Origin of the sequence: Kitasatospora sp. NPDC049285, assembly GCF_040678815.1 — a bacterium.
Taxonomy (GTDB): domain Bacteria; phylum Actinomycetota; class Actinomycetes; order Streptomycetales; family Streptomycetaceae; genus Kitasatospora.
The window spans coordinates 1-55,252 of the sequence record NZ_JBFAQR010000045.1 but is presented as its reverse complement, the minus strand read 5'-3'; the positions used below and the strand labels follow the sequence as shown (position 1 = coordinate 55,252).

Genomic DNA, 55,252 nt, shown 5'->3' with positions numbered 1-55,252 from the left:
GTGCGCCGCCGAGCGGCCGCCGGCCGAACGCGAGGCGGCCGTCGAGCGGCTGCTGCGCTGGTTCCTGCACAGCAACGCGTCCGCCTCCCGCCGGCTGCGCCCCGAACGCCGCCACCTGGACCTGGCCCCGCCCGCTCCGCCGCTGCGCCCCTTGGAGTTCACCGAGTTCGACGCGGCCCTGGCGTGGTCCGAGCAGGAGGGCGACTGCCTGGTCGCCGCGGTCGCCGCCGCCGCCGAGTCCGGACGCGACGAACTCGGCTGGCAGCTCGCCCACACCATGTGGGACCTGTTCGACCTGCGCGCCGCGCAACCCGGCCGGATCGGCACGTACCGGCACGCGCTGGCCGGCGCCCGCCGCCTGGCCGATCCGAAGGCCGAGGCGTGGGCGCTGAACGCCCTCGCGGTCGCCTATCAGGCGGCGCGCCGGCTGGCCGAGGCCGAGGAGTGCCTGCTGGACGCGCTGGCGATCCGCCGCCGCCTCGGCGACCTGCACGGTGAGGCGTCCGTCCTCGGCAACCTGGGCTACGTGCGGATCGACCGGGGCCGCCCCGCCGAGGCGGTGGCGCTGCTGGAACGGACCACCGACATCTTCCGCGGGCTCGGCCAACTGCGGGCCGAGGCGGCGTCGTTGGAGAACCTCGGCGAGGCGTACAAGCTGATGGGCCGGTTCGAGGCCGCGCTCGACCACTACCAGCAGGCGCTGGTGCTGTTCGAGAAGAGCGGCGCGGAGCGGTTCCGGCTCGGCCGCTCGCTCAGCAACGTCGCCGAGACGCTGCACCTGCTAGGCCGGCACGAGGAGGCCGTCGTGCCGGCGACCGAGGCGTACGCAGCCAACCGCGAGGCCGGCAACCGCATCGACGAGGCCATCGCCCTGGAGGTGCTCGGACACAGCCACGCCGTCCGAGGCGATCGCGAGGCAGCCCGCGAGGTCTGGGAGCGGGCGCTGCTGATCCTGCTCGACCTGGGCCACCCGCGCGCCGCCGACGTGCAGGCCCTGCTGAAGAGCTGACCGACCGTCAATTCCCGTTTCCGGAACCGCCGTACAGCCGGAGCAGCAGCGCGTGCAGCTGAACCCGCTCGGCGGCGTCCAGCGGCGCGAGCAGCTCCGCCTGCACCGCCTCCGCCTCGGCGGTCAACTCGGCGAGGCGGGTGCGGCCGGCGGTGGTGAGGGTCAGGGTGAGGCGGCGGCGGTCGGCCGGGTCGCGGGTGCGGTCGAGGTGCCCGGCGGCGGCCAACTGGTCGGCGGCCTTGGCGAGATCGCTCGGGTCGAGGCCGAGGCGGCGGGCCAGATCGCGCTGGGTGTGCGGACCGAAGTCGGCGAGCGCGGCCAGCATCGCCAGGTGGAACAGCCGCAGCCCGTCGGCAGCCAGCCGCTCGGCGAGCCGGCCGCGGGCGGTCTTTCCGACCCTGGACAGCAGATAGGCCGTCAACTCCAGGAGCGAGGGCGGCGCGGCGGTCGGGTCGGTTTCCATGGCCCCAATCCTAGGTCTCCCCCTATAGTGGGTCCACACCCACGATTATTCGCCGGAGGCCTTCCGTGGACGCGCTCCACCCCCGCCTGCTCGTCGCCGACTTCACGGCCTGCTTCGACTTCTACGACGCCGTCCTCCCGCCCCTGTGCGGGGCCCACCTGGTCAAGGGCACCGCCGACGGCCCCTACGCCAACTGGGACGTGGCGGACGAGGGCGTCCTGGTCCTGTTCGACCGCGCCGCGATGGCGGCCGTCCTCGGCGCCGAGCCCGCCACCGACCCCGCCGCACCCGCCGCGCCCTCCGCACCCACCGACGCCGTGATGTTCGTCTGCCGGGTCGACGACGTGGACGCCGCGTACGCGCTCTGCCTCGCGCACGGCGCGACGGCCGTCCTGCCGCCCATCGACCGCCCCGCATGGGGACCGAACCTCCGCACCGCCCACGTCCGCGACCCCGACGGCACGCTGATCGAACTTCAGTCCTACTGACAGACCGTCAGTTCAGTACGCTGACTCCGTGTGCTGGAGCGCCGAGGCGGATCTGATCATGGGCAGCACCATCTCGGCGGTGGGCGTCGTCGCGATGGTGCGGGCCGGAGCGAGCCGGCGGCTGCCGATGGCGGCCCTGCCGCTGCTGCTCGGGGTGCACCAACTGCTGGAGGCCGCCGTCTGGTCCGACTGGGGCCAGTGGACCCGCACCGCGTGGGCGGTGATCGCCCTGCCGCTGCTGCCGCTGTACGTCCCGGCGGCGGTCTGGTGCGCCACCCGCCGCCGTTCGGCCGCCTGGCTCACCGCGCTCGGCGCGGCGGTCGCCGTCCCGCTCGCGGTCACCCTGGCCCGTCACCCGGTCGGCGCCCACGTCCACGGACACACCGTCAGGTACGCCATCGGCGTCCCCGCCGGCACCCTGCTCCTGGCCGGCTACCTGCTCGCCACCCTCGGCTCCCTGCTCCTCTCCGGCGACCCCCACCTCCGCCTCCTCGGCTGGCTCACCACCCTCGGCGCCCTCGCCTGCGCCCTCCTCTGGCAGCTGGCCTTCATCTCCACCTGGTGCGCCCTCGCCGCCCTCGCCAGCCTCGTCCTCCTCCACTGGGCCAAACCGCCCGCCCCACCCTCCACTTGACGCCACCTCCGGGGCCCGGACGAACGCCGCCTCTCACCCTCACCCTCGCCCGGCGCCCGCCCGGTCACGGCGCCGTTCCCGCGCGCCCGCGGTCGCGGCGCGGTACGCGGCCGTCGCGCCCGCGCCGAACCAGCAGGCCTCGAACGCGGCGCGGGCCGCTCCGTGCAGCGGGTGGTCCGCGGTCGGCGCGGCGAACTCGCCCCACAGCACGGCGAGTCCGACGACGGCCGCCACCGCGAGGACCAGTCGGACGGCGGGGCGACCGGGCCGACGCCAGGCCCACCAGGCGGCCGCCGCGTAGACGGCCAGCTCGGCGAGGAACGCCGCCACGTCGACGACCGTCAGCCCGCTCATCGGGCCACCCACCAGGCGGAGACCAGGTGCAGCACCGCGAACGCGCCCGCACCGAACGCCATACCGAGGTTCCGCTGCCGGAACCCGATCGCCGAGTCCCCCACCTGGGCCAGCCCCGACACCAGCAGCATCGGCCACGCCACCGCGGCTCCGCCCGCCGTCACCGCCACCGCCGTCGCCACCCCCAGGGGCACCGCCCGTACCGCGTACGCCCGGGCGTACACGTGCGCCCCGAGCGTGACCGGCTCACCCGCGGGCAACCCGAGACCCGGGCGCACCACCCCCGCCACGCTCGATCCCGCGCTGACCAGCGCGGCCAGCGCGTTGACCGCCGACAGAACGTCCATTCCAACCCCCCGTGAATCATTCGAGCATTGAACGATATGAGGACGGTATCATTCTGCCCATGAGCGATGTCAAGGGAGCGGCCGCGCTGCGCGCCACACTCGTCTTCAACCTGGGCACCCTCGGCGCCCTGGCCTCCGACCGCTTCGCCGCCCGGGTCGAGGCGCTCGGGCTCAAGCCCAAGCACGCCGGCCTGCTGGCCGCGCTCGACGCCGGATCGGCCGCCTCCCAGCAGGAGTTGGCCACCCGCCTCGGCGTCGCCCCCAGCCTGATCGTGGCCCTCGCCGACCAGCTCCAGGAACTCGGCGCGGTCGAACGCGTCCGCGACCCCGAGGACCGCCGCCGCCAGGTCCTCACCCTCACCGCCGGAGGCCGACGCCTCCTCACCCGCTGCGCCGAAGCCGCCGAAGCCGCCGACACCGAACTCACCGCAGGCCTCACCGAGGCCCAACGCACCACCCTCGCCCACACCCTGCGCACCCTCGGCGACCAGCAGGTCCCGCACTAGCCACCAGACCTGACGGTCGCTCAGCCGCTCACGAGGAACCCGGGGATGACGGACCACTACTGGACTGGCGAGGCGCCGTGGGTGCACCACTCGGCGGAGGACGCCCGGCACCCGGCGTTCCTCCTGCCGCCGCCGGGGACCAGCTACGTGGGTTGGCTGGATGGCGCCGACATGGGCGACGCGCAAGGGGTCTTCGAACAGATGAGTGCCCGGCTACGGCTTCCGGCCTACTTCGGCTGGAACTGGAACGCCCTCTCGGACTGCCTTCGCGACATGGGGTGGGCGCCCGCCGACCATTACCTGATCGTCATCGAGCGGTCAGCCCTCATGCTGCAGGAGTCCGCCGAAGGCCGCGAGACACTCCTCGAGATCCTCAACCACGCAGGTCGCCATTGGGGTCACAACCCGGACCGGCCGGGCAAGTCCTTCAATTCACTGCTGCTGTAGGCGCGGACGCCGGTGCCGACACGGGGCGGCTGTTGCCGGTGTGGGCAGCCGCGGCCTGGGGCCCGGCCACCCGGGCTGCCAGGTGCGCGAGGAACCCGTCCAGCAGGGACCGGTCGGCGTTCGGGACCATGTAGTGGCGGAAGACGCCGCCCTCGGCGGTCACGGTCGAGCGCACCCAGCCGAGCGACTCGAATCTGGCACGCAGGTAGCCGTCTCCCGAGGCGACAACCTCCGAGCCCTCGGGTGACACCACCACCAGGTGGGTGGCGCCACATCCACACTCGACGCACACCAGCGGGATCCCGCCCATGCCCGCGAGGCGTTGCAGGGCCGCCGGGTAGGCGAGTTCACGACCGGGACATACCGCCACGCTCAGAAGGCTCGACATCGGCACAGGCTAGGGTCTCAACCTCCGAACGGGACAATCGATTGCATTCTGCGGACCGATCTTGGCGGCGCCGGCCCACTGGTGGGGGTGAGGCGGTCGACCACGCCATCCGATTTGTCGAACTCTGGGGGCCCTCAGCCGCGACGCGCATCACCACCTGACGCCCGCTCAGGTGCAGTCGTCCAGCGGGCCAGGGCGATCAGCAGGGCTCCGCAGGCTGTGATCAGGAGCCAGCCTGGGCGGGCGGCGGTGGCGAGGGTGGCGGGGGTGGTGTGGGCGACCAGGCCGCCGGCGGTGGCGATGCCTAGGGCGGAGCCGAACTGGCGGGCGGTGGAGGTGAGGGCGCCGGCGACGCCGGCGCGGTCGGCGGGGAGGGAGTTGACGGCGGTGGTGGTGATCGGGGCGTTGGCGAAGCCGAAGCCGGTGCCGATCAGGAGGTAGGCGACGAGCAGCAGGGCGAGCGGTGTCGTCCGGTCCAGGGCGAGCAGCAGGAGGCCGCCGGCCGCCAGGAAGGCGCCGGCCAGTGTCAGCGGGAGGCCGGGCCCGCGGCGGCCGACCAGGCGGCCGGACCAGGGGGCGCAGACGGTGGCGCCGAGGGCCATCGGCAGCGTCGCGGCGCCGGCGGCCAGCGGGCTGAGGCCGCGGGTGTGCTGGAGGTAGAGGGTGGAGAGCAGCAGGGTCAGGCCGAGTGCGGTGAAGAGCGCGACGGCCGCCAGCACCGCGCCGCCGAACCTGACGTGCCGGAAGAGCCGCGGGTCGATCAGCGGCTCCTCCCGCCGTACCTCGACCAGGCCGAACGCCACGGTCGCGGTGGCGGCCAGCAGCGCGCCGACCAGCGCGGTGGGCGAGGTCCAGCCGATCCGCGGGCCCTCGATGGCGAGTGCGACCCAGCCGCCGATCACCGCGATCAGCAGCAGCTGCCCGATCCCGTCGAGCCGCCGGTCGCGCGCGCCGCGCGACTCGGGCACCAGCAGTGCGGTGAGCAGCAGCGCGAGCAGGATCACCGGGACGTTGGCCCAGAACAGCGCCCGCCAGCCGAATCCGCCCAGCAGTGCCCCGCCGACCACCGGCCCGACGGCCATGCTGAGGCCGAAGACGGACGCCCAGACGCCGATCGCCTGGGCCCGTTCGCGCGGGTCGGGCATCGCGTTGACCACGATGGCCAGCGCCACCGGGCTGAGCATCGACGCGCCGACGCCCTGCAGCGCACGGGCCGCCACCAGGGTGCCGGCGCCGGGGGCGAGCGCGCAGAGCAGCGACGCGGTGCCGAACAGCGCCAGCCCGCACTGGAAGACGCGGCGCCGCCCGAAGCGGTCGGCGAGCGCGCCGGAGGTGATCAGCAGGGCGGCCAGCACGATGGTGTAGGCGTCGACGGTCCATTCCAGGCCGCGGGTGTCGACGCCGAGGCTGCGGCCGATCTCGGGCAGGCCGACGTTGACCACGGTGGTGTCGAGGCCGACCAGGAACATGCTGAGGCAGCAGACGGCGAGCACCGTCCAGCGTCTGCGTCGGCCGAGTTGCGGGGCGGCGGGCTGAGCCGCCGTCAGAACGGAGGTCATCGGAGGTCCCTTCTCCAGGAGGTGCAACGGTCCTGGTCAGGGTGCGGCGGGGCGGCCTCTGCGGGCCACGATTCTTGCGACAATCGCAAAATCCGTCAGAGTAGGTGGGTGGACCCTGACCTGCAGCACCTCCTCGACGCCATCGGCCCCCGGCTGCGCACCCTGCGCCGGGAGCGCGCCCTGACCCTGGAGGCATTGGCCGAGGCGACCGGCCTGTCGGTGAGCACCCTGTCCCGGTTGGAGTCCGGGCACCGCCGCCCCACCCTCGACCTGCTGATCCCGCTGGCCAAGGTGCACCACGTCACCCTGGACCAACTGGTCGCCGCCCCGGCCACCGGCGACCCGCGCGTCCACCTCACCCCGGTCCCCCGCGCGGGCGGCGGTGTCCTGGTGCCGCTCACCCAGTACCCGGGCCGGGTCCAGGTCTTCAAGCACGTCCTGCCGCCCCGCGAGCCGAAGCTGGTCAGCCACGAGGGCTACGAGTGGCTGTACGTGCTGGCCGGGCGGCTGCGCCTGGTGCTCGGCGAGCGGGAGTCGCTGCTCGGCCCGGGCGAGGTCGCCGAGTTCGACACCCGCGAGCCGCACTGGTTCGGCCCGGCGGACGGGACGGCGGTGGAGATCCTGCACATGTTCGGCCCGCACGGCGACCGCCCGAAGGCTCCGAGCCCGACCACGCACGGAAGTTGACGGTTGGTCAGGTGATGGTCGGTCAGTCGTCGGACAGCCGGCGGAAGCGACGGCCCGCGTCGAGCAGTGCGGGCAGCGCTGCGGCGAAGCCCGGGGCGGTGCCGGAGCCGGGGTGGTTGACGTGGCCGATGACGATCGCGCCGGGCCCGGCGGCGGCGACGGTACGCCGGACCTGCTCGGCCGTGAAGGTGGCCCCGGCGTCGCCGTTGACGCTGAAGCCGGCCACGCCCTCGCCCAGGTCGGCGACGATCCGGGTGGCAATCTCGTCGTAGTGCGCGGTGCCGGAGCGGAAGTACCGGGGCGGGCGGCCGAGCAGGGCGGTGAGCTTGGCGTGGTTGCCCGCGACCTCGTCGTAGACGGCGCCGGCGTCCGCGGTGCCGGTGATCCCGTACGCGGCGCGGCCGGTGACGGAGAGCGGGCGGTGCGCGGTGCCGTGGTTGCCGAGTTCGAACAGGGGGTCGGCGGCGAGTTCGTGGAACGGGCCGGGGTTGGCGTCGATCCACCGCGCGTTCAGGAAGAGCGTCGCGGGCACCGCGAGTCGGCGCAGCACGCCGATCAGCTCCGCGTCGTAGCCGTCCCCGCCGGGGCCGCCGCAGGCGTCGAAGGTCAGCGCGAGCGCCGTCCCCGAGGTCGTCGTCCGCACCCCGGTCACCTCGGTGCCCCACTGCGCCGGCGCCAGCCCCGCGTACCGGGCCACCACCGCCGCCCGGTCCGGGGGCGCGCTCGACGACGCACCGGGCGGCGCAGCGGAGGCGGGAGCCGAGGACGCAGGCGGGGTGGCTGACGGTTGGTCAGTCCGGGTGGCGGGCGCGGCGCAGCCGGCCGTGGCGAGGCCGAGGACGGCGCCGAACAGCCTGCGGCGTTCGAGCATGGACGTCTCCCTCCGGCGTGAGGTCTGCCACGAGTGTCACTTCCGGGCGGCGCGTCGGCCATCTGCCAAGCTCGGCCGTATGGCTGCCTCCCCTCGACCGCACTACCTGCAGTGGACGTCCGTCGCCCCCGTGATGGCGTTCCTGCTGCTGTTGACCACCTGGAAGCGCGATCTGCCGTGGCCGGTGGTGGCGCTGGTGGCGGTCTTCCTGGCGGTGTCGGTGGTGGCGGCCGTGCACCACGCGGAACTGATCGCCCATCGGGTGGGTGAGCCGTACGGATCGCTGGTGCTGGCGGTGGCGGTGACCATCATCGAGGTGGCGCTGATCGTGACGCTGATGGCGGACGGCGGCGACAAGAGCGCGGGGCTGGCCCGGGACACCGTCTTCGCCGCGGTGATGATCACCTGCAACGGGATCCTCGGACTGTCCATCCTGGTCGGCGCGCTCAAGTACCGGGTGGCGGTGTTCAACGCGGAGGGCACCGGCGCCGCGTTCGGCGCGATCGCCACCCTGGCGACACTCAGCCTGGTGCTGCCGACCTTCACCACGTCCACGCCGGGCCCGCAGTTCAACACCACGCAGTTGGTCTTCGCGGCGACCGCCTCGATCGTCATCTACGGCCTGTTCGTCTCCACCCTGACGGTCCGTCACCGCGACTACTTCCTGCCGGTGACTCCGGCCGGCGAGGTGGTCGACCCGATGGACGACCACTCCGAGCCGCCGAGCCGGCGCGAGACGCTGGTCAGCGTGGCGCTGCTGTCACTGGCCCTGGTGTCGGTGGTGGGCCTGGCCAAGGGCGTCTCCCCGACCATCGAGCGCGGCGTCGCCGCGGCGGACCTGCCGAACGCGGTGGTGGGCGTGGTGATCGCGCTGCTGGTGCTGCTCCCGGAGTCGATCGCCGCCGTGCGGGCGGCGATCCGCAACCGCGTCCAGATCAGCCTCAACCTGGCGCTCGGCTCGGCGCTCGCCTCGATCGGCCTGACCATCCCGGCGGTCGCCGTCGCCTCCGCCTGGCTCTCCGGCCCGCTCGAACTCGGCCTCGGCGCCACCCACATGATCCTGCTGGCCCTGACGGTCGCGGTCGGCACCCTGACGGTCATTCCGAAACGCGCCACCCCGCTCCAGGGCGGCGTCCACCTGGCGATCCTCGCGGCCTACCTGGTGCTCGCGGTCAGCCCGTGACGCGCGGACGCCCCGCCGGGGGTTCCCGACGGGGCGTCCAGGGCGACGGGGCGTCCAGGGCCGGGCGGACTACTCCACCGTCACGCTCTTCGCCAGGTTGCGGGGCTTGTCGACGTCCCGCCCGAGCGAGACCGCCGCGTGGTAGGCGAGCAGCTGGAGCGGGATGTTCAGCAGCAGCGGGTCGAGCTCCGGCTCGCTGCGCGGCACCAGCACGCAGTGGTCGGCCAGCTTGGCGTCCACCTCGCGGTGGGCGACCGCGAGCACCCGGCCGGAACGGGCCTTGATCTCGCCGAGGGTGGTGAGGTTCTTGTCCAGCAGCTCGTCGTCCGGCACCAGCGCGACGGTCGGCAGGTCGGGGTTGATCAGCGCCAGCGGACCGTGCTTCAGCTCGCTCGCCGGGTACGCCTCGGCGTGCACGTAGCTGATCTCCTTGAGCTTCTGCGCGCCCTCCCGGGCCACCGGGTAGCCGCGGACCCGGCCGATGTACATCATGCCCTCGGACTCCGCGTACGCCTCGGCCAGCTTGGCGATGGCGTCGCCGTTCGCGAGCACCTCGCGGATCTGGTCGGGCAGCGCCTTCAGCGCGGCGACGATCCGGCGGCCGTCGGCCGGGGAGAGGTCGTGGATCCGGCCGAAGTGCAGGGCGAGCAGCGCGAAGGCGACCACGGTGGAGGTGAAGGCCTTGGTGGAGGCGACCGAGATCTCCGGGCCGGCGTGCAGGTAGATGCCGCCGTCGCACTCGCGGGCGATCGCCGAGCCGACGGTGTTGACCACGCCGAGCACCCGGCCGCCCTTGCGCTTGATCTCCTGGACGGCGGCCAGCGTGTCGTAGGTCTCGCCGGACTGGCTGACCGCGACGTACAGGGTGTCGGCCTCGATCACCGGGTTGCGGTAGCGGAACTCGGAGGCGGGCTCGGAGTGGGCGGGGATCCGGGACAGCTCCTCGATCAGCTGGGCGCCCATCTCGCCGGCGTAGTACGCGGAGCCGCAGCCGAGGATCTTGACCCGGCGGATCTCGCGCAGCTCGCGGGCGTCCAGGTTGAGGCCGCCGAGGTGCGCGGTGGCGAAGCGCTCGTCGAGCCGGCCGGAGAGGGTGCGCTCGACCGCGGCGGGCTGCTCGTGGATCTCCTTGAGCAGGTAGTGCGCGAAGCCGCCGGTGTCGTAGGAGCCGACCTCCCAGTCGACGGTGGACGGCTGGCGGGTGACGGTGCGCGCGTCCTCGGTGAAGGTGCGGAAGCCGTCGGCGCGGACGGTGGCCAGCTCGCCGTCCTCCAGGTGCACCACCTGGCGGGTGTAGCGGACCAGGGCGGCGACGTCGGAGGCGGCGAACATCTCCTTCTCGCCGATGCCCAGCACGATCGGGCTGCCGTTGCGGGCCACCACGATCCGGTCGGGCTGCTCGGCGTCCAGCACCGCGATGCCGTAGGTGCCGACCACCAGCTTGAGCGCGGCGCGCACCGCGTCCTCGAGTTCGCCGGCCTCGGCGCGGTGCGCGGCGATCAGGTGGGCCAGCACCTCGGTGTCGGTCTCCGAGCGGAAGACCGCGCCCTCGGCGGTGAGCTTGGCGCGCAGCTCGTCGGCGTTCTCGATGATGCCGTTGTGGACGACCGCGATGCGCTCGGCGTTGTCGGTGTGCGGGTGGGCGTTGGCGTCGGAGGGCACGCCGTGGGTGGCCCAGCGGGTGTGGCCGATGCCGACCGAGCCCTTGAACCGGGCGGGCACGGCGGCCGCGAGGTCGGCCACCCGGCCCTTGACCTTGCAGACCCGCAGCTTGGCCGGCGCGGCCTTGGTCGCCGGGGCGAGCACCGCCACGCCGGCCGAGTCGTAGCCGCGGTACTCCAGCCGCTGCAGCCCTTCGAGCAGGAAGGGGGACGCGTCCTTGGGGCCGATGTAGGCCACGATTCCGCACATGACGTGGACTCCTGAGGTTCGTGGGGCGGGTGCTGGGCGGGGACCGGATCAGCCGTAGACCATCCGCCGCAGCTGACGCACCGACAGCTGCGGGGCGGCCACCCGGCGGGCGGCCAGCTCGCCGCCGAGGCGGGCGAAGATCTGTTCGTTGGTCAGTCCCCTGGCCTGCAACTCACCGTGACGGCGGCGCACGTACTCCTCGGTGGGCTCCGCGAAGTAGGCGAGCACCTCCGCGACGACCCGGGCCGCCTCGCCGGGAGCCAACGGTGTGGTCCTGGTGAGGTGGGTGATCAGGTCCTCATGAGGGTGCGGTGAAACAGGCACGGGTGGGGAGCCTAGGCGTCGAGTCTCCATATGCCAAAGATCCTGCCCGAAATCGGGCAGGACGACCAGTCGTGGCGCTCCCGCGGGGCGCTTTCCCGGCAAGCAGGTGGCGGTCGAACAACCGTCCACAGCCGCACCTATGATGTGGGGTCGTCGTTGAAGGACGGTGTGCAGGCGGTGATCGGGTGAATCGCACCCGGGCACCTTCATCTGATGGCGGTGTCCGGGCCGGGGTTTCCGGCGGTCACCCAGCAGGATGGGCCGCGTACCGTCCGTGTCGATCTCAGGGGGACCGTCCGTCATGCAACCGCGTGTGTTCGCCGTCGTCACCGCCGTCCTGCTGGCCGCACTCGGCCTCGGGTCCGTCGTGGTGACCGACTGGACGCCCGGCACCGCCACCGCCGCCATCGCACCCGGCACCCCGCCGGGCACCGCCCCCGGCCGGACCGGCGCCGCACCCGGCAGCCCGAGCGCCGCCGCCTCCCCCACCGGCGACCCCGCGGTCTGGACCCGCAGCACCCTGCGCAACAAGCTGATGGCCGAGATGGACGCCAGCGACCCCGGCGTCGCCCTCGCCGACCTCGACAAGACCACCAAGGAGAAGCCCTACACGGTGCGCTTCTGCCACCCGATCGCCCACGAGCTCGGGCACGCGGCAGTGCAGCGCTACCACCAGGACTTCCAGAAGGTGATCTCCTTCCCGCACGAGACCTGCGCGGCCGGCTACCTGCACGGCGCGGTCGAGGAGATGCTCGCCAACTCCAAGGACCCGCAGCACGACATCCTGTCGCTGTGCGCCCCCGCCAACACCGGCCCCTGCATCCACGGCGTCGGCCACGGCATCATGTTCGTCACCAAGCAGGACATCCCCGCCGCCCGCGACCTGTGCAACAAGTTCCCCAGCGAGAGCCGCCGGATCACCTGCTCCGAGGGCGTCTTCATGCAGCTCTTCGCGCCCGACGAGGAGGACGAGAAGGCCAAGGCGAACCTCCCCGCGGACAAGCTCGCCGCCGAGCCGCTCTACCCGTGCCCCGAGCAGCCCTCGCTCTTCCAGTCGGCGTGCTACTTCTACGCCCCGACCTTCTACCTGTCCTCGCACGACTACGCCAACCACCCCGAGGTCTTCGCGCAGGCCCTGCAGTGGTGCCTGCAGGCGGGCGGCGGCGGCAACGACTGCAGCCGGGGCGTCGGCTCCCGCACCATGAAGTACAACCTGGACCGCGAGGACTGGGCGGCGCAGCAGTGCGCCACCGCGAAGGACGCCTGGCAGCGCAAGGCCTGCACCCAGGGGCTGGTCAGCTACTACACCGTCAACTACACCGAGTCCGGCGCGGCCGCCCGGCTCTGCGGCAAGATCACCAACAAGGAGATCCAGGGCTACTGCCGCGCCGCGGGCGGGATGTCCGCGACCCTGGACTGACGCCTCGTCAGGACCCGTGCGGCTCCCCCGGCCCGGCCCGGGCGGGGCCGCACGGCGTTTCCGGACCCGGGACTCCCGGCCCCCGCCCGGAGGACTCCGCCGGGGCCGGCCGACAGCGGGGAGCAGGGCCGGGCTCTCCGTCCCGCCCGTCTCCCGCCCGGAGGGCGTCAGCGCCGGCGCGCGGTCAGGACCAGGTGGGTGGCGACGCCGAGCAGGAGGCCCCAGAACGGGGCGGCGATGCCGGCGACGCTCATGCCGGAGGCGGTGGCGAGGAAGGTGACCACCGCGCCGTCGCGGCCGGACTCGTCGGCGACCGCGGCGGCCAGGCTGCCCTGGAAGGCGGCCAGCAGGGCGACGCCGGCGATCACCGCGATCAGGGCGTGCGGCAGGCCGGTGAACAGGGCGACCAGCATGCCGCCGAAACTGCCCACCAGCAGGTACAGCGCGCCGGCGGACATCCCGGCCACGTAGCGGCGGCGCGGGTCGGGGTGGCTCTCCAGGCTGGTGCAGATCGCGGCGGTGATCGCCGCCAGGTTCACGCCCGGCGAGCCGAACGGCGCGAGCAGCACCGACAGTCCGCCGGTCGCGGTGATCAGCAGCCGGTCGTCGGGCTGGTAGCCGGCGGCCCGCATGATGCCGAGGCCGGGCGCGTTCTGCGAGGCCAGCGCGACGATGGTGAGCGGCAGCGCCAGGCCGACCAGCGCGGCCCAGGAGAACGCCGGCACGGTGAACACCGGCCGGACCGGGCCGCCGCCGCCCAGGTGCAGCGGCAGCCCGACGGTGGCGGCCGCGAGCACCGCGCCGGCCACCAGCGCCACCGGCACCGCGTACCGCGGGAGCAGCCGCTTGGCGAGCAGGAACGCGGCGAAGCTGCCGAGCACCAGCACCGGCGCGGCCCGCAGTTCGGTGAAGATGCCCGCGCCGAAGGTGAACAGGATGCCGGCCAGCATCGCGTTGACGATCCCCACGGGTATCGCCCGCATCAGCCGCCCGAACAGCCCGGTCACCCCGAACAGCGCCGTCGCCACGCTGCTGACCAGGAACGCGCCGACCGCCTCCCGGTAGGGGTACGCGCCGAGGCTGACCACCAGCAGGGCCGCGCCGGGCGTGGACCAGGCGGTGATCACCGGGGTGCGGGTCCACCAGCTGAGCAGCAGGCAGGTCAGGCCGCTGCCGATGGAGACCGCCCAGATCCAGGACGCGGTGTGCGCCTGGTCGAGCCGTCCGGCCGCGGCGGCCGCCAGCACCACCACCAGCGGGCCCGAGAAGGACACCGCGATGCACACCAGCCCCGCGAGCAGCGCCGGGGCCGACACGTCCTGCCGCAGCGACCGCCGCCCCTCCCCGTCCCGCCGTTCCCGATCCGTCCCGACCCGCGTCACCGTCCGCTGTTCCGTCACGCGGGCAGTATGGCGGAGCCGCGGCCCTGGCGGCCGGGCGCCGATGCCTCCCGCATACGATCGACCTCGTGAACGATGACTTCAGGAGTGCCGCGCAGGCGGCTGCGGAGCTGGTGGCGGACTACCTGACGGGCCTTCCGTCGCGGCCGGTGTGGCAGCCGATGGACCCGGCCGAGCGCACGGCTCTGCTGGACCTCGAACTGCCGCAGGACGGCGTCGACTTCGGCGAGCTGCTGAAGACCGTCGAGGAGCGGTTCATGCCGCACCCGATGGGCAACGGCAGCCCGCGGTTCTTCGGCTGGGTGAACTCCTCGCCGCAGCCGGCCGGCGTGCTGGCGACGCTGGCGGCCTCGGCGATGAACCCGAGCTCGGCCGGCGGCGACCACGCGGACGTGCACCTGGAGCGGGCGGTGGTCCGCTGGATCGCCGAACTGGTCGGCTTCCCGCACCCGGCGGGCGGCGGGCTGCTCACCTCGGGCACCTCGATGGCGACCATCGTCTGCCTGGCCGCCGCCCGGAACCGCGCCGCCCAGCGGGCGGGCCACGACGTCCGGGCGGACGGCCTGGCGGGCCTGCCGCCGCTGGTGGGGTACGTGACCGGCGAGGCGCACAGCTGCGTGCGCAAGGCCGCCGAGCTGCTCGGCCTGGGCAGCCGCCACCTGCGGGTGGTGGGCACCGACGCGGACGGGCACCTGGACCTGGCCAGCCTGGCGGAGGCGATCGACGAGGACCGCGCGGCCGGCCGGCTGCCGTTCCTGGTGGTGGCCTCGGCGGGCACCGTCGGCACCGGCGCGGTCGACCCTTTCACGCCGATCGCCGACCTCGCCGAGCGCGAGGGCCTGTGGTTCCACGTCGACGGCGCGTACGGCGCGTTCGGGGTGCTGGACGAGACGATCGCCCACCGGTACGAGGGGATGGAGCGCGCCGACTCGCTCGCGCTGGACCCGCACAAGTGGCTGGGCGTGCCGGTGGACTGCGGCTGCGCGCTGGTCCGCGACGCCGAGCAGCTGCGCGGCACCTTCAGCCTGGTGCCGTCCTACCTGCGCGACGACGCGGCGGGCGACCTCGGCTGGTTCTCCGAGTACGGCACCGAGCAGACCCGGCCGTTCCGCTCGCTGAAGGTGTGGGCGTCGATCGCGCACCGTGGCCGCTCGGGCGTGGCCCGGGACGTCGCGCACTGCACCGCGCAGGCCCGGCAGCTCGGCGGGTGGGTCGAGGCCGACCCGGAGCTGGAGCTGCTCGCGCCGGTGGAGACCTCGATCGTCGCCTTCCGGTACCGCCCGGCCGGGGTCGACGAGGCGGTCGTCGAGGAGCTCAACCGGCGGCTGCCGGTTGCGGTGCAGCTGCGCGGGCGGGTGTTCCTGACCGGCGCGGTCTACCGGGGCACCGAGGTGCTGCGGGCCTGCCTGCTGAACGCCACCACCACCGAGGCGGACCTGCGGCTGCTGCTCGACGAGGTGAAGGCGGCCGGCGCGGAGTTGCTCACCTCTCTCGGGCGGAACTCCTGACACCCCGTCACTCGTCAATGTCTGCGTACCGGTCGGATCAGCGCTGATCCGGGGGAAACCGGTTCGCGCAGACATTAACCGTGAGGTCACGGGGGATTCGTGATCGTGAAACAGCGGAGCGCCACCATGCTGGCATGGAGAAGACGGCGTACACCGAGCAGAAGCACCGGAACACCAGGATGCGCGGCCAGCGCTGGCGGCGGGAGACGACCGAGTTGGCGGCGGTCTTCGCCGCCGTCGCGGCGGCCGACCTGGTCGCCAACGTGGTGGTGCACGGACACGACGGGCCGGTGCTGCTGGTCGCCTCGGCGGCGGCCATGCTCGCCACGGCACTGTTTCGCGGGTGGCTCGCCCACCGGCACCCGCACGGACCGCCGGCACCCGACACCCCCGCACCGCCCGGCGGGGTCGCGGTGAGCGGCGACGCCGGGCGCGGCGACGGCGCGGCGGACGGCCTGGACGCCGGCGGGGAGAGCACGCTGTGGCGGCTGCGCACCAGCGTGTCCGACGAGCCGGGCAGCCTGGCCCGGGTGTGCAGCGCGCTGGCCGAGCGGCGGGTGAGCATCGTCTCGATGCAGGCGCACCCGCTGCCGGACTTCACGGTGGACGAGTTCATCGTGCGGGCCCCGAAGGCGCTGCCGCGGACCGAGCTGGCGGCGGCAGTCGCCGCGGGCGGCGGCTGGGACATCTGGACCGACCGGGCCGACCCGCACGAGCTGGTCGACGTGCCGCGCCAGGTGCTGGCGCTGGCCACCCGCACCGCGCTGGACGCGGCGGAGCTGCCGGTGGCGCTCCGGCAGCTGTTCGGGCGCACCGCGATCCGGCAGTTCCCGGGCCGCGGCGACTCCACCCCGGCCGGCGTGGAGGGGCACACCATGCGGCTGCCACTGCCCGGCGGCGACCTGCTGGAGCTGTCCCGGCCGCAGCTGCCGTTCACCCCGACCGAGTTCGCCCGGGCCCGCGCCCTGGTCGAGCTGGACACCGTCCTCGGCCCGCGGGTGCCGCAGGTCGCGGCGCGGATCTCCCGCCCGGCCGGGGACGACCTGACGGTGCGCCGGGCCACCCCGGAGGACAAGCCCGCGGCGCTGGCGATGCACGCCCGCTGCTCGCCGGAGTCGCTGCGCCGCCGCTACCACGGGCCGGTGCGGGACGCCGACCGCTACCTGGACCACCTGCTCGACCCGCGGCACGGCCAGACCCTGGCGGTGGAGACCGCGCAGGGCCGGCTGGTGGCGCTGGCGCACCTGATGTGGGACGACGAGGGCGCGGAGATCGCGCTGCTGGTCGAGGACGCCTGGCAGCGCCGGGGCCTGGGCGTGGACCTGGTGCGCCGGATGGCGGCGCTGGCCCTGGAGGCGGGCGTGCGCACCGTGTACGCGGTGACCACCTCGTCCAACACCGGGCTGATCTCCACCATGCGCCGCCTGGAGGCGCCGCTGGACTACCAGGTGGAGGACGGCACGCTGGTGATCACGGCGCACCTGGCGGAGGCGGCGGAGAAGCTGCCGGCGCCGTGGGCGGCCCGCTGACGGTGTGACGGCCCCGGGCGCGGAGCGGGTGCTCCGTACCCGGGGCCCGTCCGGGTGCGGCTCGGGTTCGGATGTCGCCCCTGCTCAAACGTCCGGGCGGGAGTGGGTAGGCTGAGCCCGTCCCTGCCGCCCGTGGGCCGTCGAACGGCCCGGGCGGTGCCGCAGCAAGGAGGAACCCCTGAGCATGCCAGGCACCGATTCGGAAGCCGCGCGCGACGCCTCGCTGCCCGCACGCGCAAAGATCGCCGTGACGGCCGGCCGGATGGCCGCCGCGCTGTCCCAGAAGGCTGGTCGCGGCAGTGGGTCGGTGATCGGCGGCAAGGTCGCCCTGAAGCTGGACCCGGACCTGCTGGCCACCCTGGCCGAGCACCTGGACGTGGTGCTGGTGAGCGCCACCAACGGCAAGACCACCACCACCCGGCTGATCGCCGAGGCGCTGCGGGCGGCCGGCCCGGTGGTCTCCAACGCGCTGGGCGCGAACATGCCGGCCGGCATCACCTCCGCGCTGGCGGGCGGCTCGGACGCCAAGTTCGGCGTGATCGAGGTGGACGAGAAGTACCTGCCGATGGTCGCCCGGGACACCCGGCCGAAGGCCATAGCGCTGCTGAACCTCTCCCGCGACCAGCTGGACCGCGCGGCGGAGACCCGGATGATGGCGGAGAAGTGGCGGGAGGGCCTGAAGGACACCGACGCGGTGATCGTGGCCAACGCCGACGACCCGCTGGTGACCTGGGCCGCCTCGTCCTGCAAGAAGGTGGTCTGGGTGGCCGCCGGGCAGGCGTGGAAGGAGGACGCCTGGTCGTGCCCGTCCTGCGGCGGCGTGATGCAGCGTCCGGGCGACGACTGGTTCTGCGGCGACTGCGGCTTCCGCCGCCCGAACCCGCACTGGGCGCTGCAGGGCACCCACGTGATCGACCCGCACCGGGGCGCCTGGCCGATCCAGCTGCAGCTGCCGGGCCGGGCCAACCTGGCCAACGCCACCTCCTCCGCCGCGGTCGCCGCGGTCTTCGGGGTGGCCCCGCAGGTCGCGCTGCAGCGGATGCAGTCGGTGACCGCGGTGGCGGGCCGCTACGACGTGGTGCAGTTCCACGGCCGGGACGTCCGGCTGCTGCTGGCGAAGAACCCGGCCGGCTGGCTGGAGACCTTCTCGCTGATCGACGGCCCGCCCGCCCCGGTGGTGCTGTCGGTGAACGCGCTGGACGCGGACGGCACCGACACCTCCTGGCTGTGGGACGTCGACTACGAGCGCCTGGCCGGCCACCCGATCTTCGTGATGGGCCAGCGCAAGCTCGACCTGGCGGTCCGGCTGGAGGTGGCCGGCCTGCAGTTCCAGGTCGTCGACACCCTGGCGCAGGCGGTGGACGCCGCCCCGGCCGGCCGGATCGAGGCGATCGCCAACTACACGGCCTTCCAGCAGCTGCGCAAGGCGGTCGTCGCCTGATGACCGATCAGCCCTACCAGCAGTACGGCGAGCAGTCGTACGGCGAGCAGCAGCAGTACGGCACCCAGTTCGGAAGGTCTTCGAGGATGAGCGAGAGCAGCCTGCGGGTGGTCTGGGTCTACCCGGACCTGCTGTCCACGTACGGCGACCGCGGCAACGCGCTGGTCGTCGAGCGGCGGGCCCGGCAGCGCGGGCTCGGGGTGCAGCGGATCGACGTGCGCTCCGACCAGTCGGTGCCGACCAGCGGCGACATCTACCTGATCGGCGGCGGCGAGGACCGGCCGCAGCGGCTCGCGGCGGAGCGGCTGCGCAGCGATGGCGGGCTGGTCCGGGCCGCGGAGAACGGCGCGATCATCTTCTCGGTCTGCGCCGGTTTCCAGATCCTCGGCCACGAGTTCGTCAACGACCTGGGCGAGCGCGAGCAGGGCCTGGGCCTGCTCGACGTGTGGACCACCCGCGGCGAGGGCGCCCGCTGCGTCGGCGACGTGCTGGCCGAGGTCGACCCGCAGCTCGGCCTGCCGCAGCTGACCGGCTTCGAGAACCACCAGGGCGTCACCCACCTCGGCGAGGGCGTCACCCCGCTGGCCACCGTGCAGGTCGGCCGCGGCAACGGCACCGGCGACGGCACCGAGGGCGCCTGGCGGGAGACCGTCTTCGGCACCTACCTGCACGGCCCCGTGATGGCCCGCAACCCCGCCGTCGCGGACCTGCTGATCAAGCTGGCGCTGGACGTCAACGCCCTGCCGCCGGCCGACACGACCTGGTACGAGGCGCTGCGCGCCGAGCGGATCGCCGCCACCAGCCGCCCGGCGTGAGCCGTGGGCGGCTGACCGCGATGTGGTCAGCCGCCCCGCGACGGGCCGGATTCGTAGAACAATAGAGAAGCTCGGACGCACCACCCTCCTCGGCGGCCGGGCCGCAGTTACGTGAGGTGCGTCGAGGATGCCGCTCCCGCGTCGGTTTCCGCCTGGCCGGACGCAGGGACCGTATGCTGTGCAGCAGGTCAGTTTCGGACGCTATGTCCGATCCCCACCCACCAGTCCGGCCGTCCGATCTCCTCGGGAGTTGGCAAAGCAATGCGAATTGGTGTCCTGACCAGCGGCGGTGACTGCCCCGGCCTGAACGCCGTCATCCGGTCCGTGGTCCACCGGGGGGTGGTCGACCACGGCGACGAGATCATCGGTTTCGAGGACGGCTGGCGCGGTCTCCTGGAGGGCGTGCACCGCCCGCTGACCCTCGAGTCGGTGAACGGCATCCTGGCCCAGGGCGGCACCATCCTGGGCTCGTCCCGGGTGCAGCCCGGCCACCTGCGGGACGGTGTCGAGCGGGCCAAGAAGTACTGCGCCGACCTCGGCATCGACGCGGTCATCCCGATCGGCGGCGAGGGCACCCTGAAGGCCGCGAAGCTGATGAGCGACGCGGGCCTGCCGGTGGTCGGCGTGCCGAAGACCATCGACAACGACATCGCCTGCACCGACGTCACCTTCGGCTTCGACACCGCCGTGTCGGTGGCCACCGAGGCGCTGGACCGGCTGAAGACCACCGCCGAGTCGCACCAGCGCGTGATGGTCGTCGAGGTGATGGGCCGTCACACCGGCTGGATCGCGCTGAACGCCGGCATGGCCGCCGGTGCGCACGCCATCGTCGTCCCGGAGCGCCCGTTCCACATCGACAAGCTGACCGAGGTCGTCCGCGAGCGCTTCGACCGGCAGAAGAAGTTCGCCATCGTGGTCTGCGCCGAGGGTGCCAAGCCCGAGCCCGGCACCATGCCGTGGGAGGAGGGCACCAAGGACATGTACGGCCACGAGCGGTTCACCGGCATCGCCACCCAGCTCTCCCGCGAGCTGGAGCACCGCCTCGGCAAGGAGGCCCGTCCGGTGATCCTCGGCCACACCCAGCGCGGCGGCACCCCGACCGCCTACGACCGGGTGCTGGCGACCCGCTTCGGCTGGCACGCGGTGGAGGCCGCCCACAAGGGCGCGTTCGGCCACATCACCGCGCTGCAGGGCACCGACATCAAGCTGGTGCCGCTGGGCGAGGCCGTCGCCGAGCTGAAGACCGTCCCGGCCGAGCGCTACCTCGAGGCCGAGACCGTCGTCTGACCGGTCCGTCCTACGGCCTGACGAACCGTCGGGGGCGCGTCGCGGTGTTCCGCCCGCGCCCCCGGGGTTAGCCTCCGGGCATGGAGATCCTCGCCTACGGAGTGCAGTCCGACGAACGTCCGCTGCTGGCCGCCGCCCTGGACACCCACCGGCTGCGGATGCTGGACGTCTTCCTCACCGCCGACACCGCCCCGCTGGCGGCCGGCTTCCCCGTGGTCTCCAGCAGCGTCAACGACGCGCTGGACGCCGAGACCCTGGGCCTGCTCGCGGCCGGCGGCACCAAGCTGATCGCGCAGCGCTCCACCGGGTTCAACAACATCGACCTGAAGGCCGCCGGGAAGCTCGGCCTGACCGTCGCCCGGGTCTCCTACTACTCGCCCTACTCGGTCGCCGAACACGCCTGGACCCTCGCGCTGGCGGTCAACCGCCGGCTGATCCGCTCGGTCAACCGGGCCCGCGAGTTCGACTTCCGGCTCGACGGCCTGATGGGCCGCGACATCCACGGCATGACCGTCGGCGTGATGGGCACCGGCAAGATCGGCGAGTGCTTCACCCGGATCGCGGCCGGCTTCGGCACCACCCTGCTCGGCTGGGACGTCGCCCCCAACCCCGCGTGCGAGGCGCTCGGGATGCGCTACGTCGACAAGGACGAACTGCTCGCCGCCGCCGACCTGGTCTCGCTGCACGTCCCGCTGCTGGACGCCACCCACCACCTGATCGACGGCGCCGCGCTGGCCCGGATGAAGGACGACGCGATCCTGGTCAACTCCAGCCGCGGCGGCCTGGTCGACGCCACCGCCCTGGTCGAGACGCTGCGCGCGGGCCGGCTGGCCGGCGTCGGCCTGGACGTCTACGAGGAGGAGGCCGACGTCTTCTTCACCGACCGGTCCGTCCAGGGCATCACCGACGACACCCTGGCCCGGCTGATCAGCTTCCCGCAGGTCCTGGTCACCTCGCACCAGGCGTACTTCACCCGCACCGCGGTCGGCCAGATCATCGACGCCACCGCCCGCAACGTGCAGGACTTCGCCGCGGGCCGCACCAACGACAACACCCTGGTGCCGGGGGCGCTGACCGGCGGCCCGTAAGCGCCGCTTAGGCTTTGGTCCGAACGAACCGGACCAAACCGGACCGCCGCTGCGCCGCGGAGCCGGACGGCATGGACGAAAGCGGGGCCGCCCGATGGGCGACGGCATGGCAGGGATGCACCACCACGGGGGCGGAGGGCTCCGGCCCTTCACCGTCTCCCGAGCCCTGGAGTGGTCGCCGGACTGGCCCTACCTGGTCTTCTGCGCGCTCGCCCTCGGCCTCTACCTGGCCGGCGCGGTCCGGCTCTGGCGCCGCGGCGACAAGTGGCCCATCGGCCGGCCGATCGCCTGGACGGCCGGCGTCGCCACCGTCTTCCTGGTCACCAACACCGGCCTCAACGACTACGGCATGGTGCTGTTCAGCGCCCACATGATGCAGCACATGGTGCTGTCCATGCTCTCCCCCATCCTGCTGCTGCTCGGCGCCCCCATCACGCTCGCCCTGCGCGCGCTGCGCCCCGCCCGCAAGGGCAGCGGCCGCGGCCCCCGCGAGCTGCTGGTGGCGCTGCTGCACAGCCGCTACGTCCGGGTGGTCTCGCACCCGGCGTTCACCATCCCGGCGTTCATCGCCAGCCTGTACGTGCTCTATTTCACGCCGCTGTTCGACTTCCTGATGCAGTACCGGGTCGGGCACCTGGCGATGATGGGCCACTTCCTCGCGGTCGGCATGCTGTTCTTCTGGCCGATCATGGGCGTCGACCCGGGCCCGCACCGGCCCGGCTTCGTGCTGCGGATCATCGAGCTCTTCATGGGGATGCCCTTCCACGCCTTCTTCGGCGTGGCCGTGATGATGGCCACCGGCCAGCTCGTCACCACCTTCTCCGCGGGCGCCGCCCCGCCCGGCACCGACCTGCACGCCGACCAGCAGATCGCCGGCGGCATCACCTGGGCGTTCGGCGAGATCCCCACCGCGATCGTGCTCATCGCGCTGACCCTGCAGTGGGCCAAGTCCGAGGAACGCCAGGCCCGCCGCCGCGACCGCGCCGCCGACCGGGACGGCGACAAGGAGCTGGCGGCGTACAACGACTACCTCGCCTCGCTGAACCGGGCGCGCTGAGCCCCGGACCCGTCGCGACCCTGATCCGCCCGAGGAGGGAGCCCCCTCCTCGGGCGGATCTCTGTCTGTCAGCCGATCCCCTGCCGGTCGGGCTCGAGCGCGAACGCGCGGTTCTCCGGATCGGGCACCGCCGCGGCGACCGCGCGGTCCAGGAGTTGACGCTGCCGCAGCAGCGGCGGGCGCCGCTCCTCGGGGGTGATCCGCAGCAGGTCGTCGAGGGCGGCGACCAGGCGGCGGGTGACCTGGGGGTGGCCGGAGCCGCAGATCCGGATCTCCGTGAAGGCCAGGTCGACGGTGGCCTGCCAGCCGGGCACCGACTGCACCAGGCGCACCGCGCCGTCCTTGTCGCGGTGCTGGAGCTCGCCGAGCGGCAGCGGGGCGAGCACGGCGATCAGCTGGTGGATCCGGTCGACGGCCTGGACGGCGGTGGTGGGGTCGTTGATGGCGTGCGAGAGGGCGCGGATGGCGATGTCGACCAGCTGCCGGAAGCCGAAGCTGAGGTCCTGGTGCATGGTGCGGTCGACGCCGACGTTCAGCGCGGTGGTGATCCGGCGCGGCCGGGGCGGGGTGCCGCCGACCACCACCACGGTGGGGGTGCCGGTGGCGATGAAGTCGCCGATCCGCGGGATCAGGTGCAGCACGGTGTCGTGCCGCCGCGCGACCCGGACCAGCCAGCGGATGTTGACGTCCCGCAGCACCCCGGCCCGGCCCTCGTGCAGCAGGGTGAGGCCGACCGGCGGCGGGGCGTCGGCGGGGGCGAGGTCGGGGGCGAGCCAGCGGTAGTCCTGCAGCACCGCCAGCGACTCGCGGGTGACCCGGTCGATCACGTGCGGGACGCGCAGCAGCCGCAGGGTGGCCTGCACGTACAGCACGAACAGCGCCAGGCTGAGCATCACCAGGAGCAGCGCGACCACGGTGGAGACGATCGGCACCGAGATGGCGCGGGCCGGGTCGGTGGTGTCGTCGTAGCCGAGCTGGACCAGCAGCGTGAAGACGAAGGTGGCCAGGCAGGTGGCGAAGGTGGCCTTGGTGAGCCGGCTGCGGACGTACAGCCGCAGCACCCGCGGGCTGAACTGGCTGGCGGCCATCTGCAGCGCGACCAGCGAGATGGAGAACACCACGGCGATGAAGGTGAGCATCGCCGAACTGACCGTGGAGACCACGCTCTTGGCCGCCGAGGTGAAGGACAGCAGGTTGTCGGCGGTCTGCGAGGCGGTGGCCTCCTCGAAGATCGCCCGGTCCAGCATGTCGGTGAGCCCGGCCAGCAGGATCGCGCCGAGGCAGGTCAGCAGCGGCGCGAACCAGAACGACTCCCGCAGGTGCTCGCGCAGCGGCGACAGCGCCCGGTACTTCGGCCGGCGTCCGGCCGGCGGGGGCGGGGCGGGGGGCTGCGGCTCGCTCATCGGGTCAGGCTAACCGCGCGCGCCGCGCGGGCCCGGTCCGGCACGCGCGCCCCGCAGGCCCGGTCCGGCACGCGCGCTTCGCGGGCCAGGTGCGGCACGCACACCGCTTGACGCCGTGTCAGCTTCCGCCACACTTTGTTGTCATGTCACCTCAAAGACGTTCAGGCGGCCCATCCTGCTCGCTGACCGGCCGATCACCGGGCCGTCCGACCGACGAGGGGACCGCATGAACCTCCGCCGCACCGCCGCCGCCACCGCCGTGCTCGCCGCGACCTTCCTGATCCCCACTCGGTTCGGCGGCGCCGCCGACGCCGCCACGCCCGCCGAGCTGCCGTTCGCCTCCACCACCGGCGTCGGCATCCACAACACCTACGACCCGGCCGCCTTCGGCTTCCTCGCCCAGTCGCTGGACACCGGCACCTCGATGATCGAGCTGGACGCCTGGACCGACACCATCACCAAGGAGTGGAAGGTCAGCCACTCCAACCCGCTCGGCAACTCCAACAACTGCGTCAACGCCTCCACCCCCGCCCAGCTGTACACCGGCGGCGCCAACAAGAACCTGGAGAGCTGCCTGGACGACGTCCGGGTCTGGCTGGCCGCCCACCCCACCGCCGGCCCGCTGACCGTCAAGCTGGAGCTGAAGGCCGGCTTCGCCGCCAGCAGCGGCATGGGCCCGACCCAGCTCGACTCGCTGATCGCCGCGCACCTGGGCAGCGCCGCCTTCCGCCCCGCCGACCTGCTCGCCAAGCCCGGCGGCGGCAGCTACGCCACCCTGGACGACGCCGCCCGGGCCGGGAACTGGCCGAGCCGCGCGAGCCTGGCCGGCCGCGCCCTGGTCTACGTCATCCCCGGCACCGTCGAGGAGGGCAACCCCTTCGACACCCTGCACACCGACGTCGAGGAGGCGCGCCACCTGCGCGACCTGGCCGCCGCCGGCCGGATCGGCGACGCCCGGGTCTTCCCCGCCGTCCACGGCGCGGCCGCGGGCGACCCGCGCACCGGCTACTCCGAGACCACCATCCGCCCCTGGTTCGTGGTCTTCGACGGCGACGCCGCCGCGTACCTGAACGGCATCGACACCTCCTGGTACGACACCCGGCACTACCTGGTCAGCATGACCGACGCGCAGAACGTCGCCCCCGCGATCAGCGCCACCGACCCGACCGCCGACCAGGCCCGCGCCCGCGTCACCCAGCTCGCCGGCGCGCACGCCACCCTGGTCTCCTCCGACTGGCGCCACCTGCCCGAGGTGCAGTCCCTGGTCCTGCCCCGCGGCTGACCACCCGCGAGGTCGTATTGTCACATTCGCCCGTGTCGGTGACGAATCATCAGATACCGGACGAAGCGGCCTCGTACGGTGACGTCATGCGCAACGACACCGGCGGCCGGGACCTGGTCCGCGGCGCGCTGCCCCGGCTCGATCCCCTCGACAAGTCCGTCGCCGGCCTGCTGGAGGCACACCCGCAGCTCGCCGAGGGCATGGCGGCGAGCCGGGTGCTGGCCGCCACGCATTTCGGGGACCGGCTGCTCGGTCTGATCAGGGACCCGTCCTTCGACCTCACCACCCTGCTCGGGCCGGGCGTTCCGGGGCAGCTGACCGGCGTGCTGGTGCAGCCGGACGGCCGGCCCGCGGCGCAGGTACAGGTGACGGTCGCCGAGCCGTTCCCCGGCGGGCCGGGACCGGGCACCTGCGTCACCGGCGTCGACGGCGCGTTCACCGTCTCGGTCCCCGCGCAGGTCCGCACCGGACCGGCGACCGGGGAGCTCACCCTCGCCGTCACCGGGGCCACCCGGACGGCGAAGGTGCCGGTGGAACTCGCCACCCTGACCGCGACCGGCGCGGCCGGCGTGCTGACGCTCCCGGACGCGGTAGACCCGCTGCCGGTGTCGGTCGTCGCACAGCTCGGGCAGATCGTCGCCCAGCTCGACCTGCCGACCCCCGGCACCACCGGTGCCGCTGACGCCGCGTCAGCGCCCAAGGTGACCCTCGGCGCCGACGTGTGCCAGCAGATCTTCCGCAGCGACCTGTCGATGGACCGCTTCCCGTACGCGGTGCTCGTGCGGCTGGTCGAGCCGCGTCCCAGTGTCGGTTCGCTCGGCCTGCGCCTGCACTTCCGCGGCCGCGAGCTGGACATCTCGGCCGCGTACCTGGAGGCGATGGCCGGCACCGACCACGCCTACACCTTCGCCGAGCGGCTGCCCGTCGACCAGCCGATCAGCGTGGACGCCTTCCGCAGCGCCGCGGCCGGGATCGACCAGTTCGGCAGCGGCTCGTTCGCGTCCACCGTGCCGATCGCCGGGTCGCTGGGGCTCGGGTACATGGTGCACCTGGCGCAGCGGTGGACGCCCAAGGGCCTGGCCCTCGGCGACCTGGTGTACTCCCTTCCGCTGGCGCCGGGCGAGCAGCAGCGCGTCGCGGTGGTGGACCGTCGGGCGACCACCGCGGTGTTCGAGTCGGAGCGGCTGGACGTCCAGGAGCAGCAGGCCTTCCGCGAGCGCGACGACTCGTCCACCCGCGCCACCTTCGCCTCCGGCATGAGCGAGAGCGCGGCGGGCGGCAGTCACTTCAGCACCGAGGCGCACTCGTCCTCGTGGGGCGTGGCGGGCGGCATCGGCTTCGCCCTCGGGCCGGTGGTGATCGGCGGCGGGGCGGCCGGCGGCGGGGGCAGCTCGTCCAGCTCCGGGGACGCGAACAACTGGATGAGCGGGGTGCGCAACTACACCTCCGACGCGGTGCAGTCCTCGCACGCGGCGGTCGAGCGGTCGGCCAGCGCCCGGCGCAGTGCGCAGCGCACCAGCATGCGGCTGGCCGCGGCCGCCGAGCGCACCGAGGTCGTCACCAAGACGGTGACCAACCACAACAAGACGCGGGCGCTGACCATGCAGTACTGGGAGGTACTGCGGATGTTCGACGTCCGGTCCACGGTGGACGGCGTCACGCTGGTGTGCTTCGTGCCGCTCGACCCGATCCGGTTCCTGCCGTCGAACGAGCCGGTCGCGCTGACCGACGCGGCGGTGGACCGGGCCGGGGTGCTGCACCGCTACGGTCGGCTGCTGTCCCACGTCGACACGCTGCGGCGGGTCGTCGACCCCCCGTACCGCAAGGGCCTGGCGCTGCTGGAGGAGTTCGCGGCCGACCCGCGGGCGACGGTGCAGTCCCCGGCCGACGCCGCGGCCGACGTGGTGACGGTGTTCGTCGACGGCACCTTCCTGCCCAACGAGGACGTCTGGGTGACGCTGCTCGCCAGCGGCGGCCGGCGGATCGGCCCGTACCCGATGCCCACCGGTGCGCCGATCGATCCGATCCCCACCCGCCAGAGCGATCCGGCGAACGCGCTGGCCTCGGAGGCGGAGCTGCTCGGGTACCTGCGGGAGCGGCGGGCCGGGCAGTCGACCGTGATCGAGCGCGGCATCGTGCTGCCCGAGTGGCTGCCCCGCACCGACGTGGTCGGGGTCGAACTGAGCCGCCAGTTCCGCCCGTTGCACTACCGCTTCCCGGGCGCGGCGACGGTGGAGGCCACCACGCTGAGCAACCTGTTCGGCGCGGCCACCGCCGCCGCGATGATCGACAAGCTCGGCGAGGGAGCGCCGTCCCGGGACGTGACGTTCACCGCGGAGCAGCTCGAACAGGAGGTCGGCGGGCCGCGCCTGCGCCGGGTCAAGGCCGCGCTGGTCGACCCGTCCGAGAGCATCGGCACCGTGGTGCTGCCCGACCGGCTCTACCTGAACGACTACCTGGGCGACCTGGTGCTGTCGACCGCTCCGGAGCCGTTCGCCGCCCGCCAACTCCCGCCGGAGCTGCGGTACTCGGCGCTGCTGGAGATCGAGCGGGTGCTCCAGCACGTGGTCCCGCGGACGGTCACCTACTCCAAGGCGGTGTGGATGTCGCTGACGGCGGAGGAGCGGGTGATGATGCTGGAGGGGTACACCGTCGGCGTGGCGGGCGGGGTCGAGGACGGCACCGAGAACATCCCGCTGCTGGCCTGCGTCGCCAACCAGTTGCTCGGCTTCTACGGCAACTGCATGGTCCTTCCGTTCATGATCCCGGCCGAGCTGGTGGCCAGGCGCAAGGCGGTCGACGGGGTGGCCTTCACCACCGCGACGGTGCAGGAGGCGCTGACGAGGTATCACACCACGGGCTTCTCCCCGCCGGTGTCCACCATCGCGCTGCCGACGCACGGCGTGCTCGGCGAGGCGGTGCTCGGCCACTGCCCGTCCGCCGAGCGGATCGACCTGACCCGCTTCTGGAACTGGCAGGACTCTCCCGCCGACAGCGCGCCGGTGATCGCCGACACCCCGGTGCCGTCGTCGTCGCTGACCGCCGGGCTGCAGGCCCCGAACACGCTGACCGGGCTGAGCCCGATCATCACCAACTTCAGCAACGCCGGGCCCACCGCGGACAGCAGCCTGGCGCAGGCGCTGATCAGGGCCGGCGCGGAGGCCAAGGGCTTCGACATCAACGCCCTGACCGGCTCGACCGCGCTGGCCGGTCTGCTCAAGGACACCCTGACCACGGCGGAGTCGGCCCGCAAGGACGCGCTCGCCGGAGCGCAGTCGATGGCCAACAAGGCGATGGACAAGGCCGCCGAGCTGGCCAAGGCCAAACTGGAGCAGGGCAAGGCGAAGCCGAAGGACGACGGGACACCCGGCGGCGGCGCGGGCACGGGCGGGGCTGCCGGCGGCAGCGGGACGGGCGGTGCGGCGGGCGGCGGCGGGGCGCCGACGGTCACCGCCGTGGTCCCCGGGCACGGCAAGCCCGGTACGGCCGTCGCCGTCACCGGCACCGGGTTCACCGGCGCCACCGCGGTGAAGGTCGGCACCGCCGGGCTGGTCGACCTGACGGTCGTCGACGCGACCCGGATCGAGGGCAAGGTCCCGGCCCTCGCCCCCGGTGCGGTCGACGTCGTCGTCACCACGCCGGCGGGCGGCAGCGCCGCGACGCCCAAGTCCCGCTTCACCGTGGACGCCTGAGAGGATCCGCATGTCCCAGCCCACCCCACCCGCCCAGCCCGCCCCCGCCCCCGCGGCACCGGCGGCCACCGCCGAGGACCGGGCGCTGGACGCGCTGGTCGACGTCATCCGGACGGCGGCGAGCCCGGCCGCGCAGGACGCCCAGCTGCTCCTGCTGCGCCGGCTCGCGCTGGAGGGCGACGTGATCCCCTCCCGCGCACCGGCGCCGCTGAACATCACCCAGACCGCCGGGCTGGTCAACCTCCTGGAGGACCTGGGCCAACGCACCGCCGCGCTCCAGGCGTTGAGCTCGGTCCTGGGCATCGCGGGCCCCGCCGCGGCGCCGCCCGCGGGCAGCCGGCTGCTCACCTTCACCGCGCTGGCCAACGATCGGCCGACCGGCGCCGCCGGGCCGACCGCACCGACGACCGTGCCGGTGCGCGCGGACCTGGTCGCGGGACTGCAGACGGTGCTGGCCGCGGTCCACCAGGTCGGCGCGGTCCTGCCGCTGTGGGCCAGCCCCGCCCTGCCGCCGCTGACCGACACGACCGACCCGCTGGAGGCCTGCGGTCGGCAGCTGCGGGTCCTGCCGACCGCGGCGCTCGCCGACCCGACCACCGACTCGATCGTGCTCGGCCGGGAGATCGGCGGTGTGGCCACCGGCTACGACCTGTTCGCCCGGCCCGACCCGGGCAACCCGGCGACCGCCGCGCTGCCCGAACGGGACATGGAGGGCGCGGTGCTGGCCCCGGGTCCGACGCCGATGACGGTCCACCTCGGCCTGGTCCGGCTGCTGCCGCTGCGCCCGCTGCTCGCCGCGGCCGGCTGGGTCGCCGCACCGGCCCCGGCCCTGCCGACCGGACCGGGCGACCTGGCGTGGAGCCGCCTGGCGAACCTCTCCGGGCTGCTGCCCGGCGTCAGTCGGCTCGGCGGCGAACTCGACCTGGTGCGGTATCCCGGCGAGGTGGACGGCACCCCGTTCGCCGCGCGGACCGACTGGGTCTGGAACGGTGCCGAGTTCGCCGCGCCGGGGGCCTGAGCGTGGACCGCGCCAAGGCGGTGGACTACGCGAAGCGCTTCTGGTTCCGGCCGACCGACGACCACCTGGTCTGGTTGAAGAGCGAGGCCGTCGACGTCCGGACCCGCAAGACCGAACTGATGGCGCGTCATGTGGTCAGGTCGGACTGGGAACCGGTGTTCCTCCGCAACGTCACCACCGACGTGAGCACCGGCACCAGCGGCCCGGCCGACGGGCTGTACTACGTCGCGCCCGCCCATGTCGGCGTGCACTTCCGCGAGTCCGACATCCCGGCGAACGAGCGGTTCCTCGCCCTGCCCTGGTTCGGCACCGCCGGGGTGCCCGGCAGCCCCGGCGGCCTCAACGACTGCACCACCTACATCTCGCACTGCCTGGTGGCGGGCGGCGTGTCCGGACTCGGCCCGGCCCAGCCCGGCGCGGTGTGGCCCACCCGCGACCCGGCCCAGCTGTACCAGCTGAAGTTCCGGCCCGCCACCGAGGTGAAGCTCATCGTCGACATGGCCGCGAGGTCGGCGACCGAGACCGTCTTCGCAGCGCTGTCCCACGTCATCAAACCCGGCGACGTGCTGACCTTCGCCGCCGGCGGCCGCCAGGAGCACGCGGGGCTGCTCGTCTCGGTGGACGCGGCGACCGGCGAGGCCAGGATGACCTGCCACTCCACCATGGACCACCCCGACCTCGGGGCCGGCGAGGGCACCTGGCAGATCCGCACCGTCGGCCCCGAGCACCCGTTCGTCAGCCTGCTGCACTTCAGCGCGGACGACCCGGCGCCGGGCCCGCTCACCGGCCTGGCAGGCTGGTGGACCGTCACCTGGCTCGGCACCGACTTCTACTACTTCCTGACCGCGGCCGGCAGCTGCTTCTGGACGGCCACCAAACCCGCCTCGTCGGCGGCGCCGTCCCGGTACGACGGTTGGGGCCACTGGTACGCCGGAAAGCGGCCGGACACGGTCGTGATCGTCTGGACCACCGGCACCGTCGACGAGTTCACCCTGGACGCGGCCGCCACCGGTTTCGTCGGCACCGAGCTCGGCGAGGACCTCATCGGTATCAAGGGCCTGTGAGCGCCGTCCCGGCGGCGCTGCCGACCGGCCGTCAGCCGAGCCTGCGGAGCTCCGCCAGCACGTCCAGCAGCGCGGCCGGGTCGGTCTCGTCCGGGCCGCCGAGGCAGAGCCGGTCGGCGAGGGCGCCGTAGCGGCGGTGCAGTTCGCGGGCGGCGTCGGCGGGCGTTCCGGTGACCGCGAAGGCGGCGAGCACGGTGTCGTCCAGCGCCTCGCCCATCTCCTGCCAGCGGCCGCGGGTGGAGAGCCGGTGCAGCTCGTCCTGGAGCTCGCCCCAGCCGTGCGTCTCCAGCACCGGGCGGTAGGCGGGGGTGGAGGCGTAGAAGGCGATCCGTTCGCGGACCGCGCGCAGGTTGGCCCGGTACTCGGCCTCGTCCCGCCCGGTGGCCACCAGCACGTTGGCGACCACCTCGAACGGGCGGGCGGTCCACGGCTGGTGCGCGGCCTCGGCCTCCGCGCGGGCCTCGCGGACGCCGGGCAGCACCCGGGTGGCGAGGTGCTCGGGCGAGCAGAACGGGTGGGCGAGGAAGCCGTCGGCGACCGCTCCGGCGGTGGCGGTCATCAGCGGTCCGACGCCGGCCAGCAGGATCGGCGGCGGCCCGTACGGCAGCGGGTCCGGCGCGAAGACCGGGGTCATCAGGGTGTGCCGGTAGAACTCGCCGCGGAACGCCAGGCGTTCGCCGGTCTGCCAACTGTGCCAGATCGCCCGGACCGCCGCGACGTACTCCCGCATCCGCGCCGCCGGCCGGTCCCACGGCATGCCGAACCGCCGGACCACGTGCGGCTTGATCTGCGTCCCGAGCCCGATCGCGGCTCGCCCGCCGGAACTCTCGTGCAGCCCCCACGCCTGGTACGCCAGCATCATCGGGGTCCGGGCCAGCGCCACCGCCACCCCGGTCGCCAGCTCGATCCCGCGGGTCCGGTCCGCCGCCCGGGCCAGCTGCAGGAACGGGTCGTGCGAGGTCTCCGCCAGGCTGATCCGGTCCGCCCCCGACTCCTCGGCCAGCCGGGCCAGTTCGGGCGAGGTGGCGGGCAGCGCGGTGGCGGCGAGATCGAGTCGCATCAGGTGGTCTTTCCTCGGGACAGCGGTAACCGCTCCGAATGCTATGCGCCGGCGCCCGCCTCGCGTCCGCGACGGCGACCACCGCGTACGGCCGGTTGAAGTACCACCATCGGGTGAGGCATGGCGGCGGCGGCTGCCCGGGGACCGCTCGAAGTGATCAGATGAGCGTCGTCACTGCGTCCTCAGCACCGGGCACAATGGTCATCACTGCAACTCGAAGAGGAGCGTCCTGGTGTTGTCCGGCCGCCGGTACCGGCTCGAACTCTCGCCCGCTCAGGCTGAGTTGTGCGCGACGTTCGGTGCCGTGTGCCGTTCGGTATGGAACACCGCGCTCGAGCAGCGACGGGAGTACCGGCGGCGCGGCGCGTGGATGAACTACGTGCCGCAGGCCGCCGAACTGGCCGATGCCAAGAACGACTTTCCCTGGCTGCAGGACGCCCCGTCGCATGTGTTGCAGCAGACCCTGAGGGACCTGGACCGGGCGTGCCGCGAGCACGGGACATTCAGGGTCCGTTGGCGGTCCAAGGCCCGGTGGTCGCCCTCGTTCAGGTTCCCCGCGGGAAATCTGATCGCGGTGGAGCGGCTCGGCCGTAAGTGGGGTCGAGCGAAGCTCCCCAAGCTCGGGTGGGTCCGCTTCCGCTGGACTCGCCCACTCGGCGGACTCGTTCGCTCGGCGACTGTCACCCGGCAGGGCGCACACTGGTACGTCTCGATCCTGGTGGAGAACGGCGAGGCGACGCCGGATTGCCATGACATGCCGGGCACGGCTGTCGGCGTGGATCGGGGTGTGCAGGTCGCGGCGGCCACCAGCGATGGCGACCTGCACGACCGCGCGTACGTCACCGGAGGCGAGACGAAGCGGCTGCGCCGGTTGCAGCAACAGCTCGCACGCTGCAAGCGCCGCAGCAACCGTCGCAAAGCCGCGCTGGCCAAGATCAACACCATTGGCGGGCACGCCCGCAGCCGCCGCGTCGACTTCTGCGCGCAGACCGCCCACAAGCTGGCCACCAACAACGCCGTCGTCGTGCTGGAAGAACTGCGTACCAGCGCCATGACCGCAAGCGCTACCGGCACGGTCGAGAAGCCGGGTCGCAACGTCCGGCAGAAGGCCGGCCTCAATCGCGCCATCCTGAACAAGGGCTGGCACATGCTCGAGCTCGCGCTCCGCAACGCGGCACGCACCACCGGGACCATGCCGACGTGAACGCCGCGAAGAACATCCTCAACGCCGCAGGGCATGCGGTGTCAGGGCGCGGAGACCTCGCCACCTGGCGGTCCGAGAAACGCCAACCATCGGCGACGCGCACGCGCACGGGGCGGTTGCCCCGCGCGCCGCACGCGCCTTCAATCCCGGTCCTTCTTCAGGGCAGGGAGGAAGCCAAAGGCAACGGGCATGGCCCGAGCGGGCCGTGTGCTGATCCGAACCCTCCGGAGGCGTCATGACCGTGCATCACCTGGACTGCGCGACGTTCTGCCCGTACGGCGGCCGGCTGCTGGTGGGCAGCGGCGGGCGGGTGGTCGGGCGGATGGTGGGGCACTGCCTGCTGGTGGAGCGAGCGGACGGGCTGGTGCTGGTGGACACCGGGTTCGGGACGGCGGACGTGGCGGATCCGCTGCGGCTGGGGCGCGGCCTGCTGCTGGCCGCCCGGCCGCAGTTGACGCTGCGTCGCACCGCGCTGCACCAGGTCCGGGCGCTGGGCTTCGACCCGCGGGACGTCCGCGACATCGTGGTCACCCACCTGGACCCGGACCACGCGGGCGGCCTCGGCGACTTCCCGGAGGCCCGGGTGCACGTGCTCGCCGCCGAACTGCGGGCGGCGCGCGACCCGGCCACCCGGCTGGAGCGATCGCGCTACCGCGCGGTGCAGTGGTCACACGGGCCGCGCTGGACGGAGTACGCGGCGGGCGGCGAGCAGTGGTTCGGCTTCGAGGCGGTGCGGCTGCTGCCCGGCGCCGGCCCCGAGGTGCTGCTGGTGCCGCTCACCGGCCACACCCACGGGCACAGCGGTGTCGCCGTCCGAGACGGCGAGCGCTGGCTGCTGCACTGCGGCGACGCGTACTTCAGCGCCGCCGACCTGGCCCCCGAACTGCTGCGCCGTCCACCGGCGTTGCGCACCTACCAGCAGCTGATGGCGGTGGACGACAAGGCCCGGCAGCGCAACCAGCAGCGGCTGCGCGAGCTGCGCCGCGACCACGGCGACCTGGTCCGCCCACTGTGCGCGCACGACGCCGAGGACTTCACCCACCTGGCGGCCGGCCGGGGCTGACGCCCAGCAGGCGCCGCAGGGCCAGCGCGTCCGGGGCCAGCGCGGTGAGCAACGCCGCGTCGGGTACCGCGAGTTGCAGCAGCGCGGCGTCGGTGTCGGCGGGCGGGGCGGGCGGCGGCGGGTGGCCGACGGTGAGGAGCTGGCCGGCGGCGCGGTGGCCCGCCAGCGCGGCGGGGCCGTTCCAGGCGGGGGCGCCGGGGCCGAGGTCGGTGAGCTGGTCGAGGATCGGGCGGCCGTCCTGATGGACGGTCAGGTGGCTGGTGAGGCGCCCGGGCGGCAGGTCGCGGGCCCAGTCGTGGTGGCGGCCGAGCACCTGTTCCTCGCACCAGGTCAGCCGGGCGCCCGCCGCGAGGGTGATCCGGGTCCGGGTGACCAGGTGGCTGCCGCCGGCGGCGACCACCGGCTCGGGCAGCCAGTGCAGTTCGCCGCCCTCGGCGACGTCGAGGCGGATCTCGTACTCGGCCGGCCCGGGCCCGGGCAGGCTGACGGTCGCCGCGGCCGAGGTCACCGTCAGCGCCGCGCCGGCCGCCACCCGGACCTGGACGGCCAGCCGGTCGCCGCCGAGCGGCCCGGCCATCGCGCCGACCAGCACCACCCGGGCCTCCCGTCCGCTGCCGCGGGTGCGGCGGACCGCGAGCGGGCCGGCGCCGGCCAGCACCGGCAGCGCCGTGCCGCCGCGCCCGTCGGGGGCGGCGGCGATCCGCACCCGCGCGGCGACCGCGGCGGCCGCGCCGGCTACCGCGAGCGCCACCGGGCCACCTGTTCGCGCACCCAGCCCACCACCGGGGCGATCCCGTCCGGCGCGGTCAGGCTGGTGAACACCGTGGGCAGCGCGTCGCGTTGGGCCTTGGCGTCGCGGGCCATCACGCCCAGGTCGGCGCCGACCAGCGGCGCCAGGTCGGTCTTGTTGACCACCAGCAGGTCCGCGGAGGTGACCCCCGGCCCGCCCTTGCGCGGGATCTTGTCGCCGCCCGACACGTCGATCACGAAGATCTGGTGGTCCACCAGGCCCCGGCTGAACGTCGCGGTCAGGTTGTCGCCGCCGGACTCGATCAGCACCAGGTCCACCGCGCCCAGGCTGCGCTCCAACTCCTCGACGGCGTCCAGGTTCGCGGCGATGTCGTCGCGGATCGCGGTGTGCGGGCAGCACCCCGTCTCCACCGCGGTGATCCGCTCCGGCGGCAGCACCGCGTTGCGCAGCAGGAACTCGGCGTCCTCGGTGGTGTAGATGTCGTTGGTGACGACGGCCAGCGAGAGCTCGCCGCGCAGCTCGCGGCAGAGCGCCGCCACCGTCGCGGTCTTCCCGGAGCCGACCGGGCCGCCGAGGCCGATCCGCAACGCCCGGGCCGGGGCGGCCTGGTAGCTGTGGCGGGCCGGTGCCTGGTGGAGGTCGACGTGGTCACCGTGCATGGGATTCACCTCTCTGACGCTGGGCTGTCGGGTTCGGGGGTGGTTCGGGGTGTCTCCGGCGACGCCCGGGGGCTCTTGTGACGTGCTCGGACCTGCTCATGACGCGAACAGCCTTCCCTTGCGCGCCGCGTGCTGCTCCGCGTAGATCTCCAGCAGCGGCGAGCCGCTCGCCGGCAGCTCGCCGCGCTCGACGGCCCGCACCGCCGCCGCCGCCAGCTCGTCGACCTGCGGCGTCAACTGCGCGAGGACGGCGGCCACTTCGTACGGGTCCAGGCCGAGCAGGCGGACGCCCGCCGCGGCCGGGCCGTTGACGCTCTCGTACGCGGCCAGCCCGGCCGCCTCCGTCGCGGTCAGGCCCGCCAGGCCGGCGACCGCGCCGAGCACCACCGGCTGGTGCGGGCCGACCGGCTGCTGCGGGTCGGCCGCCGTCAGCGCCCGCAGTTCCGGTCCCGGCCACAATGCCGCGGCGGCGCGCAGCAGTTGGCGGCCGAGCTTGCGGCTGGTGGCCCGCGCCGCGGCCGACGGCGTGCGGGCGTCGGCCTCGGCGTCCAGCTCCCGTAGCCGCTGCGCGTCGCCGTCCGCCGTCGCGGCGGCTGCGGCCAGCCCGGCCGCCGTCAGGCCCGCGGTGTGCAGCCGGCCGGTCAGGAACTGCGCCAACTCGGCGGTGTCGCGCACCCGTCCGGCCCGGACCGCCGCCTCGACGCCGCCCGAGTGGGCGTGCGCGCCGGTCGGCAGTCGCGGGTCGGCGAGCAGTAGCAGCGCGCCGAGCCGCCCCGGGGACGACCCGGTCGGCGCCGCGGTGCTCTCCTGACGCTGCATCAGAAGAGGAAGTACCGTTGGGCCATGGGGAGTTCACGCGCCGGCGCGGGCTCCACCACCTCGCCGTCGATGGTGACGGTGAAGGTGTCCGGCTCGACCCGGACGTCCGGCATCGCCGCGTTGTTGCGCATGTGCTCCTTCCGTACGCCCCGGGTGTCCCGGATCGGCGTGAACGCCTTGGCCAGGCCGAGGCGGTCCGCGAGGCCGTCGGAGATCGCCGGGGCGGAGGTGAAGTTGAACGAGTTGCGGGAGCCGGCCCGGCCCGTCGCGCCGAACATCGGGCGGGCCAGCACGGGTTGCGGGGTGGGGATGGAGGCGTTGGCGTCGCCCATCTGCGCCCAGGCGATCTGGCCGCCCTTGAGCACCAGGTCCGGTTTGACGCCGAAGAACGGCGGCGACCACAGCACCAGGTCGGCCAGCTTGCCCGGTTCCACGGAGCCGACCTCGCCGTCCAGCCCCTGGGCGACGGCCGGGTTGATGGTGTACTTCGCCACGTACCGGCGCGCCCGCAGGTTGTCCGCCCGGCCGTCGCCCGGCAGGGCGCCGCGGCGCAGCTTCATCACGTGCGCGGTCTGCCAGGTGCGGATCACGGTCTCGCCGATCCGGCCCATGGCCTGGGAGTCCGAGGAGATGATCGAGATCGCGCCGAGGTCGTGCAGGACGTCCTCGGCCGCGATGGTGCTCGGCCGGATCCGCGACTCGGCGAAGGCCAGGTCCTCGGGGACGTGCGGGCTGAGGTGGTGGCAGACCATCAGCATGTCGAGGTGCTCGTCGACGGTGTTGACGGTGTGCGGGCGGGTCGGGTTGGTGGAGCTGGGCAGCACGTTGGGCTGGGAGACCACGCTGATCAGGTCGGGGGCGTGGCCGCCGCCCGCGCCCTCGATGTGGTAGGCGTGGATGCCGCGGCCGGCGATCGCGGCCAGGGTGTCGCCGACGAACCCGGCCTCGTTCAGGGTGTCGGTGTGGATGGCGAGTTGGACGCCGGTGGCGTCGCAGACCCGCAGGCAGGCGTCGATCGCGGCGGGGGTGGCGCCCCAGTCCTCGTGGATCTTGAACCCGACGGCGCCGGCCCGCACCTGGGCGTGCATAGCCTCCGCGTTGACGGTGTTGCCCTTGCCCAGCAGGCCGATGTTGAGCGGCAGGTCGTCCATCGCGGCGAACATCCGGGCCAGGTGCCAGCCGCCGGGCGTGATGGTGGTGGCCCGGGTGCCCTCGGCCGGGCCGGTGCCGCCGCCGATCAGCGTGGTGACACCCGAGGACAGTGCCTCGTCGGCGAGTTGGGGGCAGATGAAGTGCACGTGCGCGTCGATGGCGCCCGCGGTGAGGATCCGCCCGTTGCCGGAGATCACCTCGGTCTCCGGGCCGATCACCAGGTCGGGGTGGACGCCGTCCATGGTCTCCGGGTTGCCGGCCTTGCCGAGTGCGGTGATCCGGCCGTCCCGGATGCCGACGTCCGCCTTGACCACGCCCCAGTGGTCGAGCACCACCGCGCCGGTGATCACCGTGTCGGGCGCGCCCTCGGCGCGGGCGGCGCGGCCCTGGCCCATCGACTCGCGGATCACCTTGCCGCCGCCGAACACCACCTCGTCGCCGCCGGCGCAGCGGTCCTCCTCCACCTCGATCAGCAGCGCGGTGTCCGCCAGCCTGATCCGGTCGCCGGTGGTCGGCCCGTACAGGTCGGCGTAGCGCGCCCGGTCCAGGCGCAGCGCGTGACGGTCCGTCATCGTCCCTCCCCCGCGGCCGGGTCGAGCGGTCCGGCGGTCTCGCCGCGCAGCCCGAACACCTCGCGCCGCCCGCCCAGCGGGACGGCTTCGATCTCCATCGGGATGCCCGGTTCGAACCGTACGGCGGTGCCCGCCGGGATGTTCAGCCGGTGTCCGCGGACCGCCGAACGGTCCAGCTCCAGGCCGGGGTTGGCCTCGGCGAGGTGGTAGTGCGAGCCGATCTGGATCGGCCGGTCGGCGACGTTCAGCGCCGTCAGCCGGACCACCGGCCGCCCGGCGTTCAGCCCGATCTCGCCCTCGCCGTACAGGATCTCGCCCGGGACGACGCCGCCGTGCGACTCGCCTTGCGACTCGCCGCTCATCGGATCGGCCCGTGCACGGTGACCAGCTTCGTCCCGTCCGGGAAGGTCGCCTCCACCTGGACGTCCGGGATCAACTCGGCGATGCCGTCCATCACTTCGTCGCGGCGGACGACGTCCCGCCCGGACTCCATCAGCTCGGCGACGGTCCGCCCGTCGCGGGCGCCCTCCAGGACGTGCGAGGTGATCAGCGCCACCGTCTCGGGGTGGTTGAGCCGTACCCCGCGCTCCCGCCGGGCCCGCGCCACGTCCGCGGCGACGTGGATCAACAGCCGTTCCTGCTCATGCGGCGTAAGCCTCATCGTGCACCTCGGGTGGGAAGCCGGCCGACGGCCGACGGGCAGACCAGTGGATCAACATCCTGTTGAGGCCCTGTTACGCCGGATTTTCCGGCCCGTAACGGGGACCGTCACATCCCGGCTATCGCCCCGGGGGGCCCGCACGTCCACACGCCCGCGAACCTACTACGCCGAACGGCCCCACTCCCGCGGCGACACGTGCCACCGACCGCGCGGGCGGCCGGGAGATGCCCCTCCCGGCCGCCCGCCCCGTGCTGCTGTCGGCGGACCCGTCAGCGCACCGCGTACGCGTCGGTGACGGTCTGGGTGACCTTCGCGCCGTCGGCGGACGCCAGCGTGACCTTCAGCGTCACGCTGCGGCCGGAGGCGCCCGCGTGGTCGAGGACCGCGACGTGGTCGGCGCCGACCGCGGCGTCCGTCCAGGTGCTGCCGCCGTCGTAGGAGTACGACAGCTGGGCGGCCGTCAGCGGGCCGGGGGTGTAGCCGGCGTGTCCGGTGGCGGAGAGTGCGATCCGCACCGGGCCGGCGGCGGCGGTGTTGGCGCCGTCGAGGTCGATCCGGTAGTCGGGGAAGAGCAGCGGCAGCGACTGCGAGTACTGCGCCGGGTCCCCGGTGGAGCGGAAGCCGAACTCGGTCTGCACCGCGGTGGAGCGCTGCCAGATGTCACGGTGGTAGAACCGCTCCTGCTGCAGCACCAGGGTGTAGTCGCGGGCCTCGGCCGGCACCTGCCAGACGTTGAACGGGCCGTACCAGGACCGGCCGAGCGACTCGCCGCCGCTGAGCAGCTCCACCGTCGCGCCGTCGCCGAAGTAGGCCTGGCTGCCGGTGTGGTCGGCGTTCCCGTCGCCCCACAGCGAGCGGCTGAAGTCGACGCCGATCAGGTCGGCCTGCCGTTCGCCGATCAGCAGCGCCTTCCCGTCGGCGTCCCGGCCCGCGGTGGGCCGCAGCACGCCCCGGTACCAGTCCTCGGTCCTGGCCTGGCCCGCCCGGTAGCGGCGCGGCTGGTCGGACATGAACTCGGAGAACGGCCAGCTGCTCTGCGCGTCGTGCAGCCACACCGTGTCGTCGGCGGTGTAGTAGGCGGCGCGGCCGGACGGGGTGGCGACCAGGCCCTGGCCGGTGGAGATCACCGCGTAGGGGTTCCACGGCCGCTCGACGCTCGTGTAGTCGGCCATCCGCACCGCGCTGCCGAGGGAGTGCCAGTTCTCGGTGACGGCCGCCAGGTCGCGGTCGCGGACGGTGTGGCGCTGCTTGCCGCCGATCGAACCGGTGTCGTGGAACGCCAGGTTGTAGACGTAGGGGCTGTCGGGCGTGGAGGTCCAGCGCAGGGTGACCGGACCGACGGCGAGCGCGGTCCGGAGCCGGCCGGCCTCGTCCGCGGTGACCGGCAGCACCGGGGTGTCCAGGCTGATGTCGTTCTTCCCGAACACGCCCGGCGTCCGGCGGTACGTCAGCACGCCGACCGCGCCCGCGGCGTGCGCGTTGGCGGAGACCTCGCGCTGCGAGGTGCCGTCGTCCGGGACGAGCACCAGCTTGCCGCCCACGCCCGCGGCGGCCAGGTCGGCGGGGCTGCCACTGGCTGCGGTGGTGAGGGCGGCGCTGCCGGTGGCGGGCAGGTGCGCCTCGGCGGCGTAGGCCGCGTAGTGCGGCTCCAGGGTGAGCCCGGCGCCGGTGAGGACCACCTCGGGGGCGGCCAGCCGCAGGTAGCTGCCGAACTCGAAGCCGCCGGTGCGGGCCTTGCCGGAGCCCCAGGCGGAGAGTTCGACCGGCTGGACGCCCGTCCGCACGCCGGTGGAGTCCACCCACTTGTCGCCCCACCAGCGGCTGAGTTCCAGGGTGGCGCCGCGGGTGCGCAGGTCGCGGTCGGCCCGGACGTCGATCCGCTCGGCCTTGCGGGCGTCGAGGGTGAGCACGGTGTCCTTGCTCAGGGTGAGTTCGGGCATCGCGAACGCGGTGACGGCGGTCGGCGCGGCCTCGCCGGTGGTGTCGCGGTGGTCGGGGGTGACGGCGAAGCCGCTGAGCGAGAAGGTGCCGGGGCGCAGCCGGTAGACGATCTCGCCGTTGGCGTCGGGGGCCTGGCGGCTGCCGGTGGCCTGGCCGAGGTCGACCAGGGTGATGCTGGTGCCGCTGTCGGCGGTGGCGGGCTGCCCGTCGCGGTCGACGACCTTGATCCGGACGGCGAGCGTCTCGGGCTCCACGTAGGCGTTGAACGGGGTGGAGACGGTGCTGCCGTCCTCGGCGGTGGCGAGCACCCGGCCCGTGACGTCGCCGTACTGACCACCCGTCAGGCGTGCGCTGGGGTCGAAGGTGAGCGGCACCTGGACGGTCGCCCCGGCGGGCACGGTGATCCGGTCGCTGCCGAGTTTCACGGCCTTCGCCTTGACCGCCGAGTCGTCGTCGCCGTCGGTGCGCTGCACCGCGAGCTTCAGTGTGACGGGGGCGGATCCGGTGTTGGTGTACGGGAGTTGGCGGGTCCGGGCGTCGGAGCCGCGCTGCGGCCAGGCGAAGTCGCCGAAGCCGACGGCGGGCGCGCCGAGCACGCGCTGGGTGGTGGCGGCGTCGGCGCGCAGCCGTCCGCCGCCGGTCTGCTGGACGTCGCCGGGGACGGCGGCCTGCGCGGAGGAGACCAGCGCGGCCTTCAGCTGGGCGGCGCTCCACTCGGGGTGGCGCTGCTTGACCAGCGCGGCGCTGCCCGCCACCAGCGGGGTGGCCATCGAGGTGCCGGACATCGCGGTGTAGGCGTACACGCCGCGTCCGCCCGCGGCGGCGCCGGTGACGTTGACGCCGGGCGCGGCGATCTCCGGCTTGAGGGTGTGGGCGCCGGTGACGGAGCCGTGGCTGGAGAAGTCGGCGGTCCGGTCGGCGGAGTCGACGGCGCCGACGGTGAGCACGGCGGGCGCGCAGCCGGGCGAGCTGACGGACTGGTAGCGGCCGAGGTTGCCCGCGGCGACCACGAACAGCGCCTTCGACTGCTCGGCGATGCGCTGCGCGGCGGTCGACATCGGGTCGGTGCAGTCGCTGGGTTCGGGGCTGCCGAGGGACATCGAGACCACGTCGGCGCCGGAGTCGGCGGCCCACTGCATGCCGGCGATGATCTGCGAGTCGGTGCCGGAGCCGCCGTCGTCGAGGACCTTGCCGACCAGCAGCCGGGCCTGGTCGGCGACGCCGCGCTCCTTGCCGCCGGAGGCCTTGCCGGTGCCGGCGATCTCGGAGGCGACGAAGGTGCCGTGGCCGACGGCGTCGTGGACGTCCTCGTCGGGGGTGTCGGCGGTGAAGTTGCGCCGGCCGTCGACCTGTCCGGCGAGGTCGGGGTGGTCGGCGTCGATGCCGGTGTCCAGGACGGCGACCTTGACGCCCGCGCCGCCGAGTCCGGCGGCCCAGGCGGCGGGCGCGCCGATCTGCCGGGTCTCGGCGTCGTTGGCGGCGCGCACCTTGCGGTCCAGCCAGAGCTTGCCGAGCCCGTCCCGGCCGCGGCCGGCCGCGTCGACCAGCTGGTCCCAGGTGCGCGCGGCGTCCTGCTTGGCGGGGGCGAAGGCGACGCCGTCGACGGCCTTCAACTGCTTCGTCCCGGCGGCGCGTTCACGCAGTTTCGGGCTGGCGTCGGCGGCGGAGGCGTCGCGGTAGACGGCGATCAGCGGCAGCGTCTTCGCGCTCTGGTCGTCGTAGCCCTGGCGCAGCAGCGCGGTGACGTCGAAGAGTTGGCGGTCGACGGTGCCGGCGGCGAGCGCGGCGCCCGCGCGCTGCGGGATGACGTACTGGTCGCCGTTCTGCTGCTGGGTGAAGTACAGCGGGATGTCGCCGTGTTCGTCGGGCAGCACGGTGACACTGGTGCGGCCGTCGGCGGTGGTGACGGCCTGGACCCGGTCGCCGGTGATCAGGGTGACGGTGCGGGGGGCGGTGTTCTGGCGGCCCGTCAGTCCCGTCCCGGCGGCGGGGTCGGCTGCGGGCGGGGCGGGTTGGGCCGCGAATGCCTGTCCGGTCGAGGTGAGCGTGCCGGTGGCGAGGATGCCCGCCACCGCCAGTGCCATCGCGCCGCGTATGCGCACCGGCAATGTCATGGACGCCTCCAGGAGTCGAGGTTATGGCCGGTGAGCCTGGCAGAGAACGGGTCTGACCGGTCATGATGGGCGCTGGCGGATCACCGCCCGGCGGCAAACCGCCACCCGGGGTGCGACCGGTGCGAACTGACAGTGCGTCGCCTCGCCGCCCCCGCGGCGGCGGTGCGCACGCACGGCGGTGCGCGCGCGGGGTGCCGCGGCGCGTGGTGGTTCGGCGCGTGGTGGTTCGGCGTGTGGCGGTGCGGCGCGTGGTGGTTCGGCGCGTGGTTTCTGGTGGGCGGGCACGGCGGACGACGGTCCGGTACGGCGGGTTCGGCGGGCGACGGCCTGGTACGGCGGAGGGAGCGGCGGATGCTGGCGGCGATCGGTCTGGACGAGCACGCCGAGCGGGTCTACACCCAGCTGGTGGCGCACGGCCCGGCGACCCGCGCCGAACTCGCGGCCCGCTGCGGCCCGGTGCCGGTGGGCGCCCTCGAACTCCTGCAGGCCTGCGGTCTGGTGGCGCCCGGCGCCGGGCGCCGGTTCACCGCCGCTCCCCCGGCCGTCGCCCTGGAGGCGCTACTCACCGGGCAGCGGCACGCCCTGCAGGAGGCCGAGTTGACCGCCTCGATGCTCACCGAGGCGTATCGTTCCGCCACCGCGCGGGAGGGCGACGCGTACCGCGATCTGGTCGAGGTGGTCGCCGGGCCCGCCGCGATCAGCCACCGGGTGGCCCAGTTGCAGGCGGGCGCGGAGCGCGAGCTGCTCGCGCTGGTGACCAGCCGTCAGCAGGTGGTGCCCGCCGACCAGACCGGTGCGGAGTCCGCCGCCGTCGAGCGCGGCGTCGCCTACCGGGTGGTGCTGGAGCGCCGGGCCCTCGACCAGCCGGGTGCGGCCCGGCCGTTGTTCGAGGCGATGGACCGTCAGCAGCAGATCCGGGTGGTCGAGCAGGTCCCCACCAAGCTGATCATCGCCGACCGCGCGCTGGCGCTGGTCCCGCTCACCGAGTCCGCCACCGACCCGGTCGCGCTGGTGGTCCGGGCCCCCGCCCTGGTCACGCTCTTCACCGTGCTGTTCGAACAGACCTGGGAGTGGGCCCACCCCCTCGGCCGCACCGGCCCCGCCCTCGCCGTCGGGCCCGTCCCGGCCGGCGAGCCCGACGAGACCGACCGCCGCATCCTCGCCCTGCTGCTGTCCGGTGCCACCGACGCCGCCGTCGCCAAGCAGCTCAACCTCGGCCTGCGCACCGTCCAACGCCGCATCAGCCGCCTGATGTCCCTCGCCCGCGCCGACACCCGCATCCAGCTCGGCTGGCAGGCCCACCGCCGCGGCTGGGTCAGCTGAGCCGGCCCTGGCCCTCCGTCAGACCGGTCGCTCCGCCAGCAGGTTCGCCTGCGGGAAGCGCTCGCCCGGGCCCGGTGCGCGGACCACGCGGGCGGTCTCGGTGAACCCCGCGGCGCGCAGCAGCCCCGCCAGGGTGTCCACGGGCCAGCGGTAGGCGGTGGTGACCTTGTGGTCGAACGGGACCGGGTGGTCGGTGTCGCCGAGCTCCGGGTCGGCGGCGAAGAACCCGGTCAGCAAGCGCCCGCCGGGGGCCAGCACCCGTCCGAACTCGGCCAGTGCGCCCGGGAGTTCCTCCGGCGGCAGGTGGATCAGCGAGTACCGGGCGAGGATCGCGCCGAGCGAGCCGTCCGCCAACGGCAGCGCGGCCATCGACGCCTGCACCCACCCCGTCGCCGGGCACCGTCCCCGCGCCTGCGCGAGCATCCCCGCCGACAGGTCCAGCCCGAACGCCCGTGCCCCGAGGCCCGCCAGGACCTCGACCGCCTCCCCCGGCCCGCACCCCAGATCGCCCACCGGAAGCCCCCGCTCCCGCACAGCCGGCCCCGCCACCAGCGCCTCGATCAGCGCCAACTCGGCCGCCTTCCCGCCCAGTTCGCCACGGAACAGCTCCGCGTACAGCTCCGCCACCCCGTCGTACGCCTGCCCGACCCCGCTCATCCCGCGCCGCCTCCCGCTCCCGTACCGGGCGGCCGAGCCTACCCGCGTGCCGGGTGTCCGGAGCGCCGGGCCCAGAACCGGACGTGCGCGCTGTCACCCTCGGGCACGACCTCCTCGTGGAGCACGTCGAGCCCGGCCGCCACGAGCCATCCGCGGTAGGTCTCGGCGTCGGCGTGGCTCCACCACATCGCCGCTCCACCGCCGAGCCAGTTCTCATCGGTCCCGGTCCAGGCCCGGTGCCCGGTGGTGCACAGGAACCAGCCTCCCGGCCGCAGCCAGGAAGCGATCCGCTCCAGCAGGACCGGCTGCTCCGCCAGCGGAACGTGGATCAGGGCGTACAGGCAGACCACGGCGTCGAAGCGCTCCCGGGGGAACTCCAGGGTCATGGCGTCGGCCCGGACGAACTCGGCGGCCGGCACGAGTTCCCGGGCCCGGCGGATCTGGACCTCGCTGATGTCGACGCCCGTCACGCGGTGGCCCGCCGCGGCCAGGGACCGGGCCACGGGAACTCCGGTGCCGCAGCCGACGTCCAGCACGGCGCCCGCGGCAGGGAGCCGGCCGAGCAACTCCTCGATCCACGGCCCGTACTTCGTCTCGCCGCCGAACGCGCGCTCGTAGTGCTCCGAGAGCACGTCGTACCCGCGCCGGACCGTCTGCTTCGGATCTTCGTGCTCCACGCGCGCAGGCTACGGCGCGGGTGTGCGGACCGCGACCGGTTTTCGCCCCGCTCCCGGGGGGATCGCCTTCCCCGCATCGCGTCAACGGCCGAGTGCGCAGCGGCCGTTGACGCGGAGGGGGTACAGACCGTCAGGAGGTGGTGAACCAGCCGGTCAGGTCGGTGATCAGCTGGGTCTGGCCGGAGTGGTTGTAGACGTCGAAGGCGCCGTTGCCGAGGCCGGTGGTCACGGAGTTGGCGACCGTGGCGTGGGGGGTGAGGTTGAGGTTGGAGGTGCTGGGCCGGGCCGCACCGTCGGGGTAGACGATAAGGTGGCCGTAGTCGGTGGTCTCGGTGGCGGTCACGTTGAGGGTGGCGCCGAGGGCGCCCGCGGGGGCGCCGGCCGGGGTGGTGGCCTGGATGCGGCGGACGCTGAACGGGGACAGCGGGCTGGTCTGGCGGGTGTCGGACAGCCGGGTCGGGGTCTTGAGCGCGCTGAACAGCCCCTGCCCGCTGGGTCCGTAGTAGCCGACCAGGTCCACGACCGCGTCCGCGCTGCCGGCGTTGTTGTAGATGTCCACCTTGCCGTCGGCGCCGACCGGGACCACCACCTGGTTGGGGACGGTCTGGCCGGGGCCGACGTTCACGCTGGAGCTGCCCCGGTAGGAGCCGGTCGGGTAGGCGGACAGGAAGGTGTCGGTGGTGGCGTTGGTGGCGGTGACCGTCAGGACCACCGCGGTGGCGTCGGCGGTGCCGAGTTCGGGCTTCGCGACCTGCAGGGTGCGGACCCCGCCGGTGCCGAGGGTCCCGGCGTCGAGCCGGGTGTCGGCCAGCCGCACGGGCGTCAGCGGCCCGTACTTGTTCGCCTCGCCGACCCGGTAGTAGCCGACCACGTCGAGGACGACGTCGACGCTGCCGGCGTGGTTGTAGACGTTGACCGACGGCATGGTGCTGCCGGGCGTGACGGCGACCGTGACCAGGTTCGCGACCGTCTGACCCGCCGTGAAGTTGATGCTGGACGTCGCCGGGACGGTCCCCGCGTCACCCGCCGCCGCGCTGAGCGTCAGGTAGCTGTCGGCCGTCCCGCCGGTGACGGTCACGTTGACCACCACCGCGGTCGCGTCGGCCGGCAGCACCGGCAGCACGGTCGGCGGCATGTGGCTGGTGCGCTCGCCGAGGTCCGCCTTGAAGTTCTGCCCCGCGGTGAGCTTCCCCTGCGCCATGTCCGGGTTCCAGTACTGGTTGCGGGTGTCCAGCACCCGCCTCGACGCCAAGCCGACGAAACCGGCCGGGGCGGTGGTCGCACCGACCGCGACGGGCGCGGCGGGCAATGCGGGCGAGGCGGATGCGGCCGGTGCGGTTGGTGCGGCGACGGCGGTGCCGCAGGACAGGACGGGAACCGCGACGGCGAGCGCGGTGGCCGTGGCCAACGCGATGACGTGACGGGCAGGCATGGTTGATTCCCCCTCAGAAGGACTTGCCGACGCCCTCGGCCGAGCGGCCACGAGGACGTTCCGCCGGGTACGACCCACCGGCGCACCGAATGGTTGCACAGATGCCTGACTGATTGTCAGACGGGTCGGTCGAGGCCCTCACGACGCGGCAGTTCGGCCAGCAGATCGCCACTGTCCGGGTCGTACAGCTCGACCGTGCACCGGTGCCCGAGCCGCCCGAACGTCTCGACCAGCGCCGTGATCCCGCTGATCGCGATCTCGCCCGTGAAGACCACCGGATCCAGCGGAAGCACCGACAGCAGGGCATACGTGTGCTCGGCCTCGAACTCGGTCCACGACTGCTTCCGCACCCGCCACCCCGCCGCGAACAGAATCTCCGCCACCTGCTCCGCGTTCGCCGCCGTCGGCACCGACCCGGCGATCTCGACGGTCAGCGCCCGCTCGTCGAACGAAGGCCCGGGGGTCCAACCGGAGGAGAACGTCACGAACCCGCAGCCTAGAGCCTTCCCCCGCCCTTCCGGCACGCGGTGGCCCGGGGTGTCGGGGGTGTCGGGGGTGTCGGGAAAAGCATTTGCCGCGCGGCGGGGAGGGCGGTCTACACTCCGGCTCGTGGCCGTCGTTGCGATTACTCGCCGATTTACCGGCCCCCCGGCTCCCGATGGGTGCCGCAGGGGTCGAGTTTCGCCACGCCGCCAGGACGGCTGAGGCTGCGCCGATCCCGGGCGGCGGGTTGTGCCCAGGGGCCGGGGGGACGTTCGTTCGTCACCCCTGCGAAGGCCCGGAGGCCCGCCTTGTCCACGTACCAGCCCGCCCACCTGTCCGCCGAGCAGCTCGCCCGCGATCTCGCGGTCCGCGACCTCACCGACCCGGCCGCGGGGCCGCACGCACTGCAGCTCGTCCTCGATCGCGCCGTCGCCGCCCTCACCCGGCACTGGGACTGCGCCCACCGCCTGCACCGCGGCGAGCGCGTCGTCACCGTGCAGGACAACTACGACCTCCTCGGCTACCGCGCCTCGGACGTCACCCGGGACGCCCGCTACACCCGCTACGTCGACGACCACCGGATGCTGCGCAGCCACTCCAGCGCGCTCGTCCCCGGCGCGCTGCGCACCCTCGCCGCCGAACGCACCGCCCCCGACCACCTGTTGCTCGCCTGCCCGGGCCTGGTCTACCGGCGCGACAGCATCGACCGCCTGCACACCGGCACCCCGCACCAGCTCGACCTCTGGTACCTGACCCGCCGCCCCGAACCGGCCTCGTCCGCCGATCTGGACGGCATGATCCGGGTCCTGGTCGAGGCGCTGCTGCCCGGCGCCGAGTACCGCACCGAGGAGCGCGTCCACCCGTACACCCTGGCGGGCCGTCAGATCGACGTGCTCGCGCCCGACGGCACCTGGGTGGAGATCGCCGAGTGCGGCCTCGCCCACCCGGAGGTCCTCTCCCGGGCCGGCCTCGGGGCCGAGTGGAGCGGCCTCGCGCTCGGGATGGGACTCGACCGGATGCTGATGCTGCTCAAGGGGATCCCGGACATCCGCCTGCTGCGCGCCGACGCCCCGGCGGTCACCGCCCAACTCGCCGACCTCGCCGCGTACCGGCCGGTCTCCCCGATGCCCGCGATCCGCCGCGACCTGTCCATCGCCGTCGACCCGTCCGACGCCGCGGAGGACCTGGGCGACCGCGTCCGCGAGGCCCTCGGCCCCGACGCCGACTACGTCGAGACCGTCGAGATCCTCACCGCCACCCCCGGCCACGACCTCCCCCCACAGGCCCTCACCCGCCTCGGCGCCCACCCCGCCCAGCAGAACCTGCTCCTCAAGATCGTCCTCCGCCACCCCGACCACACCCTCACCGACCACCAGGCCAACCTCCTCCGCGACCGCCTCTACGCCGCCCTCCACCAGGGCACCACCCACCACTGGGCAGCCCGCCGGGACTGACCTGTCGGCGCCGCCCGCTAGCGTCCTCGCCCATGACCGCCCCTCAGCTGCGCACCTCACTGGCCGACCCGGACCCGACCGTGCGCCGGTCCGCCCTGGTCGACCTCCGCCACAGCGAGGCGAGCGGCCCGGACCTCGCACGGCAGGTGCTGCCGCTGCTGGGGGACCCGGACCCGGCGGTGCGCCAGTCGGCCGTGTGGACGTTCGCCGACTGGGGCGCACCGGTGGTGACGCTGCTTCAGGCCGTTCGGCGCGACGGCCCCGGTGCCGTGCGGGCGGGTGCGCTGGAGGCCCTGGCGGAGATCGGCGGGGAGGCGGTGCTGAGCCCTCGTGACGTGGCGGCCGTCGAACGTCTGGCGCGCGTCAGACTGTCCGACGACCGTCCCGTGGCGCTGAACTGCTGTTACCTCTCGTGGCTCGCCGTCCGAACCGGCGACCAGGCCGGGCTGATGGACCTGCTGGACCTGTCGGCACCACGACCGGTACCGTTCGCCGCCGGTGTGTTCGCGGCGGACTGCGACAGCCACGGCGGCCTCGACGAGGCTCCGCTGGACCAGTTCCGCCGTGTCTTCGTCACCCCAGAACTCGCGGGTTGGACGCTGGTGGTCGGCGCCTGGTCCGACCCGGTGGACTCGGATCGCGCCGACGAGGTCCTCGACGTGTGCGCCCGCCTGAGTGTCCGCTACGGGCACGCCCAGGCATACTGGCACAGCTACCAGAACGACGGATCAGCGGTGCTGGTCGCCGAACGCGGCACGGTCCTGCGCCGGTTCGCCTACGTGCCCGGCGAGGACACGGAGGACCTGGAGCTGGGCGGCCCCCTCCCGTACGAGCACCGTCGCCGCGCCGAACTCGGGCTCCCCGCGCTGACGCCGGGTCGGGTCGACACCGAGGAGGAGCACGACTTGTGGACCGACGAGCTGATCGACCTCGCGCCCAACCTGGCGGCCGAACTCAGCCTGAACCCCCGCAGGGTGAACGCCGGTACGCCCTCGCGGGGTACCGGCGTCCTCGCTCTGACGGCGTACGGCCGGACCCTGGGCAGCCCGGTCGGCGCGCTCCGGCTCTGATCAGTCGGCCGACCTGCGACCGGACGGGGCCGGGTCGTTATCCCCGACCGAAGACTGGGCACGTAGCCACTGACCGGTATCCGTCACGACGCGAGTGGGGATGACGAACGTGGCACCGCAGAAGTCGCCCTCGGGGAAGCCCACGGGGATGGGTGGGGCGCCGCCGCCTCCGCCCGGGCCGGCCAATCCTCCGCCGCCGCACAGTCGGTGACGGAGGGTCAGGCACGGTGGTGCCGGGCGACCCGGGTCTGGAGGGCGGGCTTGGCGGTGGGCCAGTCGGTGTCGGTGAGGGCGAAGATCGCGGAGTCGCGCAGGCGGCCCTCCTCCCCCGGCATCCAGGAGACCGACCAGTTGCGCAGGACGCCCTCGAAGCGGCAGCCGGTGGCGGCGATCGCGGCCCGCGAGCGGGCGTTGCGCGCGTCGGTCTTCAGGTCGACCCGGTTGACGCCCCACTGCTCGAAGGCGTGCGAGAAGAGGAGCAGCTTGGCTTCGGCGTTGATGCCGGTGCCCTGGGCGGAGGCCGCCAGCCAGGTGAAGCCGATCTCGATCGCGAACAGGCGGCCGTTGTCGGGGAGGCGGCGCGGGTCCCAGAACGCGGTGGCGCCGACCACCTCGCCGCTGGCGGTCGAGACCTGCGCGTAGGGCGCGAGCCGGCCGGCCGCGGCGCGCTCCTGCTGGGTGGCGATGTACCGGTCGGCGGCGTCGGCGCGCGGGACCCAGGTGTAGCCGTAGCTGTCCCGGTTCTCCTCCGCGGCGCGCGCCAGCCCGGCGGCGTGGCGCTGCTCCAGCGGCTCCAGTCGCACCAACCGCCCTTCCAGCAACGGCCCTTCCAGCAGCGGCCCGTCGGGCAGCGGTACCGATTCGACGTCACCCGCTCGCTCAGTCATCAGCCGCGTCCACGGGTCGCCGGAGTTCGACGTACGCGACGGTGTCGCCGGGCAGCACGTACCGGTCGGTCTCGGTGAAGCCGCGGCGCAGCGCGAACTCCAGCCCGTCCTTGTTGCTGGCGAGCACCACCGTGGCCACCGTCTCGGCGCCGAGCTCGCGGGCCCTGGCCAGTCCGCGGTCCCAGAGCCGGGTGCCGTAGCCCTGGCGGCGGTGTCCGGGCAGGATCCGCGCGATGACCGTGACCGTTCCCGGATCGTCCGCCTCCGCGGACCGCACGGTGGAGCAGCCCGCCGCCAGCTCCCCGAGGTACGCGACCTCCAGGTGGTGGCGTCCGGACCGCTCGCGCACGTCGTCGAGCGAGAGCGGATCGGTCGGGATGATCACGTTGTGGACGTACTGCCAGTCGGCGAGCATCCCGTCGCCGACCGGCCGTTCGAAGCGCAGCTCAGTCACCCGAGCAGCGAACCGTCACTCGTGACGCTCGGTCAACACATTTACCGCGCACCCCTGCGGAGCGCGGGGCAGCCGTGCGACGGCCTGCTCCCCGTCCCGGAGCGGGCCGCCGCACGAGTCGTGGAGGCCGGCGTCAGGCGTCGGGCTTGGCGGTGAGGAGCGCGAGGGCTTCGGCGATCGACGCCTCGGCGGCGGCCTTGTCGAGGCCGAGGCCGGTGAGCAGGCCCTGGCCGGCCTCGTGTTCCAGCAGCGCGAGCAGGAGGTGCTCGGTGCCGACGTAGTTGTGGCCGAGGCGCAGGGCCTCGCGCATGGTGAGTTCGAGTGCCTTCTTGGCGCCGGCGTCGTACGGGACGAGTTCGGGCGCGTCCTCGACGGCGGGGGGCAGGGCGGCGCGGGCGGCGTCGCGGACGGTGTCGAGGGTGACGCCCTGGGAGGTGATGAAGGCGGCGCCGAGGCCCTCGGGTTCGGTGAGCAGGCCGAGCACCAGGTGCTCGGTGCGGACCTCGGCGTTGCCGGCCTCCTTGGCGGCCTGGTGCGCGGCCATCACGACGTTGCGGGCGCGCGGGGTGAAGCGGTTGAAGCCCTGGCTGGTGTCGAGGTCGCTGACCTCGCCGGGCGCCTTGGGGACGAAGCGCTTCTGGGCGGCCTGCCGGGTGACGCCCATGCTGTGGCCGATGTCGGTCCAGGACGCGCCGGAGCGGCGGGCCTGGTCGACGAAGTGGCCGATGAGGTGGTCGGCGATCTCGCCGAGGTGGTCGGCGACCAGGACGGCGCTCGACAGCTGGTCCAGCGCGTCGGGGTACGACTTCTTGATGCCCTCGATCAGGTCGTCGAGCCGGATCGAGTGGTTCGCTCCAGTGGTGTCAGCCATGAGGCAACCCTAGGTTGACACCCCTCCACTGTCAACCTTCGGTTGACACCATGCCCGACCACCTGACTACTCCTCAGTAGCGCTGTTTCGGACGCGTTCACCGACGGGCCGGTCACCGTCTTGTCGCGCGCCGCCGAACCGGAGTTGACTGCACGGCAGTTGGCTACACAACCTCTGCCGTCGACCCTCCCCGGAGTCCCCATGCCGCAGCCCCGCGCCCACCGCACCGCCCGGCTGACCGCCGCCCTCGGCACCGCCGCCGCCCTGCTGGCCGCGCCGCTGAGCACCGCGCACGCCGAAGCCGCTCCGCTCACCGCGCCCGCGCTGGACGTCCTGACCTACAACACCTTCCTGATGAGCACCTCGCTCTACCCGAACTGGGGCCAGTCCTCCCGGGCCCAGGCCATCGCGGGCGCGGACTTCTTCCAGGGCCACGACGTGGTGGTGCTGCAGGAGGCCTTCGACAACTCCTCCTCCGACGCGCTGGTCGCCAAGGCCTCCGGCGCGTACCCGTACCACACCCCGGTGGTGGGCCGTTCGACCAGCGGCTGGGACGCCACCGCGGGCAGCTACAGCTCGACCACGCCCGAGGACGGCGGGGTGGTGCTGCTCAGCAAGTGGCCGATCCTGCGCAAGGAGCAGTACGTCTTCAAGGACGCGTGCGGCTCCGACTGGTGGTCCAACAAGGGGTTCGTCTACGCGCAGATCAACGTCAACGGGCTGCGCACGCACGTGGTCGGCACCCACCTGCAGTCCACCGACTCCGGGTGCGCGAGCGGCGAGGCGGCGGACATCCGCGGCCGGCAGCTGCGCGCGATGAAGGCGTTCCTGGACGCCAAGCAGATCCCGGCGAACGAGCCGATCGTGCTGGCCGGCGACCTCAACGTGGACTCGCACGGCGGCGAGTACCCGTCGATGCTCGCCAACGGCAACCTGGCCCCGGCCACCACCCGCACCGGCTGGGCGAACTCCTTCGACACCGTCGACAACTCGATCGCCGCCTACCGCTACCCGGGCGAGCCGAAGGAGGACCTCGACTACGTCCTCTACCGCGCCGACCACGCCCGGCCGCAGCAGTACACCAACACCGTGCACCGCTTCCACAGTGCGCCGTGGACGGTCAGCAGCTGGGGCAAGTCGTACACCTACACCGACCTCTCGGACCACTACCCGCTGATCGCGGGCTGAGCCCGGGCACGACGACGGGCGCCCGCCCGGAGGGCTTCCTCCGGGCGGGCGCCCACGGCGCTGCGGCTACTTGCGGGGCTGGGCGAAGCGGACCATGTTGCCGGCCGGGTCGCGGAACGCGCAGTCGCGCACGCCGTACGGCTGGTCCATCGGCTCCTGGAGCACGTCGGCCCCGGCGGAGCGGATCTGCTCGAAGGTCGCGTCGCAGTCCTCGGTACGGAAGTTGACGGCGCGCAGCAGGCCCTTGGCGAGCAGTTCGGCGGCGGCCTGGCGGTCGGCGTCGGTGGCGCCCGGGTCGGCGACCGGCGGCTCCAGCACGACCTCCACGTCGGGCTGGGTGGGCGAGCCGAGGGTGACCCAGCGCATCCCCTCGAAGCCGACGTCGTTGCGCACCTCGAGCCCGAGGGCGTCGCGGTAGAAGCCGAGGGCCGCCTCGTGGTCGTCGACGGCGATGAAGCACTGCGAGAGCGTGATGTCCATGCCCCCGACGCTACTGACCGGCGCCCGCTTCCGCTTCTCCGTTCCTGATCGGCTCCCCGTCGGGCGTGTCCACCCCGGTGGGACGGCCGGTGTAGCTGCCGCGGATCGGCCGGGTGAGGTACTTGGCGACGCAGGCGGTGATGTGCTCGCTGGCACTGTGGTCGCGGGCCCGGTAGGAGCTGGGGCTCTCCCCGACCAGTTCGGTGAAGCGGGTGCTGAAGGAGCCGAGCGACGTACAGCCGACGGCCATGCAGACGTCGGTCACCGACAGGTCGCCGCGGCGCAGCAGCGTCTTGGCCCGCTCGATCCGACGGGTCATCAGGTAGCTGTACGGGGTCTCGCCGTACGCGGCGCGGAAGCTGCGCTGGAAGTGGCCGACCGACATCAGGGCGACCTGAGCCAGCGCCGCGACGTCCAGCGGTTCCGCGTAGTCGCGGTCCATGGTGTCGCGGGCCTTGCGGAGCCGTTTCAGGTCCTCGATCTGCACACGTCCAGGGTAGTCGCCCGGGCCGACGGTCGACGGGTTCCGCCCGCGCTCCCCGCCCACCCCGACGGGTCGATCATCCGCTGATCGTTCGTCATACCGCCTTCGCGGCAGGTGATTCACCCGGCAGACGGGTGCGTCGGACGCCGGGGCGCCCGCGTCCCGCTGCTAGCTTGCTGTCACGCGAGGGAGCACGGTGGAGTGGCCGCGGAGCGAGCCGCCACCTCCTCGCGCCGTTCGCCGCGCGCACGCCGTAAGGGCGCTGCCTCTGGATGGAGTGTCCGGTGCCGATCGCCACCGTCAACCCGGCCGACGGCCGGACCGTCGAGACCTTCGAGCCGCTGGACGCCGCGGCCGTCGAACAGCGCCTGGCGCGGGCCGAGGCCGCGTTCGTCCAGTGGCGGCTGACCTCGTTCGCGCAGCGCGCCGCGCTGATGCACCGCGCCGCCGACCTCCTGGACGAGCGGAACGAGCAGGTCGCCCGGACCATGACGCTGGAGATGGGCAAGACGCTCGTCTCGGCCCGGGCCGAGGCCGCGAAGTGCGCCAAGTCGATGCGCTGGTACGCCGACCACGCGGAGCGGCTGCTGGCCGACGAGCACCCGGACCCGGCGGACGTGG

53 protein-coding genes (1 of these 53 cut by a window edge) are annotated in these 55,252 nt (G+C 73.6%); 26 read left to right on the top strand and 27 right to left on the bottom strand.

What is annotated here, in order from left to right:
• Positions 1-1,009 carry the 3' portion of a tetratricopeptide repeat protein gene (locus AB0K51_RS24955; protein ID WP_363459177.1) on the top strand. It extends 1,238 nt beyond the left edge of the window, so 1,009 of the gene's 2,247 nt are visible here — the last part of the coding sequence; its start codon lies beyond the left edge, outside the window; the stop codon is at positions 1,007-1,009.
• 7 nt (positions 1,010-1,016) lie between these two features.
• On the opposite strand, the gene AB0K51_RS24950 is transcribed toward AB0K51_RS24955, so the two are convergent.
• On the bottom strand, positions 1,017-1,472 hold the full coding sequence (locus AB0K51_RS24950; RefSeq protein ID WP_363459175.1) for a MarR family winged helix-turn-helix transcriptional regulator: 456 nt from the start codon (positions 1,470-1,472) through the stop codon (positions 1,017-1,019).
• Positions 1,473-1,537: 65 nt separating this feature from the next.
• Between AB0K51_RS24950 and AB0K51_RS24945 the strand changes: the two genes are divergently transcribed.
• Entirely contained in the window at positions 1,538-1,960 is a 423-nt protein-coding gene (locus AB0K51_RS24945; RefSeq protein WP_363459173.1) for a VOC family protein, read from the top strand.
• Positions 1,961-1,988: 28 nt separating this feature from the next.
• Positions 1,989-2,594 (top strand): DUF6629 family protein, encoded by a 606-nt coding sequence (locus AB0K51_RS24940; protein ID WP_363459171.1) that lies wholly within the window; start codon positions 1,989-1,991, stop codon positions 2,592-2,594.
• A gap of 39 nt (positions 2,595-2,633) precedes the next feature.
• On the opposite strand, the gene AB0K51_RS24935 is transcribed toward AB0K51_RS24940, so the two are convergent.
• Positions 2,634-2,948: a DUF2568 domain-containing protein gene (locus AB0K51_RS24935; protein WP_363459169.1), complete on the bottom strand. Its 315-nt coding sequence runs from the start codon at positions 2,946-2,948 to the stop codon at positions 2,634-2,636.
• Positions 2,945-3,295: a hypothetical protein gene (locus tag AB0K51_RS24930; RefSeq protein ID WP_363459167.1), complete on the bottom strand. Its 351-nt coding sequence runs from the start codon at positions 3,293-3,295 to the stop codon at positions 2,945-2,947. Before AB0K51_RS24930 ends, AB0K51_RS24935 begins: the two co-directional genes overlap by 4 nt.
• A 59-nt stretch (positions 3,296-3,354) precedes the next feature.
• Between AB0K51_RS24930 and AB0K51_RS24925 the strand changes: the two genes are divergently transcribed.
• Both AB0K51_RS24925 and AB0K51_RS24920 read left to right on the top strand, forming a co-directional pair.
• Positions 3,355-3,801 (top strand): MarR family winged helix-turn-helix transcriptional regulator, encoded by a 447-nt coding sequence (locus AB0K51_RS24925; protein ID WP_363459166.1) that lies wholly within the window; start codon positions 3,355-3,357, stop codon positions 3,799-3,801.
• Positions 3,802-3,846: 45 nt separating this feature from the next.
• On the top strand, positions 3,847-4,248 hold the full coding sequence (locus AB0K51_RS24920) for a barstar family protein (RefSeq protein WP_363459165.1): 402 nt from the start codon (positions 3,847-3,849) through the stop codon (positions 4,246-4,248).
• Here the strand turns inward: AB0K51_RS24920 and AB0K51_RS24915 are convergent.
• A complete protein-coding gene (locus tag AB0K51_RS24915) occupies positions 4,229-4,636 on the bottom strand; it encodes a hypothetical protein (protein WP_363459163.1) in 408 nt (135 codons plus the stop codon). The two genes, AB0K51_RS24920 and AB0K51_RS24915, sit on opposite strands and share 20 nt — an antisense overlap.
• A 134-nt stretch (positions 4,637-4,770) precedes the next feature.
• Positions 4,771-6,195, bottom strand: a complete 1,425-nt coding sequence (locus AB0K51_RS24910) for an MFS transporter (RefSeq protein ID WP_363459161.1) — start codon at positions 6,193-6,195, stop codon at positions 4,771-4,773.
• Positions 6,196-6,303: 108 nt separating this feature from the next.
• Between AB0K51_RS24910 and AB0K51_RS24905 the strand changes: the two genes are divergently transcribed.
• The gene (locus AB0K51_RS24905; protein ID WP_363459160.1) at positions 6,304-6,882 is read left to right on the top strand and encodes an XRE family transcriptional regulator; all 579 of its coding nucleotides are present in this window, start codon (positions 6,304-6,306) and stop codon (positions 6,880-6,882) included.
• Positions 6,883-6,904: 22 nt separating this feature from the next.
• Here AB0K51_RS24905 and AB0K51_RS24900 read toward each other — a convergent pair whose 3' ends face one another.
• Positions 6,905-7,753: a polysaccharide deacetylase family protein gene (locus AB0K51_RS24900; protein ID WP_363459158.1), complete on the bottom strand. Its 849-nt coding sequence runs from the start codon at positions 7,751-7,753 to the stop codon at positions 6,905-6,907.
• A gap of 79 nt (positions 7,754-7,832) precedes the next feature.
• Between AB0K51_RS24900 and AB0K51_RS24895 the strand changes: the two genes are divergently transcribed.
• Entirely contained in the window at positions 7,833-8,936 is a 1,104-nt protein-coding gene (locus tag AB0K51_RS24895; RefSeq protein ID WP_363459157.1) for an ionic transporter y4hA, read from the top strand.
• Between the two features lie 69 nt (positions 8,937-9,005).
• Here AB0K51_RS24895 and glmS read toward each other — a convergent pair whose 3' ends face one another.
• Both glmS and AB0K51_RS24885 read right to left on the bottom strand, forming a co-directional pair.
• Positions 9,006-10,847: a glutamine--fructose-6-phosphate transaminase (isomerizing) gene (gene glmS, locus AB0K51_RS24890; protein WP_363459155.1), complete on the bottom strand. Its 1,842-nt coding sequence runs from the start codon at positions 10,845-10,847 to the stop codon at positions 9,006-9,008.
• A gap of 48 nt (positions 10,848-10,895) precedes the next feature.
• Positions 10,896-11,201 (bottom strand): hypothetical protein, encoded by a 306-nt coding sequence (locus AB0K51_RS24885; RefSeq protein ID WP_363459153.1) that lies wholly within the window; start codon positions 11,199-11,201, stop codon positions 10,896-10,898.
• Positions 11,202-11,472: 271 nt separating this feature from the next.
• Here AB0K51_RS24885 and AB0K51_RS24880 point away from each other — a divergent pair, with 271 nt between their 5' ends.
• Complete coding sequence (locus AB0K51_RS24880) at positions 11,473-12,591, top strand: hypothetical protein (RefSeq protein ID WP_363459151.1); 1,119 nt, start codon at positions 11,473-11,475, stop codon at positions 12,589-12,591.
• Positions 12,592-12,758: 167 nt separating this feature from the next.
• On the opposite strand, the gene AB0K51_RS24875 is transcribed toward AB0K51_RS24880, so the two are convergent.
• A complete protein-coding gene (locus AB0K51_RS24875; protein WP_363459150.1) occupies positions 12,759-13,991 on the bottom strand; it encodes a benzoate/H(+) symporter BenE family transporter in 1,233 nt (410 codons plus the stop codon).
• 68 nt (positions 13,992-14,059) lie between these two features.
• Between AB0K51_RS24875 and AB0K51_RS24870 the strand changes: the two genes are divergently transcribed.
• From AB0K51_RS24870 to AB0K51_RS24840, 7 genes are all read left to right on the top strand, one after another.
• Positions 14,060-15,499 carry a pyridoxal-dependent decarboxylase gene (locus AB0K51_RS24870; protein WP_363459148.1) on the top strand — a complete coding sequence of 480 codons (1,440 nt, stop codon included), beginning with the start codon at positions 14,060-14,062 and terminating at the stop codon, positions 15,497-15,499.
• Between the two features lie 134 nt (positions 15,500-15,633).
• Entirely contained in the window at positions 15,634-17,028 is a 1,395-nt protein-coding gene (locus tag AB0K51_RS24865) for a GNAT family N-acetyltransferase (RefSeq protein WP_363459146.1), read from the top strand.
• A gap of 184 nt (positions 17,029-17,212) precedes the next feature.
• The gene (locus AB0K51_RS24860) at positions 17,213-18,469 is read left to right on the top strand and encodes a MurT ligase domain-containing protein (protein WP_363459144.1); all 1,257 of its coding nucleotides are present in this window, start codon (positions 17,213-17,215) and stop codon (positions 18,467-18,469) included.
• A gap of 86 nt (positions 18,470-18,555) precedes the next feature.
• Positions 18,556-19,284 carry a glutamine amidotransferase gene (locus AB0K51_RS24855; protein ID WP_363459190.1) on the top strand — a complete coding sequence of 243 codons (729 nt, stop codon included), beginning with the start codon at positions 18,556-18,558 and terminating at the stop codon, positions 19,282-19,284.
• 261 nt (positions 19,285-19,545) lie between these two features.
• The gene (locus AB0K51_RS24850) at positions 19,546-20,571 is read left to right on the top strand and encodes a 6-phosphofructokinase (protein ID WP_363459143.1); all 1,026 of its coding nucleotides are present in this window, start codon (positions 19,546-19,548) and stop codon (positions 20,569-20,571) included.
• A gap of 80 nt (positions 20,572-20,651) precedes the next feature.
• Positions 20,652-21,659 (top strand): 2-hydroxyacid dehydrogenase, encoded by a 1,008-nt coding sequence (locus tag AB0K51_RS24845; protein WP_363459141.1) that lies wholly within the window; start codon positions 20,652-20,654, stop codon positions 21,657-21,659.
• 115 nt (positions 21,660-21,774) lie between these two features.
• On the top strand, positions 21,775-22,716 hold the full coding sequence (locus AB0K51_RS24840; RefSeq protein ID WP_363459140.1) for a cytochrome c oxidase assembly protein: 942 nt from the start codon (positions 21,775-21,777) through the stop codon (positions 22,714-22,716).
• A gap of 68 nt (positions 22,717-22,784) precedes the next feature.
• Here the strand turns inward: AB0K51_RS24840 and AB0K51_RS24835 are convergent, their stop codons facing one another.
• The gene (locus tag AB0K51_RS24835; RefSeq protein WP_363459138.1) at positions 22,785-24,119 is read right to left on the bottom strand and encodes a DUF2254 domain-containing protein; all 1,335 of its coding nucleotides are present in this window, start codon (positions 24,117-24,119) and stop codon (positions 22,785-22,787) included.
• Positions 24,120-24,345: 226 nt separating this feature from the next.
• On the opposite strand from AB0K51_RS24835, the gene AB0K51_RS24830 reads away from it, so the two are divergent.
• The 4 genes from AB0K51_RS24830 (at position 24,346) to AB0K51_RS24815 (ending at position 31,175) form a co-directional block, all read left to right on the top strand.
• Positions 24,346-25,401, top strand: coding sequence for a phosphatidylinositol-specific phospholipase C domain-containing protein (locus AB0K51_RS24830; RefSeq protein WP_363459137.1), 1,056 nt, complete (start codon positions 24,346-24,348; stop codon positions 25,399-25,401).
• 86 nt (positions 25,402-25,487) lie between these two features.
• Positions 25,488-29,093, top strand: a complete 3,606-nt coding sequence (locus AB0K51_RS24825) for an IPT/TIG domain-containing protein (protein WP_363459136.1) — start codon at positions 25,488-25,490, stop codon at positions 29,091-29,093.
• 10 nt (positions 29,094-29,103) lie between these two features.
• On the top strand, positions 29,104-30,111 hold the full coding sequence (locus AB0K51_RS24820) for a hypothetical protein (protein WP_363459134.1): 1,008 nt from the start codon (positions 29,104-29,106) through the stop codon (positions 30,109-30,111).
• Positions 30,112-30,113: 2 nt separating this feature from the next.
• Positions 30,114-31,175, top strand: coding sequence for an amidase domain-containing protein (locus tag AB0K51_RS24815; RefSeq protein ID WP_363459132.1), 1,062 nt, complete (start codon positions 30,114-30,116; stop codon positions 31,173-31,175).
• A gap of 31 nt (positions 31,176-31,206) precedes the next feature.
• Here the strand turns inward: AB0K51_RS24815 and AB0K51_RS24810 are convergent, their stop codons facing one another.
• Complete coding sequence (locus tag AB0K51_RS24810; RefSeq protein ID WP_363459131.1) at positions 31,207-32,235, bottom strand: TIGR03617 family F420-dependent LLM class oxidoreductase; 1,029 nt, start codon at positions 32,233-32,235, stop codon at positions 31,207-31,209.
• A gap of 232 nt (positions 32,236-32,467) precedes the next feature.
• Between AB0K51_RS24810 and AB0K51_RS24805 the strand changes: the two genes are divergently transcribed.
• Both AB0K51_RS24805 and AB0K51_RS24800 read left to right on the top strand, forming a co-directional pair.
• Entirely contained in the window at positions 32,468-33,439 is a 972-nt protein-coding gene (locus AB0K51_RS24805) for a transposase (protein ID WP_363459129.1), read from the top strand.
• A 235-nt stretch (positions 33,440-33,674) separates the two neighbouring features.
• On the top strand, positions 33,675-34,502 hold the full coding sequence (locus AB0K51_RS24800; RefSeq protein ID WP_363459127.1) for an MBL fold metallo-hydrolase: 828 nt from the start codon (positions 33,675-33,677) through the stop codon (positions 34,500-34,502).
• On the opposite strand, the gene AB0K51_RS24795 is transcribed toward AB0K51_RS24800, so the two are convergent.
• From AB0K51_RS24795 to AB0K51_RS24765, 7 genes are all read right to left on the bottom strand, one after another.
• Entirely contained in the window at positions 34,474-35,253 is a 780-nt protein-coding gene (locus AB0K51_RS24795) for an urease accessory protein UreD (RefSeq protein ID WP_363459125.1), read from the bottom strand. The genes AB0K51_RS24800 and AB0K51_RS24795 overlap by 29 nt on opposite strands.
• On the bottom strand, positions 35,238-35,912 hold the full coding sequence (gene ureG / locus AB0K51_RS24790; RefSeq protein WP_363459123.1) for an urease accessory protein UreG: 675 nt from the start codon (positions 35,910-35,912) through the stop codon (positions 35,238-35,240). The genes AB0K51_RS24795 and ureG overlap by 16 nt, the downstream gene beginning before the upstream one ends.
• A 96-nt stretch (positions 35,913-36,008) precedes the next feature.
• The gene (locus AB0K51_RS24785) at positions 36,009-36,731 is read right to left on the bottom strand and encodes an urease accessory UreF family protein (RefSeq protein ID WP_363459121.1); all 723 of its coding nucleotides are present in this window, start codon (positions 36,729-36,731) and stop codon (positions 36,009-36,011) included.
• Entirely contained in the window at positions 36,731-38,455 is a 1,725-nt protein-coding gene (locus AB0K51_RS24780) for an urease subunit alpha (RefSeq protein ID WP_363459119.1), read from the bottom strand. Before AB0K51_RS24780 ends, AB0K51_RS24785 begins: the two co-directional genes overlap by 1 nt.
• Positions 38,452-38,817 (bottom strand): urease subunit beta, encoded by a 366-nt coding sequence (locus tag AB0K51_RS24775; RefSeq protein ID WP_363459117.1) that lies wholly within the window; start codon positions 38,815-38,817, stop codon positions 38,452-38,454. The genes AB0K51_RS24780 and AB0K51_RS24775 overlap by 4 nt, the downstream gene beginning before the upstream one ends.
• Positions 38,814-39,116 (bottom strand): urease subunit gamma, encoded by a 303-nt coding sequence (locus AB0K51_RS24770; RefSeq protein ID WP_363459115.1) that lies wholly within the window; start codon positions 39,114-39,116, stop codon positions 38,814-38,816. Before AB0K51_RS24770 ends, AB0K51_RS24775 begins: the two co-directional genes overlap by 4 nt.
• 269 nt (positions 39,117-39,385) lie before the next feature.
• A complete protein-coding gene (locus tag AB0K51_RS24765; RefSeq protein WP_363459113.1) occupies positions 39,386-43,171 on the bottom strand; it encodes a S8 family serine peptidase in 3,786 nt (1,261 codons plus the stop codon).
• 351 nt (positions 43,172-43,522) lie between these two features.
• Here AB0K51_RS24765 and AB0K51_RS24760 point away from each other — a divergent pair, with 351 nt between their 5' ends.
• Entirely contained in the window at positions 43,523-44,494 is a 972-nt protein-coding gene (locus tag AB0K51_RS24760; RefSeq protein WP_363459111.1) for a winged helix-turn-helix transcriptional regulator, read from the top strand.
• Positions 44,495-44,512: 18 nt separating this feature from the next.
• Here AB0K51_RS24760 and AB0K51_RS24755 read toward each other — a convergent pair whose 3' ends face one another.
• From AB0K51_RS24755 to AB0K51_RS24740, 4 genes are all read right to left on the bottom strand, one after another.
• Complete coding sequence (locus AB0K51_RS24755) at positions 44,513-45,151, bottom strand: methyltransferase domain-containing protein (RefSeq protein WP_363459109.1); 639 nt, start codon at positions 45,149-45,151, stop codon at positions 44,513-44,515.
• A 38-nt stretch (positions 45,152-45,189) separates the two neighbouring features.
• Positions 45,190-45,828, bottom strand: coding sequence for a class I SAM-dependent methyltransferase (locus AB0K51_RS24750; protein WP_363459107.1), 639 nt, complete (start codon positions 45,826-45,828; stop codon positions 45,190-45,192).
• A 130-nt stretch (positions 45,829-45,958) separates the two neighbouring features.
• Positions 45,959-47,260 carry a hypothetical protein gene (locus AB0K51_RS24745; protein ID WP_363459105.1) on the bottom strand — a complete coding sequence of 434 codons (1,302 nt, stop codon included), beginning with the start codon at positions 47,258-47,260 and terminating at the stop codon, positions 45,959-45,961.
• A 116-nt stretch (positions 47,261-47,376) separates the two neighbouring features.
• Positions 47,377-47,745, bottom strand: a complete 369-nt coding sequence (locus tag AB0K51_RS24740; RefSeq protein ID WP_363459103.1) for a hypothetical protein — start codon at positions 47,743-47,745, stop codon at positions 47,377-47,379.
• A 306-nt stretch (positions 47,746-48,051) separates the two neighbouring features.
• Between AB0K51_RS24740 and AB0K51_RS24735 the strand changes: the two genes are divergently transcribed.
• Complete coding sequence (locus tag AB0K51_RS24735; RefSeq protein WP_363459101.1) at positions 48,052-49,197, top strand: hypothetical protein; 1,146 nt, start codon at positions 48,052-48,054, stop codon at positions 49,195-49,197.
• A gap of 32 nt (positions 49,198-49,229) precedes the next feature.
• On the top strand, positions 49,230-50,267 hold the full coding sequence (locus tag AB0K51_RS24730; protein ID WP_363459099.1) for a HEAT repeat domain-containing protein: 1,038 nt from the start codon (positions 49,230-49,232) through the stop codon (positions 50,265-50,267).
• A 218-nt stretch (positions 50,268-50,485) separates the two neighbouring features.
• Here the strand turns inward: AB0K51_RS24730 and AB0K51_RS24725 are convergent, their stop codons facing one another.
• The 3 genes from AB0K51_RS24725 to AB0K51_RS24715 form a co-directional block, all read right to left on the bottom strand.
• A complete protein-coding gene (locus AB0K51_RS24725; protein ID WP_363459097.1) occupies positions 50,486-51,154 on the bottom strand; it encodes a GNAT family protein in 669 nt (222 codons plus the stop codon).
• Positions 51,147-51,608 (bottom strand): GNAT family N-acetyltransferase, encoded by a 462-nt coding sequence (locus AB0K51_RS24720; protein ID WP_363459095.1) that lies wholly within the window; start codon positions 51,606-51,608, stop codon positions 51,147-51,149. Before AB0K51_RS24720 ends, AB0K51_RS24725 begins: the two co-directional genes overlap by 8 nt.
• A gap of 133 nt (positions 51,609-51,741) precedes the next feature.
• The gene (locus tag AB0K51_RS24715) at positions 51,742-52,479 is read right to left on the bottom strand and encodes a Clp protease N-terminal domain-containing protein (protein WP_363459093.1); all 738 of its coding nucleotides are present in this window, start codon (positions 52,477-52,479) and stop codon (positions 51,742-51,744) included.
• A 201-nt stretch (positions 52,480-52,680) separates the two neighbouring features.
• Between AB0K51_RS24715 and sph the strand changes: the two genes are divergently transcribed.
• Positions 52,681-53,667, top strand: coding sequence for a sphingomyelin phosphodiesterase (gene sph, locus AB0K51_RS24710; protein WP_363459091.1), 987 nt, complete (start codon positions 52,681-52,683; stop codon positions 53,665-53,667).
• 66 nt (positions 53,668-53,733) lie between these two features.
• On the opposite strand, the gene AB0K51_RS24705 is transcribed toward sph, so the two are convergent.
• Together AB0K51_RS24705 and AB0K51_RS24700 are read right to left on the bottom strand one after the other, a co-directional pair.
• The gene (locus AB0K51_RS24705; RefSeq protein WP_363459089.1) at positions 53,734-54,147 is read right to left on the bottom strand and encodes a VOC family protein; all 414 of its coding nucleotides are present in this window, start codon (positions 54,145-54,147) and stop codon (positions 53,734-53,736) included.
• A gap of 10 nt (positions 54,148-54,157) precedes the next feature.
• Positions 54,158-54,589, bottom strand: a complete 432-nt coding sequence (locus tag AB0K51_RS24700) for a helix-turn-helix transcriptional regulator (protein WP_363459189.1) — start codon at positions 54,587-54,589, stop codon at positions 54,158-54,160.
• A 326-nt stretch (positions 54,590-54,915) separates the two neighbouring features.
• Here AB0K51_RS24700 and AB0K51_RS24695 point away from each other — a divergent pair.
• Positions 54,916-55,252 (top strand): aldehyde dehydrogenase family protein (locus AB0K51_RS24695; protein ID WP_363459087.1); only part of this gene is annotated, 337 nt, incomplete at its 3' end.

What these genes read in the sequence shown, in the direction of transcription:
- AB0K51_RS24950 (WP_363459175.1), bottom strand. Translation starts at nt 1,472, where the DNA reads ATGGAAACCGACCCGACCGCCGCGCCGCCCTCGCTCCTGGAGTTGACG.
- AB0K51_RS24935 (WP_363459169.1), bottom strand. Translation starts at nt 2,948, where the DNA reads ATGAGCGGGCTGACGGTCGTCGACGTGGCGGCGTTCCTCGCCGAGCTG.
- AB0K51_RS24930 (WP_363459167.1), bottom strand. Translation starts at nt 3,295, where the DNA reads ATGGACGTTCTGTCGGCGGTCAACGCGCTGGCCGCGCTGGTCAGCGCG.
- AB0K51_RS24925 (WP_363459166.1), top strand. Translation starts at nt 3,355, where the DNA reads ATGAGCGATGTCAAGGGAGCGGCCGCGCTGCGCGCCACACTCGTCTTC.
- AB0K51_RS24920 (WP_363459165.1), top strand. Translation starts at nt 3,847, where the DNA reads ATGACGGACCACTACTGGACTGGCGAGGCGCCGTGGGTGCACCACTCG.
- AB0K51_RS24915 (WP_363459163.1), bottom strand. Translation starts at nt 4,636, where the DNA reads ATGTCGAGCCTTCTGAGCGTGGCGGTATGTCCCGGTCGTGAACTCGCC.
- AB0K51_RS24910 (WP_363459161.1), bottom strand. Translation starts at nt 6,195, where the DNA reads ATGACCTCCGTTCTGACGGCGGCTCAGCCCGCCGCCCCGCAACTCGGC.
- AB0K51_RS24900 (WP_363459158.1), bottom strand. Translation starts at nt 7,753, where the DNA reads ATGCTCGAACGCCGCAGGCTGTTCGGCGCCGTCCTCGGCCTCGCCACG.
- AB0K51_RS24895 (WP_363459157.1), top strand. Translation starts at nt 7,833, where the DNA reads ATGGCTGCCTCCCCTCGACCGCACTACCTGCAGTGGACGTCCGTCGCC.
- glmS (WP_363459155.1), bottom strand. Translation starts at nt 10,847, where the DNA reads ATGTGCGGAATCGTGGCCTACATCGGCCCCAAGGACGCGTCCCCCTTC.
- AB0K51_RS24885 (WP_363459153.1), bottom strand. Translation starts at nt 11,201, where the DNA reads ATGGAGACTCGACGCCTAGGCTCCCCACCCGTGCCTGTTTCACCGCAC.
- AB0K51_RS24880 (WP_363459151.1), top strand. Translation starts at nt 11,473, where the DNA reads ATGCAACCGCGTGTGTTCGCCGTCGTCACCGCCGTCCTGCTGGCCGCA.
- AB0K51_RS24865 (WP_363459146.1), top strand. Translation starts at nt 15,634, where the DNA reads ATGGAGAAGACGGCGTACACCGAGCAGAAGCACCGGAACACCAGGATG.
- AB0K51_RS24860 (WP_363459144.1), top strand. Translation starts at nt 17,213, where the DNA reads ATGCCAGGCACCGATTCGGAAGCCGCGCGCGACGCCTCGCTGCCCGCA.
- AB0K51_RS24855 (WP_363459190.1), top strand. Translation starts at nt 18,556, where the DNA reads ATGAGCGAGAGCAGCCTGCGGGTGGTCTGGGTCTACCCGGACCTGCTG.
- AB0K51_RS24850 (WP_363459143.1), top strand. Translation starts at nt 19,546, where the DNA reads ATGCGAATTGGTGTCCTGACCAGCGGCGGTGACTGCCCCGGCCTGAAC.
- AB0K51_RS24845 (WP_363459141.1), top strand. Translation starts at nt 20,652, where the DNA reads ATGGAGATCCTCGCCTACGGAGTGCAGTCCGACGAACGTCCGCTGCTG.
- AB0K51_RS24840 (WP_363459140.1), top strand. Translation starts at nt 21,775, where the DNA reads ATGCACCACCACGGGGGCGGAGGGCTCCGGCCCTTCACCGTCTCCCGA.
- AB0K51_RS24835 (WP_363459138.1), bottom strand. Translation starts at nt 24,119, where the DNA reads ATGAGCGAGCCGCAGCCCCCCGCCCCGCCCCCGCCGGCCGGACGCCGG.
- AB0K51_RS24830 (WP_363459137.1), top strand. Translation starts at nt 24,346, where the DNA reads ATGAACCTCCGCCGCACCGCCGCCGCCACCGCCGTGCTCGCCGCGACC.
- AB0K51_RS24825 (WP_363459136.1), top strand. Translation starts at nt 25,488, where the DNA reads ATGCGCAACGACACCGGCGGCCGGGACCTGGTCCGCGGCGCGCTGCCC.
- AB0K51_RS24820 (WP_363459134.1), top strand. Translation starts at nt 29,104, where the DNA reads ATGTCCCAGCCCACCCCACCCGCCCAGCCCGCCCCCGCCCCCGCGGCA.
- AB0K51_RS24810 (WP_363459131.1), bottom strand. Translation starts at nt 32,235, where the DNA reads ATGCGACTCGATCTCGCCGCCACCGCGCTGCCCGCCACCTCGCCCGAA.
- AB0K51_RS24800 (WP_363459127.1), top strand. Translation starts at nt 33,675, where the DNA reads ATGACCGTGCATCACCTGGACTGCGCGACGTTCTGCCCGTACGGCGGC.
- ureG (WP_363459123.1), bottom strand. Translation starts at nt 35,912, where the DNA reads ATGCACGGTGACCACGTCGACCTCCACCAGGCACCGGCCCGCCACAGC.
- AB0K51_RS24785 (WP_363459121.1), bottom strand. Translation starts at nt 36,731, where the DNA reads ATGCAGCGTCAGGAGAGCACCGCGGCGCCGACCGGGTCGTCCCCGGGG.
- AB0K51_RS24780 (WP_363459119.1), bottom strand. Translation starts at nt 38,455, where the DNA reads ATGACGGACCGTCACGCGCTGCGCCTGGACCGGGCGCGCTACGCCGAC.
- AB0K51_RS24775 (WP_363459117.1), bottom strand. Translation starts at nt 38,817, where the DNA reads ATGAGCGGCGAGTCGCAAGGCGAGTCGCACGGCGGCGTCGTCCCGGGC.
- AB0K51_RS24770 (WP_363459115.1), bottom strand. Translation starts at nt 39,116, where the DNA reads ATGAGGCTTACGCCGCATGAGCAGGAACGGCTGTTGATCCACGTCGCC.
- AB0K51_RS24765 (WP_363459113.1), bottom strand. Translation starts at nt 43,171, where the DNA reads ATGACATTGCCGGTGCGCATACGCGGCGCGATGGCACTGGCGGTGGCG.
- AB0K51_RS24760 (WP_363459111.1), top strand. Translation starts at nt 43,523, where the DNA reads ATGCTGGCGGCGATCGGTCTGGACGAGCACGCCGAGCGGGTCTACACC.
- AB0K51_RS24755 (WP_363459109.1), bottom strand. Translation starts at nt 45,151, where the DNA reads ATGAGCGGGGTCGGGCAGGCGTACGACGGGGTGGCGGAGCTGTACGCG.
- AB0K51_RS24745 (WP_363459105.1), bottom strand. Translation starts at nt 47,260, where the DNA reads ATGCCTGCCCGTCACGTCATCGCGTTGGCCACGGCCACCGCGCTCGCC.
- AB0K51_RS24730 (WP_363459099.1), top strand. Translation starts at nt 49,230, where the DNA reads ATGACCGCCCCTCAGCTGCGCACCTCACTGGCCGACCCGGACCCGACC.
- AB0K51_RS24725 (WP_363459097.1), bottom strand. Translation starts at nt 51,154, where the DNA reads ATGACTGAGCGAGCGGGTGACGTCGAATCGGTACCGCTGCCCGACGGG.
- AB0K51_RS24715 (WP_363459093.1), bottom strand. Translation starts at nt 52,479, where the DNA reads ATGGCTGACACCACTGGAGCGAACCACTCGATCCGGCTCGACGACCTG.
- sph (WP_363459091.1), top strand. Translation starts at nt 52,681, where the DNA reads ATGCCGCAGCCCCGCGCCCACCGCACCGCCCGGCTGACCGCCGCCCTC.
- AB0K51_RS24705 (WP_363459089.1), bottom strand. Translation starts at nt 54,147, where the DNA reads ATGGACATCACGCTCTCGCAGTGCTTCATCGCCGTCGACGACCACGAG.
- AB0K51_RS24700 (WP_363459189.1), bottom strand. Translation starts at nt 54,589, where the DNA reads ATGGACCGCGACTACGCGGAACCGCTGGACGTCGCGGCGCTGGCTCAG.